Origin of the sequence: Campylobacter concisus (assembly GCF_002912425.1) — a bacterium.
In the GTDB taxonomy this organism is placed as follows: Bacteria; Campylobacterota; Campylobacteria; order Campylobacterales; family Campylobacteraceae; genus Campylobacter_A; species Campylobacter_A concisus_AH.
The window spans coordinates 1-43,281 of record NZ_POYR01000008.1 but is presented as its reverse complement, the minus strand read 5'-3'; the positions used below and the strand labels follow the sequence as shown (position 1 = coordinate 43,281).

Annotated in this window: 39 protein-coding genes and 2 pseudogenes; 37 read left to right on the top strand and 4 right to left on the bottom strand. The window is 40.6% G+C overall.

Translation table 11 applies throughout. The annotated features are described in order from the left end of the window. Positions 1-886 (top strand): annotated as a pseudogene (locus CYP84_RS00665) (hypothetical protein); the annotation flags it as partial. 58 nt (positions 887-944) lie between these two features. Here CYP84_RS00665 and CYP84_RS00660 read toward each other — a convergent pair. Further along, a complete protein-coding gene (locus tag CYP84_RS00660; protein WP_004317216.1) occupies positions 945-1,298 on the bottom strand; it encodes a histidine triad nucleotide-binding protein in 354 nt (117 codons plus the stop codon). A 118-nt stretch (positions 1,299-1,416) separates the two neighbouring features. Between CYP84_RS00660 and pheS the strand changes: the two genes are divergently transcribed. From pheS to CYP84_RS00615, 9 genes are all read left to right on the top strand, one after another. Continuing rightward, positions 1,417-2,412, top strand: a complete 996-nt coding sequence (gene pheS / locus CYP84_RS00655; protein WP_103636340.1) for a phenylalanine--tRNA ligase subunit alpha — start codon at positions 1,417-1,419, stop codon at positions 2,410-2,412. After that, on the top strand, positions 2,409-4,745 hold the full coding sequence (gene pheT / locus CYP84_RS00650; protein ID WP_103636339.1) for a phenylalanine--tRNA ligase subunit beta: 2,337 nt from the start codon (positions 2,409-2,411) through the stop codon (positions 4,743-4,745). The genes pheS and pheT overlap by 4 nt, the downstream gene beginning before the upstream one ends. Next, complete coding sequence (aroA, locus tag CYP84_RS00645) at positions 4,742-6,028, top strand: 3-phosphoshikimate 1-carboxyvinyltransferase (RefSeq protein WP_103636338.1); 1,287 nt, start codon at positions 4,742-4,744, stop codon at positions 6,026-6,028. The genes pheT and aroA overlap by 4 nt, the downstream gene beginning before the upstream one ends. After that, the gene (locus CYP84_RS00640) at positions 6,009-6,833 is read left to right on the top strand and encodes a 4-hydroxy-3-methylbut-2-enyl diphosphate reductase (protein WP_103616995.1); all 825 of its coding nucleotides are present in this window, start codon (positions 6,009-6,011) and stop codon (positions 6,831-6,833) included. Before aroA ends, CYP84_RS00640 begins: the two co-directional genes overlap by 20 nt. Before the next feature lie 80 nt (positions 6,834-6,913). Next, positions 6,914-8,590: a 30S ribosomal protein S1 gene (locus CYP84_RS00635; protein ID WP_103636337.1), complete on the top strand. Its 1,677-nt coding sequence runs from the start codon at positions 6,914-6,916 to the stop codon at positions 8,588-8,590. 5 nt (positions 8,591-8,595) lie between these two features. Then, positions 8,596-9,078 carry a hypothetical protein gene (locus CYP84_RS00630; RefSeq protein ID WP_103636336.1) on the top strand — a complete coding sequence of 161 codons (483 nt, stop codon included), beginning with the start codon at positions 8,596-8,598 and terminating at the stop codon, positions 9,076-9,078. Further along, on the top strand, positions 9,072-10,652 hold the full coding sequence (serA, locus tag CYP84_RS00625) for a phosphoglycerate dehydrogenase (protein ID WP_223228656.1): 1,581 nt from the start codon (positions 9,072-9,074) through the stop codon (positions 10,650-10,652). Before CYP84_RS00630 ends, serA begins: the two co-directional genes overlap by 7 nt. Positions 10,653-10,673: 21 nt before the next feature. After that, positions 10,674-11,240, top strand: a complete 567-nt coding sequence (efp, locus tag CYP84_RS00620; protein ID WP_004317246.1) for an elongation factor P — start codon at positions 10,674-10,676, stop codon at positions 11,238-11,240. 24 nt (positions 11,241-11,264) lie between these two features. Further along, a complete protein-coding gene (locus CYP84_RS00615) occupies positions 11,265-11,873 on the top strand; it encodes a DUF4304 domain-containing protein (RefSeq protein ID WP_103636334.1) in 609 nt (202 codons plus the stop codon). Positions 11,874-12,465: 592 nt separating this feature from the next. On the opposite strand, the gene CYP84_RS00610 is transcribed toward CYP84_RS00615, so the two are convergent. Beyond that, complete coding sequence (locus CYP84_RS00610) at positions 12,466-13,116, bottom strand: tRNA threonylcarbamoyladenosine dehydratase (protein WP_103636333.1); 651 nt, start codon at positions 13,114-13,116, stop codon at positions 12,466-12,468. After that, entirely contained in the window at positions 13,106-13,882 is a 777-nt protein-coding gene (surE, locus tag CYP84_RS00605; RefSeq protein ID WP_103636332.1) for a 5'/3'-nucleotidase SurE, read from the bottom strand. Before surE ends, CYP84_RS00610 begins: the two co-directional genes overlap by 11 nt. A 102-nt stretch (positions 13,883-13,984) precedes the next feature. Between surE and lpxB the strand changes: the two genes are divergently transcribed. The 25 genes from lpxB to CYP84_RS00480 all read left to right on the top strand — a co-directional run bounded on the left by lpxB (position 13,985) and on the right by CYP84_RS00480 (position 40,519). Next, the gene (gene lpxB, locus CYP84_RS00600) at positions 13,985-15,019 is read left to right on the top strand and encodes a lipid-A-disaccharide synthase (RefSeq protein WP_103636331.1); all 1,035 of its coding nucleotides are present in this window, start codon (positions 13,985-13,987) and stop codon (positions 15,017-15,019) included. Between the two features lie 3 nt (positions 15,020-15,022). Further along, positions 15,023-15,508, top strand: a complete 486-nt coding sequence (gene greA, locus CYP84_RS00595) for a transcription elongation factor GreA (RefSeq protein WP_012001423.1) — start codon at positions 15,023-15,025, stop codon at positions 15,506-15,508. 62 nt (positions 15,509-15,570) lie between these two features. Next, positions 15,571-16,362, top strand: a complete 792-nt coding sequence (locus CYP84_RS00590) for a UDP-2,3-diacylglucosamine diphosphatase (RefSeq protein ID WP_103636330.1) — start codon at positions 15,571-15,573, stop codon at positions 16,360-16,362. Then, on the top strand, positions 16,362-17,315 hold the full coding sequence (locus tag CYP84_RS00585; protein ID WP_103636329.1) for a chemotaxis protein: 954 nt from the start codon (positions 16,362-16,364) through the stop codon (positions 17,313-17,315). Before CYP84_RS00590 ends, CYP84_RS00585 begins: the two co-directional genes overlap by 1 nt. A gap of 8 nt (positions 17,316-17,323) precedes the next feature. Beyond that, positions 17,324-19,675, top strand: a complete 2,352-nt coding sequence (locus tag CYP84_RS00580; protein ID WP_103636328.1) for a hybrid sensor histidine kinase/response regulator — start codon at positions 17,324-17,326, stop codon at positions 19,673-19,675. Between the two features lie 10 nt (positions 19,676-19,685). Next, positions 19,686-20,183, top strand: coding sequence for a chemotaxis protein CheW (locus tag CYP84_RS00575; RefSeq protein ID WP_021087872.1), 498 nt, complete (start codon positions 19,686-19,688; stop codon positions 20,181-20,183). Between the two features lie 8 nt (positions 20,184-20,191). Further along, complete coding sequence (gene serB / locus CYP84_RS00570; RefSeq protein ID WP_103636327.1) at positions 20,192-20,818, top strand: phosphoserine phosphatase SerB; 627 nt, start codon at positions 20,192-20,194, stop codon at positions 20,816-20,818. Positions 20,819-20,822: 4 nt separating this feature from the next. Further along, on the top strand, positions 20,823-21,815 hold the full coding sequence (locus CYP84_RS00565) for a transaldolase (RefSeq protein WP_103636326.1): 993 nt from the start codon (positions 20,823-20,825) through the stop codon (positions 21,813-21,815). Further along, complete coding sequence (locus tag CYP84_RS00560) at positions 21,815-22,975, top strand: type IV pilus twitching motility protein PilT (RefSeq protein WP_103636325.1); 1,161 nt, start codon at positions 21,815-21,817, stop codon at positions 22,973-22,975. The genes CYP84_RS00565 and CYP84_RS00560 overlap by 1 nt, the downstream gene beginning before the upstream one ends. Before the next feature lie 67 nt (positions 22,976-23,042). Then, complete coding sequence (locus tag CYP84_RS00555) at positions 23,043-23,579, top strand: 50S ribosomal protein L25/general stress protein Ctc (protein WP_002939542.1); 537 nt, start codon at positions 23,043-23,045, stop codon at positions 23,577-23,579. A gap of 11 nt (positions 23,580-23,590) precedes the next feature. Next, positions 23,591-24,139 carry an aminoacyl-tRNA hydrolase gene (pth, locus tag CYP84_RS00550; protein ID WP_103578503.1) on the top strand — a complete coding sequence of 183 codons (549 nt, stop codon included), beginning with the start codon at positions 23,591-23,593 and terminating at the stop codon, positions 24,137-24,139. After that, the gene (locus CYP84_RS00545) at positions 24,136-25,200 is read left to right on the top strand and encodes an LptF/LptG family permease (RefSeq protein ID WP_103598338.1); all 1,065 of its coding nucleotides are present in this window, start codon (positions 24,136-24,138) and stop codon (positions 25,198-25,200) included. Before pth ends, CYP84_RS00545 begins: the two co-directional genes overlap by 4 nt. Positions 25,201-25,255: 55 nt before the next feature. Continuing rightward, entirely contained in the window at positions 25,256-26,479 is a 1,224-nt protein-coding gene (gene lysA, locus CYP84_RS00540; RefSeq protein ID WP_103636324.1) for a diaminopimelate decarboxylase, read from the top strand. Beyond that, positions 26,463-27,542 (top strand): prephenate dehydratase, encoded by a 1,080-nt coding sequence (pheA, locus tag CYP84_RS00535; RefSeq protein ID WP_103636323.1) that lies wholly within the window; start codon positions 26,463-26,465, stop codon positions 27,540-27,542. The genes lysA and pheA overlap by 17 nt, the downstream gene beginning before the upstream one ends. After that, positions 27,542-28,639 (top strand): histidinol-phosphate transaminase, encoded by a 1,098-nt coding sequence (gene hisC, locus CYP84_RS00530; RefSeq protein ID WP_103636322.1) that lies wholly within the window; start codon positions 27,542-27,544, stop codon positions 28,637-28,639. The genes pheA and hisC overlap by 1 nt, the downstream gene beginning before the upstream one ends. A 4-nt stretch (positions 28,640-28,643) precedes the next feature. Then, the gene (fliF, locus tag CYP84_RS00525; RefSeq protein ID WP_021089613.1) at positions 28,644-30,341 is read left to right on the top strand and encodes a flagellar basal-body MS-ring/collar protein FliF; all 1,698 of its coding nucleotides are present in this window, start codon (positions 28,644-28,646) and stop codon (positions 30,339-30,341) included. Further along, the gene (fliG, locus tag CYP84_RS00520) at positions 30,341-31,372 is read left to right on the top strand and encodes a flagellar motor switch protein FliG (RefSeq protein ID WP_012001435.1); all 1,032 of its coding nucleotides are present in this window, start codon (positions 30,341-30,343) and stop codon (positions 31,370-31,372) included. Before fliF ends, fliG begins: the two co-directional genes overlap by 1 nt. Continuing rightward, positions 31,369-32,235, top strand: a complete 867-nt coding sequence (gene fliH / locus CYP84_RS00515) for a flagellar assembly protein FliH (protein WP_103636321.1) — start codon at positions 31,369-31,371, stop codon at positions 32,233-32,235. Before fliG ends, fliH begins: the two co-directional genes overlap by 4 nt. Then, complete coding sequence (dxs, locus tag CYP84_RS00510) at positions 32,228-34,054, top strand: 1-deoxy-D-xylulose-5-phosphate synthase (protein WP_103636320.1); 1,827 nt, start codon at positions 32,228-32,230, stop codon at positions 34,052-34,054. Before fliH ends, dxs begins: the two co-directional genes overlap by 8 nt. Positions 34,055-34,125: 71 nt before the next feature. Further along, a complete protein-coding gene (locus CYP84_RS00505; protein WP_009294652.1) occupies positions 34,126-34,536 on the top strand; it encodes a Fur family transcriptional regulator in 411 nt (136 codons plus the stop codon). Positions 34,537-34,675: 139 nt separating this feature from the next. Beyond that, the gene (locus tag CYP84_RS00500) at positions 34,676-36,082 is read left to right on the top strand and encodes a CHAD domain-containing protein (RefSeq protein WP_258033861.1); all 1,407 of its coding nucleotides are present in this window, start codon (positions 34,676-34,678) and stop codon (positions 36,080-36,082) included. A 13-nt stretch (positions 36,083-36,095) separates the two neighbouring features. Further along, a complete protein-coding gene (gene ubiE, locus CYP84_RS00495; RefSeq protein ID WP_103636319.1) occupies positions 36,096-36,818 on the top strand; it encodes a bifunctional demethylmenaquinone methyltransferase/2-methoxy-6-polyprenyl-1,4-benzoquinol methylase UbiE in 723 nt (240 codons plus the stop codon). Continuing rightward, complete coding sequence (gene xseA / locus CYP84_RS00490) at positions 36,811-37,977, top strand: exodeoxyribonuclease VII large subunit (protein WP_103636318.1); 1,167 nt, start codon at positions 36,811-36,813, stop codon at positions 37,975-37,977. The genes ubiE and xseA overlap by 8 nt, the downstream gene beginning before the upstream one ends. Before the next feature lie 2 nt (positions 37,978-37,979). Next, positions 37,980-39,059 carry a phosphoserine transaminase gene (gene serC / locus CYP84_RS00485; protein ID WP_103636317.1) on the top strand — a complete coding sequence of 360 codons (1,080 nt, stop codon included), beginning with the start codon at positions 37,980-37,982 and terminating at the stop codon, positions 39,057-39,059. Continuing rightward, a complete protein-coding gene (locus CYP84_RS00480) occupies positions 39,059-40,519 on the top strand; it encodes a class I SAM-dependent methyltransferase (protein ID WP_103636316.1) in 1,461 nt (486 codons plus the stop codon). Before serC ends, CYP84_RS00480 begins: the two co-directional genes overlap by 1 nt. Before the next feature lie 28 nt (positions 40,520-40,547). On the opposite strand, the gene CYP84_RS00475 is transcribed toward CYP84_RS00480, so the two are convergent. Beyond that, complete coding sequence (locus CYP84_RS00475) at positions 40,548-41,288, bottom strand: sulfite exporter TauE/SafE family protein (protein ID WP_103636315.1); 741 nt, start codon at positions 41,286-41,288, stop codon at positions 40,548-40,550. Positions 41,289-41,432: 144 nt separating this feature from the next. Here CYP84_RS00475 and CYP84_RS00470 point away from each other — a divergent pair, with 144 nt between their 5' ends. Beyond that, the gene (locus CYP84_RS00470) at positions 41,433-42,704 is read left to right on the top strand and encodes an anthranilate synthase component I family protein (protein WP_103636314.1); all 1,272 of its coding nucleotides are present in this window, start codon (positions 41,433-41,435) and stop codon (positions 42,702-42,704) included. A gap of 246 nt (positions 42,705-42,950) precedes the next feature. Continuing rightward, a pseudogene (locus CYP84_RS00465) lies at positions 42,951-43,141 on the top strand (phosphatidylserine decarboxylase); the annotation flags it as partial. Between the last annotated feature and the right edge of the window lie 140 nt (positions 43,142-43,281).

Genomic DNA, 43,281 nt, shown 5'->3' with positions numbered 1-43,281 from the left:
AAAAGATCCACTCACTCCACTTAGCGTTGCGCGGCTTGTCTATATGGAGAAAAATAGGGGCGAGAGCTTGGCTGAAGAGAAGGTGCTCTTTTTGCTTTGCGATAAAAATCCGCTTAGCCTTGAGATGTTTTCACGTGCTTTTAGCTTCTTAGACTGCGAAGTCATAGGCGTTAGCAGCCACAAAGAGCTTAAACAAGCACTGCTTTTAAATAGATTTAACGCAGTCTTTATCGATGCTTCATTTTTTGAAAATGGTGTGGCAAATTTCGTAAAAGAGATAAGATCGCTTCAAGAAGAGAAGATAAATTTAGTCGCCGTGGTCTCAAATACCTCAAATATCCCTGAAAGAGAGCTGCTGCCGGCGTTTGATGAGAAGATCAGAAAGCCTTTTAGCAAAGATGAGCTAAATCAAATTTTGCCTAAATTTATAAAAAACTATAAGCCAAGTAAAGAAAATAGATACTTTAGTAAAAATGAAAATATAGTGATTTATAAGAGCACAAAGCTTGAAAATAAGATATTTGCTGGCGCTCTTGGTGAGTTTCAAAACACGCTTGAGGTGGCAAATAGCTTTAGCGAACTTTTGATAAAGATAAAGACAAAACCTTGCTCTCTAGCGCTTGTGGATGAAGCAGCGGAGGGCTTTGATATAAAAGAGCTTTTAGCTACGATATCTGAGCTTAGAGCTGGGCTAAAGCTAGATGCTAGAGTGCTACTTTTTAGCAACAACTTGGAGCTTAAAAATCAAAAAGAGTATATAAAAATCCTATCTCCAAGTGTGAGCAAGATAGAGCTTACAAACTTCGTAAAATCAGAGCTTGGCGAGATAAATTCGACCCAAAATGAACTAAAGAACAACTTTAAGTTTATAAAATTTAAGAGTTGAGTTTTGAAGTAAAAATTTGAAGTGAAATTTAGACTCAAAAAGAGTCTAAATTTTGTTTTTAAAATGTGCTTTGTGGATCAGCTACGCCTTCGCTCCAGCCAAGCTTTGCACCAGCAAGTAGGTGAAAGTGTAGGTGCATGACCTCTTGACCGCCGTTTTCACCGCAGTTTGTTATGAGACGGTATCCGCTCTTATCAACGCCCATTAAGCTCGCCACTTCTTGGATAAATTTAGTCATCTCACCCATCAAAACTGGGTCCATCTCTTGGAAATTTTTGTAGTGTTTTTTAGGGATGATGAGGATGTGGATCGGCGCTTTTGGATTGATGTCGTTAAAAGCTAGAAATTTCTCGCTCTCAAGCACTTTGTTACAAGGAATTTCACCAGCAACGATCTTTTCAAATATGGTCATTTTAGCTCCTTTGAAAGTTTGAGAAATTATATCAAAGTGTGCTTAAATTTCGCGCTTTTTATCTTGATTTTAACTCTTTTTCTATAAAATCGATGCAAAAATTCATAAAGGTAAAAAATTGCAAGATTTCATTAATAAAATCAAAAATGAAATTTCAACTCTTGATGATCTGGAGAAGGTCAGGGTAGAAATTTTTGGCAAAAAGGGCATCTTGGCGCAAGGTTTTGCAAAGCTAAAAGAGCTTGGCGAGGATGAAAAAAAGGAATTTGCAGCAAATTTAAACAAGCAAAGAGATGAGCTTAGCGTGCTTATAGAAGCTAAAAAAGCCGAGCTTAGCGAGCAAGAGATAGATAACAAGATGAAAAAAGAGGCCGCTGATATCACGCTCTTTAACGAGCCTGTTGCTAGTGGGGCGCTGCACCCTGTGATGGCTACGATGGATAAGATAATTGAATATTTTTTAGCTCTAAATTTCTCGCTCGAGACTGGGCCGCTTATAGAAGATGATTTTCATAACTTTGAGGCGCTAAATTTACCAAAATACCACCCAGCAAGGGATATGCAAGATACATTTTACCTAGATGATTTTAGACTTTTAAGGACGCATACGAGCCCAGTTCAGGTGCGAACTATGCTAAATCAAAAGCCACCTATCCGCATGATAGCGCCTGGCACTGTCTTTAGACGTGATATGGACTTAACGCATACACCGATGTTTCACCAGGTCGAGGGCCTTGTGGTTGAGGATGCAGACAAAGTTAGCTTTGCAAATTTAAAATCAATGCTAGAGGGCTTTTTAAAGTATATGTTTGGCGACGTTGAAGTGCGTTTTCGCCCTAGCTTCTTTCCATTTACGGAGCCTAGCGCTGAGGTTGATATTAGTTGTATATTCTGCCACGGCAAGGGCTGCAGGGTGTGCAAGCAGACTACTTGGCTTGAGGTGCTTGGATGCGGCGTCGTCGATCCAAATGTATTTAAGGCGGTTGGCTATAAAAATGTAAGCGGATATGCCTTTGGCCTTGGGGTTGAGAGATTTGCGATGTTGCTTCATAGAGTGCCTGATCTAAGGTCACTTTTTGAGGGAGATTTAAGATTGTTGGAGCAGTTTAAATGATAATTTCAAAGCATTGGTTAAACGAGTGGATCGACCTTAGCGAGGTTAGCGGCGAGACACTTTCAAAGACATTAAACTCTATCGGCTTAGAAGTTGATAGCTATAAAGAGATAAATTTACCAAAAAGCGTTGTGGTGGGCTATGTAAAAAGTAGAGAAAAACACCCAGATGCCGATAAACTAAGCGTTTGTCAAGTTGATGTTGGCAGCGAAACGCTTCAGATCGTATGCGGTGCAAAAAACGTCGAGGCTGGTCAGTTTGTGCCAGTTGCGCTCATTGGCACGACCATGCCAAATGGTCTTGAGATCAAAAAGGCAAAGCTAAGAGGCATCGAGTCATGCGGTATGATCTGCTCTTCAACTGAGCTAGGACTGCCTAAGACAAATGACGGTATCTTGCCACTTGATGAGAGTATCGGCAAGCTAAAACTTGGCACAAGTCTTGGTGAATTTGAAGCGTTTAAAGATGTGATCATCGAGGTCGATGTCACAGCAAACAGGGGTGACTGCCAAAATTTACACGGCATCGCAAGAGAAATTTGCACCGCACTTGATCTAAATATGAAAGATAGCCATGAAAATGAAGATAGCGAAAATTTACTAGGCATCGGCAGGATCGCGTCTGTGCGAACCGAAGATAAGGTAAATGGCTCATTTTTGTATAAAGCATTTGAGCTAAAAAATGCATTAAGTGAAAATTTATTAACTCGCTTGAGGCTAGCTCTAATTGAGTGCCAAAAGACAAATTTAGTAGAAAGACTGCTTGAATACGCGACATTTTGCACGGGTGTTTTATTTAGAGCTTATGATCACGCTAAGCTTGTGGGCGAGGGCGAAAAAGCTGTTTTTGACATCAAAAATGGCGAAAATGGCGAGTGCGTGGTTTTTTGTGAGGATAAAAATTTAGGCGTTGCTGGAATTTACCAAAGCGATGAGGCTAGGGTCGATGAGGGCTCAAAGGTGATCTTGGTAGAGGCTAGCTACGTAAAACCAGATGTTGTCTCAAAAGCCATTTTTGAAAATAAAAATTTACCAAAAGGCGATCAGGTTTATCGCTCAAGCCGTGGTAGCGAGCCAAATTTAGCTTACGGGGCGGACTATCTTTTTAAAAGGCTAGCTGGCTTTAAAGATAGCTTAAGTCTTTTTGCAGGCTCACAGCAATCACTTCTAAACACCGAGCCTATCACGCTTAGCATCTCACTTGGCGAGCTTAAAAATATGATCGGTCAAGAGGTTGCAAGAAACGATGTTGTTAAAATTTTAAAGAAACTTGGCTTTGAGATCAGCGTAAATGTTGAGCAAGAGAGCTTTAACGTAAAAGTGCCGTTATTTCGCCACGACATCGTAAATTCGCATGATATTTGTGAGGAGATCGTAAGGATAATAGGCATCGACAATATCGCCTCAACGCCGTTAAATTTTGCAGAGAAAAATAGGCTAAATAAGACATATTTTGACTATAAAAATGCTTTAAATTTAAGGCGCCGTGCAGCCGATAATGGCTTTTTTGAAAGCGTGCACTACGTATTTGACAGCCTTGATGAGCTAAGTGAGCTAAATTTCAAACCTTGCAAGATCAAGATATTAAATCCTATAAACAACGAGCTAAACACGCTTAGACCAGCACTTGTTAATCACCTTCTAAGCTCAAGCGAGAAAAACATCAAAAACTCAAAACGCTCAGTTAGACTTTTTGAGCTTGGCGAAGTCTTTGACGAAAATGCAAATCAAGGTTTAAATTTAGGCTTTGTCGTATCAGGGCTTTTAAAAGAGCCAACACTGATAAACGGCGCAAAGGGCGAGGAGGCAAATTTCTACGCATTTGCGGCGATGGTGCAAAATGTAATAGGCAAATTTGAGCTAAAACCTTGCCAAGAGATCTCATATCTTAGCCCATACGAACAAGCACACATCTATCAAAATGGCGAAAAGATCGGCTATATCGGCAGAGTTGATGCGAGGGTAGAGGCAAAAAGAGATCTACCTAAAACTTATGTTTGTGAGATTGATTTTGCAAAGCTTAAATTTGAACCGGTCTTAGCAGTGCCATACTCTAAATTTCAAAGCACGACAAGAGATCTTAGCCTCATCGTGCCTGAAAATTTCGAGGCTGGACGAATTTATGAGTGCATAAGAGGGCTAAATTTAAAAGAGCTAAAAGAGTTCTTGCCGGTTGATATCTATAAAGATGCGAAACTAAACGGTGCGATCAGCCTTAGCCTTAAATTTACATTCCAAGATATGGAAAAAACTCTCGAAGATGACGATATAAACGCACTTATGGATAAAATTTTAAGCGAGCTAAAAGAGAAACTAAATATCGGAATAAGATGAGAATTTATCCATTAGAAAAAAGTCTAAATTTAACCATCGATGACATCGCGGCTGATAAGTCTATCTCGCATAGATGTGCGATCTTTTCACTTTTAAGCGACAAACCATCTCGCGTTAGAAACTATCTAAGAGCAGGCGACACGCTAAATACCTTAAAGATCGTTCAGCTCTTAGGTGCAAATGTCGAAGATAACGGAGCTGAGATAATAATCACTTCACCACAAAAGATAAAAGAGCCAAATGAAATTTTAGAGTGTGGCAACTCTGGCACGGCGATGAGGCTTTTTATGGGGTTACTAGCCGCACAGAAGGGTTTTTTCGTGCTAAGTGGTGATAAATATTTAAATTCTCGCCCGATGGCAAGGATAGCAAAGCCTTTAAATGAGATGGGTGCAAAGATAGATGGCGCAAATGGCGCAAATAACGCTCCTCTTTGCATAAGAGGGACGAAATTTGAAAGATTTAGTTTTGAGAGCAAGATCGCCTCAGCTCAGGTAAAAAGTGCGCTTTTGCTAGCAGCTCTTTACTCAAATGGCTGTAAATTTAGCGAGCCAGAGCTAAGTAGGGATCACACCGAGCGCATGCTAGCTGGTATGGGAGCTGATATAAAGCGTGACGAGCTAGAGATCACACTAGAGCCTATGAAAGCCCCACTTGCGCCACTTGATATAGATGTTCCAAATGACCCAAGCTCGGCATTTTTCTTTGCAGTCGCAGCTCTAATCATCCCAAATTCGCATATCATTTTAAAAAATATCTTGCTAAATAAAACTCGCATCGAAGCTTACAGAGTTTTAGAAAAAATGGGTGCTGAGATAAAATTTCATAAAACTTCAATCAAATACGAAGATATCGGCGACATCGAGGTCAAGTACTCGCCAATTTTAAAAGGCGTAGAAGTTAGCGAAAATATCTCATGGCTCATCGACGAAGCCCCAGCTTTAGCCATCGCATTTACCTGCGCAAAGGGTCAAAGCAAGCTAACAAATGCAAAAGAGCTTCGCGTAAAAGAGAGCGACAGGATAGCTGTCACGATAAATGCGCTAAAGAAGTGCGGTGTCGATGCTAGCGAGCTTGAAGATGGCTTTATCATAAATGGCTCTGAGGCTAAATTTGCCACGATAGATAGCCACGGAGATCACAGGATCGCCATGAGCTTTGCCATACTTGGACTAAAATGTGGCATGCAGATAGAAAAGAGCGAATTTATCGCCACTTCGTTTCCAAATTTTGCTGAAATTTTAAAGAAAATGGGAGCTAAGGTTGAAGATCGAGCTTGCTAGTAGTTATGGCTTTTGCTTTGGCGTAAAAAGGGCGATAAAGATAGCTGAAAACGCCGGAGATGCGGCAACTATCGGCCCACTCATACATAATAACGAAGAGATAAACAGGCTTGAGAAAAATTACAATGTAAAGACGCTTGAGGGCATAAGCGAGTTAAAAGACGAGAAAAAGGCGATCATTCGCACTCATGGCATCACTAAAAACGACCTTGCAGAGCTAAAAAAAACCGATATAAAAGTGATCGATGCAACTTGTCCGTTTGTGACAAAGCCGCAACAAATTTGCGAAAAAATGAGCGAAGAGGGCTATGATGTGGTGATTTTTGGCGACATGCACCACCCAGAGGTAAAAGGGGTGAAGTCATATGCTAAGGGTAACGTCTATGTCGTGCTTGAAGAGAGCGAGCTAGAGGGCATTAAATTTAAGCAAAAGGTCGCGCTTGTTAGCCAAACTACTAGAAAAGTTGAGAAATTTATGCAGATCGCAAACTATCTCATGCTTCATGTAAAAGAGCTGCGCGTTTTTAACACGATCTGCAACGCGACATTTGAAAACCAAGAGGCCGCTAAAAATTTAGCAAAAAGAGCTGACGTGATGATAATAATCGGCGGAAAAAACAGCTCAAACACAAAACAACTCTACCTAATATCTAAAAATTTTTGCGAAGATAGCTACCTAATAGAAAGCGAAGAAGAGCTTGAGGGATCATGGTTTGATGGCAAAAATTTGTGTGGTATAAGTGCTGGTGCTAGCACGCCTGACTGGATCATACAAAAAGTCGTTGATAGAATCAAAAAAGTATAAAATTTATCCTAGCTAAAGCCACAATTAACTATAATAAGCCAATTTGCCTCTACTGGCATAATAAAATTTAAAGGATCAAGATGGCTGTGAACAAAAGTGTTCAATTAGGAAAAGCAAAAGACGAAGATATCGAAGATATCGATTTTGCTGCGATGTTAGAGGAGTCTTTTAAAAAGACTGAAGAAGATAGTGACGCAAAGATCGTCAGTATCAATGGCGATGAGGTTTTAATCGACGTTGGCAAGAAGTCAGAAGGCATTTTAAATGTTTCTGAGATCACTGACGCAAACGGCAACCTGACGCATAAAGTTGGCGATACGATCAAAGTTGTAATAACTGGATCAAGAAATGGAAGACCTATAGTGTCGCACAAAAAAGCACTTAGAAAAGAGAAAGTTAAAGCTTTCATCGAAGCTTACGATCCTGAAAATTCTGGCGAAATCGACGTAAAAGTAGTTGGAAAAAATAAAGGTGGTTTTATCACTCAAGACGCAAATGGCGTAGAATTTTTCTTACCAAGAACGCACAGCGGATTTAAAAACGCTGAGGGCGTAGTTGGAAAATCATACAAAGTAAGAGTTATAAAAGTCGATAAAGAAGAGAACAGCATAGTTGTCTCAAGAAAGAAAATTTTAGATGACGACCGCAAAAAACGCAAAGAAGCCCTATCAAGTATAGTAGAAAACGATAGCGTTATAGAGGGCACAGTTAAGAAAATCACAACTTATGGTATGTTTGTTGATGTTGGCGGTGTAGACGGACTTGTTCACTACAGCGAGATAAGCTACAAAGGCCCAGTAAATCCTAGCTCTTTATATAAAGAAGGCGATAAAGTTTTAGTTAAAGTTATCAGTTATGACAACGAAAAACGCCACCTATCTCTATCTATCAAGGCAGCTACTCCAGATCCTTGGGAAGAGATCATAAGCGACGGCCTAGAAGTTGGCGACACTATAAAAGTAACAGTTAGCAACATCGAGCCTTATGGCGCATTTGTCGATCTTGGAAATGATATTGAAGGATTTTTACATATATCTGAAATTTCATGGGACAAAAATATCAAAAATCCAAAAGATCACATCAGCGAAGGCCAAGAGATCGATGTTGAGGTTATCGAAATAGACGCAAAAGGACACCGCTTAAGAGTGAGCCTTAAAAATTTACTTCCAAAACCATTTGATGAATTTAAAGCTAAATTTAAAGAAGGCGACGTAGTAAAAGGCGTTGTGACAACTATCACAAATTTTGGTGCATTTGTTAGAATAGGCTGCGTTGAGGGCTTGCTACATAACGAAGATGCATCTTGGGATAGAAATGACAAGTGCAAAGATATGTTTAAGGCTGGCGACGAGCTTGAAGTAAAAATCATCAAAATCGACAGCGCTGAGCAAAAAATTTCTCTAAGCCTAAAAGATCTAAAACAAAGTCCAGTTCAGGCATTTGCTAATAAATTTAGTGTAGGCGACATCGTAAAAGGAACGATCCGTGACATTAAAGACTTCGGCGTATTTGTTGAGCTTGGCGATAATGTAGATGCATTAATCCGCAAAGAAGATCTAGGCAGCGTAGATGCTAGCACGTTAAAGATCGGCGATGAGATCGAAGCTGCTATCGCATTTATCGATGAGAAGAAAAATAGAATTCGCCTAAGCATACGCCGTTTAGCAAAACAAAAAGAGCGTGAAGTGTTAAATGAGATCAACGACAACGATGACAAAGTAACACTTGGCGACATCATAAAAGAACAATTACGCTAGTATAAATGGGCAGACGCACGCTTTTATCAGTAGTTGTTCTGCTCTTTGTGATGTTAGGTTTGGTTGGAATTTATCTTGTTAAATTTGCAAGTGTAAATTTCAGCCAAACTACTGAAAAAAATATTACAAGTGAGCAAAATATAACCAAAAACACAGCCGGCAGTGAAAACTGGATCAACGAGCTGGCAACTATTAAGAAAAAAGATTATGTATTGCCCGTAAATGAAATTTTTATAGAATACAACCGACCTAAGATAGAAAAGCCAAAGATCACAGCATACGAACTTTTGATAGATAAAAACGATATCTACTCTATGTTCTGCTTGATGCAGACTTTGCGAAATAGCGAGGTTGATTTTACTGTAGTAAGAGATGGCGCTAAGAGCCAGATCTTTTTAAATACCCAAGACTCAAGGCTTTTGCAAAATATCATTTTGCAGCTAAGAGTTTACGACATCCACTCAAGTGTGAGAGAGGTAAAATTATGAAAACTATCATTGTTTGCGATGCGATACACCCAGTAGGTTTTGAACTTTTAAAAAAAGAACAAGATATAAATGTAATAGACGCAGTTAATACCCCAAAAGACGAGCTTTTAAAAATTTTAGGCGAGGCTGATGTAGCGATCACTAGAAGCTCGACTGAGGTAAATGAGGCATTTTTAGAAGCTGGTAAGAAGCTAAAAGCTATCGTTAGAGCCGGTGTTGGCGTGGATAATGTTGATATAGATGGCTGTTCAAGAAGAGGCATCATCGCTATGAACGTCCCAACTGCAAATACTATCGCAGCAGTTGAGCTAACTATGGCGCACATGCTAGCAGCTGCAAGATCACTTGAATACGCTCACAACGATCTAAAGCTAGAAAGAATTTGGAAACGCGAGAAGTGGTATGGAGTTGAGCTTTTTAAGAAAAAGCTGGGCGTGATAGGTTTTGGTAATATCGGCTCAAGAGTAGCAGCTCGCGCAAAAGCTTTTGGCATGGATATCATCGCATACGATCCATACATCGATCCATCTAAGGTCATCGATATGGGCGGCACTTATACTAAAAATTTTGATGACATCTTGGCATGCGACTTCATCACGATCCACACTCCAAAGACCAAAGAGACAACCGATATGATCGGCGCTAAAGAGATAGCAAAGATGAAAGATGGCGTAAGGCTTATAAACTGCGCTAGAGGTGGTCTTTATAACGAAGAGGCACTTTATGAGGGGCTAAAAAGTGGCAAGATAGCATTTGCAGGTATTGACGTCTTTACAAAAGAGCCAGCGACAAGCCATCCGCTTCTTGATCTAAATAATGTAAGCGTCACACCGCATCTTGGGGCAAACACCCTTGAGTCGCAGCGCAACATCGCAGTAGAGGCAGTCGAGCAGGCTATCTTGGCAGCACGAGGTATAAGCTATCCAAACGCTTTAAATTTACCTATCAAAACAGAAGATCTACCGCCGTTTGTTGAGCCTTATATCGATCTTACAAGCAAGATGGCATTTCTTGCAGCTCAGATAAACAAAAGCGCTATCAAGGCTATCCGTATAGAGACTCACGGGCAGATTAGCGAATATGCAAATTCAATGCTAACTTTTGCGATCGTGGGCGCTTTAAAAGAGAGTCTTGGCGATGCGATAAACTACGTAAATGCTAAATTTTTATGCGACGAAAAAGGCATAACTACCGAAACTAGCACAGGTGGAGATAGCATCTTTAAAAACAAGATCACAGTTCGTCTTACGACTGAAAATGGCATCGTAAGCGTTGGTGGCACGGTCTTTGGTGAAAATCAACAACGCATAGTAACCGTCAATGGCTTTAAGACTGACTTCAAGCCAAAAGGCAAGATGATCATCTTTAAAAACCACGACGTACCAGGCGTTATCGCTCAGATCAGTAAAATTTTAGCTGATGAGAAGATAAACATCGCAGACTTCCGCCTTGGTAGAGATGAGCACGGCATGGCGCTTGCAGTCATCTTGGTTGATGAACATATAAAAACAGAAACGCTAGAGAGATTAAACGCACTTGAAGCTTGTGTTTGGGCTCAATACGCAGTTATATAACAAATTACGAAAGGATAAAAAATGGCTTCATATTCAATGGGCGATCTAAAAAAGGGACTAAAGATCGAGATCGACGGCGTTCCTTATAAAATCGTAGAATATCAACACGTTAAACCGGGCAAGGGTGCAGCTTTTGTTCGTGCAAAGATCAAATCTTTTGTCGATGGAAAGGTTCTTGAAAAGACTTTTCACGCAGGCGATAAGTGTGAGCAACCGCATCTTGAAGAAAAAGAGATGCAGTACCTCTATGATGATGGTGAGTTTTGCCAGTTTATGGACACGACTACTTACGAGCAAGTTGCGATCAGCGACGAGGATGTGGGCGATGTTAAAAAATGGATGATCGATGGCATGATGGTTGAAATTTTATTTCACAACGGCAACGCAATCGGCGTAGAAGTGCCACAAGTAGTCGAGCTCAAGATAGTTGAAACTCCACCAAATTTCAAGGGCGATACACAAGGTGGCAAAAAGCCAGCTACTCTTGAGAGTGGCGCGGTAGTTCAGATACCATTTCACGTACTAGAAGGCGAGGTCATCCGCGTTGATACCGTTCGTGGCGAGTACATCGAGCGCGCAAATAAATAACCATGCATCTGGCGCGTTAAATTTATGAAAGAGAAATTTGACGAGCTTATCGCTCTGCTAAAGCCGCTATTTAAGGATAATGGCTTTAGTAAGAGCGCTTTAAATTTCTACAAAAATACTCCAAATTTTATCTATGTTTTAAATTTTCAAAAAAGCAGTGGCAATAGCTCAGAGCGCACGAGATTTTATATAAATTGCGGCATTTATGCCCCTTTTATAGAGGCTACTCTTGGCAAAGAAGCGCTTAGCAAGCCAAAAGAGTATGAGTGTCATTTTAGAGCTAGAGCACATGAAATCACTCGCACAGCTGCTGCATACTACGAGCTAGAGCCAGATAGTGACGTGGCTAAAATTTATGAAAATGTGGCAAACGACCTTGGCTTTGTTTTTAATTTTTTTGAGCAAAATAGCTCTGAAGCAAATTTAATAGAGCTAATGCTCGAACAAAACGGCCTTGCAGCGATAAATCAGCTTTACGAATATCTTTTGATAAAAGATAAAAGTGAAATTTTGATCTTTCATGCCAAAAAGCTCTTCGCAAAGCATGGCAGTGAAGCAAGGTGGGGTAAATTTCAAAACCAAATAAACGAGCTACTTAGAAAATATAAAAAAGATGAGATAAAATTTAAATGATAAATCGCATTTGGTTGTAAAAAGCAGCAAATACGATCGGATAAATATGTAAACTTTAGGTCTATTGTTAAATTTTTGATTTATTTAAGCTATTTACTAAATTTTAGGACTTATGAATTTAAAGCTATATTTTAAAATAGTAGTTTGTTGTGGTTTGCGATGCACCAGCATTAAAGCATACATCTTGAACGTGCGAGGGGTTTTACTGGGGCTTCGTCTCATAACTGCAAGTAGACATGAGGTCTAAAGAGGGATAAAGGGACGGGGTTTCGTGTCTATCCTACAGTTGCGAGCCTGAGAAACAAAATTTAAGCCCCCTTGTCACCCTTTTTGATACAAAACTTTAAATTTATTAAAATCTACTTTTGCAAATTTTAAAATTCCATTCACTCACAAGGATTGACTACTAAAATTTGGCTGCGTTTACAGTTTAGCTCAAATTTTAGAGCCGAAATTACTTGTTCACAAATTTTTAAAATTTACTAGATGCTCATCTTGGATTGTTAAATTAGTCTCTTGTAGAGCTGGCTGTTCAATTTATCCAAAAATGTCAGCCCTAATTTGAAATTTTACTCGGAGTGTAAATTTGGGCTTACTGCCCAACTATCTTTTTAACAGCTAGTGAGGCTAAATTTAGCCCAAAGCAGGCAGTCACGCCCATGAAGCTTCCAAGTGGCTTGCAAAGTGGTTCTTCTGTTGAAAAGACTACGTCAAATTTACCGCTAAAGCCTGATTTTTTGAGCTCATATCTATATTTTCTAGCTAGCGGATCGACCGAGGTTTTCCAAACGCTAGCCACCTTTATTTTTGTAGGATCGACTCTTTTTGCACCACCCATCGAGGCTATAAATTTGCTAGGATCTACTGCGTTTGCAAGGGCGATCTTAGCAGCGATATCATCGATAGCATCAATCACCACGTCAAATTTACTAAAGTCAAAACTAGCGACAAACTCAGGCGTAATCAGCGTCTGCATAGGCGTGACGCAAGGATAAATTTTGGCAAACTCATCAACCTTTACGCCACCCACATTTTCGCTGTAAATTTGGCGGTTTTGATTTGTCACGTCAAAGATGTCTTTGTCGATTAGAGTGATGCTCCCGACCCCGCTTCTAGCGAGCGCATCCACGCACATCCCGCCAACGCCTCCAGCTCCGCAAACTAGCACTTTTGCGCTTTGAAGCTTGCTAAAACCATCCTCGCCAAAGAGCCATCTTATCCTTGTAAATCTATCATTTTGCATCAAATTTCCCTTTTAAGCTCTCCAAACTCTCGTATGAGGTCATATTTAGTTTTATGGGCGTTATCGTTGCAAAGCCCTCATTTACCTTGCTGATGTCGCTTGGCTCGCCTTTTTCGTATTCAAGTGCGGCGTTTCCAAGCCAGTAGTACTCGATGCCTCTTGGATTGCGATTAAGCGTGGCATGCGTGGCGTAGGTGCGTCTGCCAGCTGGCACGACGGCATAACCTTTGAAATTTTTGCTAGTTCTAGCTGGGATATTTACGTTTAGAAATTCCCTTGGATTTAGCGAAATTTCATCATTTAGCACCTTTGGAGTGATAAATTTCACCACCTCTTTTGCTAGCTCAAAGCCAAGTTCATTTAGTGAGTTGTTTTCATAAAACTGCGAAAAGGCGATGCTTCTAATGCCCTGTAAAACGCCCTCCATCGCCGCTCCACACGTGCCAGAGTAGGTGATGTCCTCGCCTAAATTTGCCCCGTGATTTATGCCACTTATCACTAGATCTGGCTTTTTATTATAAAGTGCGTGAAGTGCGAGATATACGCAGTCGCTGGGCGTTGCGTCATCAAGTTTAAAAAAGCCATCATCAAGTTTTATAAATCTAAGCGGCCTTGTGAGAGTTAGCGAGTGAGCGCAGGCTGATTTTTCAGAGCTTGGAGCTACGATCGTGACATTTACACCATCTAGCTCGCTCAAAGCTTCTTTTAAGGCAAGCAGGCCAGTCGCCTCAAATCCATCGTCATTTGTTATCAAAATTTCTTTCAAATTTTATCCTTTAAAGGGTTGGATTTTATCACAGCTTTCTTAAAATTTTAAAGAATTTTTGCGTATAATGCCCCCAAAAAAAGACCTAATGAAAGTGTGTAAATGAAAATTTTAGTCTCCGCTCTTGAGCCATCGGCAAATTTGCATTTAAAAGAAATTTTGAAAAATTTTGAGGGCGAATTTGAGCTAATGGGAATTTTTAGCGAAGAGCTTGGCACGCCATATATGAAAAGTAGCGAGTTTTCAGCGATGGGCTTTGTCGAGGTTTTGCCGCTCATTTTTAAGGCAAAAAAGGCGATGAAAGTGATGAGCCAGATGGCAAAAGAGGCTGATGCGGTGCTACTAATCGACAGCCCAGCCTTTAACCTGCCGCTTGCAAAGGCGATAAAAGCAGCTGGCGCAAAAGCAGCCGTGACATACTACATCTTGCCTCAAGTTTGGGCGTGGAAGCCAAAAAGAGTGAGCGTAGTGGAGAGGTATTGTGACAACCTTGCTTCGATCCTGCCATTTGATGCGAAATTTTATAGCCGATCAACCTACGTGGGTCATCCTTTGATGGATGAGATAAAGCTTAAAAAAACGAGCCTTAGTAGCAGCGGCAAAGTTGCTTTTCTGCCAGGATCAAGAAGGTCAGAAATTTCAAGGCTGATGCCAGTTTATAGAGAGCTTGCTAAAAAGATAGAAGCCAAGAGGTTGCTTGTCGTGCCACCATTTTTGCTTGATAAAGTGGGCGAAATTTATGGCGATGTGAGCGATTTTGAGGTCGTCTCAAACACGCCTGAAGCCTTGTATGAGAGCGACTTTGCATTTGTTTGCTCTGGCACGGCTACGCTTGAAGCAGCGCTCATTGGCACGCCATTTGTGCTAGCATACAAGGCAAAAGCGATAGATGTTTTCATCGCTAGAAAATTTGTAAAGATCAAGCACGCGGGACTTGCAAATATAATGTTTGACTTCATGGGCAAAGAGCCGCTTCATGAGGAATTTATCCAAGAGTTTGCAACGGCTGAAAATTTGCTAAAAGCTTATGAGAGCTGTGATAGGCAAAAATTCTTAAAAGGCTGCGATGAGCTAAGGGCTTATTTAGGGCATGGCAGCAGTAAAAATGTAGTAAAAATTTTAAAAAATATGGAGTAAAAAATGAGTGAACCAATGACAATGCACGGATATGAGAAGATAGAAGCTGAGCTAAAGGATCTAAGGCTGGTGCAGCGCCCTCAAATCGTAACAGAGATCGACATCGCAAGAAGCCACGGCGATCTTAAAGAAAATGCTGAGTATCACGCAGCAAAAGAAAAACAAGCCTTTATAGACGCTAGGATCGCTGAGCTTAGCGCGCTTTTGGCAAACGCAGAAGTGATCGATCCAAGTAGCTACGAGCATGATAGGGTGAGGTTTGGTTCAAGTGTGACGATAATGGACGAAGAGACTGAGGTTGAGCATACTTACACGATAGTTGGTGTGAGCGAAAGTGACCTAGATAAGGGCTATATCTCGATAAACTCACCTCTTGCAAAGCAGCTTTTAGGCAAGGCTGAGGGCGATGAGGTAGCGCTAAATTTACCAAAAGGCAGAAGCGACGTTGAGATCGTTAAGATCTGCTATAAACCTATAAAATTTGACTAAAAAGATGAGGCGAAGAGCTAAAAACTGCTTTTGGCTCTGCTAATTTTTAATTAAGGCAAAATTTGAGCGAATACCTATATGCCCCCGTTATAAAAGAAGGCGCGATCTTTTTAGCTGATGCGCATGAAAATGTAAATAGAGATGGCTTTTTGAAATTCTTACGCGGCGTTGATAGCGGAGAGATTAAGGAGCCACCGCAGATTTTCTTGCTTGGCGATATATTTGATTTTTTAACGGGCGAGGGCGAATATACAAGAGAATTTTACGCTGAGCACTTAAGTCTTATAAATAAAATTTCACAAAAGGTGGAAATTTTTTACTTCGAGGGCAACCACGATTTTAGACTTTCAAATTTATTTGATAAAACTAGAGATTTTTGGGACAAAGGAGAGAAGCTAAGCTTTGAGGGGGTAAAGGTCTATGACATTTGCGCTCAGCCAGTGAAATTTAGAACTATAGGCGGTGAGCACGTCCAGATCGCGCACGGAGATATATTTTTACCTTTTATAGATAAGTACGCACTTAGGTTTTTAAGGCTTAGATGGTTTTTGAAATTTATGAACGCGCTTGATAAAATTTTGGATTTTAAAATTTCAAAAGCGATACTAGCCAAACTTACTAAGAAAAATCTGCACTATAAAATTTCAAACTTCAAGGAGCTAATGAGCAAGCATTTGCAGGGCTTTGACGCAAGTATAGTGATAGAGGGACACTATCATCAAGGTGAGCTATTTGATATTTACGATAGATTTTATATAAATTTACCTTGTTTTGCATGCGAGCAAAGTTATTTTGTTGTAGAATACGCCCAGCAAAAGTTTAATTTGCTCAAAATGAGTTTGAAAGGACATTGATGTTTGGAGACAACGTACTAAAAACGGGCTCAAACGAGATGGAACTTGTTGATTTTCGTATCTTTAAAAAGGCCGAAAACAAAGTATATGAAGGAATATACGGAGTCAATGTCGCAAAGGTGCGGGAGATCATTAAGATGCCAAATCTTACCGAGCTTCCTGGTGTTCCTGAGTATATAGAGGGAATTTTTGATTTAAGAGGTGTGGTTATCCCCGTTATAAATTTGGCAAGATGGATGAATATCATCGAGCCAACTGAGGGTGTAGTCATAAAGCCACGTGTTATTATTGCTGAATTTAGCGGTATATTAATCGGTTTTATCGTCCATGAGGCCAAGAGGATCAGACGTATAAACTGGAAAGACATAGAGCCTGCAAATTTTGCTGCTGGAGCTGGTACTCTGGACAAAGGCAAGATCACAGGCGTAACAAGAATAGAAAACGACGAAGTACTTTTAATTCTTGATCTTGAAAGCATCGTTGAAGAGCTAGGAATTTACTCACCAAAGATCGAATTTGACGTAACAGACGATCAAAGGATCAAAGGCGCTGCTTTAGTTCTAGATGATAGCTCAACTGCTAGAAAGCTAGTAAAAGACGCACTTGAGAAGATGGGTCTTAGCGTAGTTGAAGCTAAAAACGGCGTTGAGGGATTAGAGAGGATGGAAGAGCTTTATCAAAGATATGGAGATAACTTGACAAAAGAGCTTAGAGTTATCTTAAGTGATATCGAAATGCCACAAATGGATGGATACCGCTTTGCTTCAACTATTAAAAATGATGATAGATTTAAAGATGTTCCGATTGTGTTTAACTCTTCATTAAGCAACGAATTTAGTGAGGTTAAGAGTAAAGAAGCCGGTGGTGCTGCGTATCTTACAAAATTTGATGCTGGTGTATTTTATCAAGAGGTGCTAAAAGTGATTGAAGCACATTCTAAATCTGCGAAGTGAGGTGAAGTATGGATGATATGAAAGAAATAATGGAAGACTTTTTAATAGAGGCTTTCGAACTTATTGAGCAGATAGACCATGACCTTGTTGAACTAGAGGCAAACCCTGAAGACTTGGAGCTTTTAAATAGAATTTTCCGTGTTGCTCACACAGTAAAAGGCAGCTCAAGCTTTTTAAATTTTGACGTTCTAACAGAGCTTACTCACCACATGGAGGATGTTTTAAACAAAGCTAGAAAAGGCGAGCTAAAGATCACTCCGGACATCATGGACGTTGTTCTTGAGTCAGTTGATATGATGAAGGGACTACTTGAGAGCATTAGAGATAACGGTAGTGACGCAGCTGCTGGCATTGATATCAAAAATATTTGTGTAAGACTTACTCAAATTTCTGAAGGTGAAGCACCAAGCGCAGCCGCAGAAGCTCCAGCCGCACCAGCACCTGAGCCAGTAAAAGAGCCAGAACCTGTCGCACCAGCTGAAGAAGCAGCTCCTGAAGTAAGTGATGCTGAGCTTTCAAAGCTAAGTGACTCTGAGGTTGAGGCTGAGATAGAGAGACTTTTAAAAGTTAGAAAAGCAGAAGATCAAGCAAGACGTGCTTCAAAAGGCATAGCTCCAAAATCTCCTGAAGAGATAGCTCCAGCCACAAGCGCTGCGCCAGCACCTGCACCTAAGCCAGCTCCTAGTAGAGAAAGGGATGCTGATAAAAAAGTGCCAGCAGCTAGTAGTAACAGTGCGGTAGCACAAGAGCAAACGATACGTGTTGAAGTAAAAAGACTTGATCACTTGATGAATTTAATCGGTGAGCTTGTTCTTGGTAAAAACCGCTTGTTAAAAATTTATGATGACGTAGAAGAGAGATATGAGGGCGAGAAATTCCTCGAAGAGCTAAATCAAGTAGTCTCAAGTCTAAGTCTAGTTACGACTGATATCCAGCTAGCTGTTATGAAGACAAGGATGCTTCCAATAGCAAAAGTCTTTAATAAATTCCCACGTATGATACGTGATCTTAGCCGCGACCTTGGTAAGCAGATCGACCTTGAAATTTCAGGTGAAGAGACTGAGCTTGATAAATCAATCGTTGAAGAGATCGGCGATCCGCTAGTTCATATCATCAGAAACTCATGCGATCATGGCATCGAAGATCCTGAGACAAGAAAGGCAATGGGCAAACCTGAAAAAGGCCTTGTTCAGCTAAAAGCTTACAATGAGGGCAACCATATCGTTGTTGAGATAGTTGATGATGGTAAGGGCTTGGATGCTGATATGCTTAAAGCTAAGTCGATAGAAAAAGGCATCATCACTGAGCGTGAAGCTGATGCGATGAGCGAGAAAGAGGCTTTTGGTCTTATATTTAAGCCAGGATTTTCAACTGCAGCCAAGGTTACAAACGTATCTGGTCGTGGCGTTGGTATGGACGTTGTTAAGACAAATATCGAAAAGCTAAATGGTATCATTGATATCGAGAGTGAAGTTGGAAAAGGCACAGTTATGAAGCTTAAAATTCCACTTACACTTGCGATCATTCAATCACTTCTTGTCGGAACACAAGAGGAATTTTATGCGATACCACTTGCGAGCGTTCTTGAAACTGTTCGCGTACCTATCGATGATATCTATACGATCGATGGCAAAAACGTTCTAAGACTAAGAGATGAGGTCTTATCTCTTGTTAGACTTTCAGATGTCTTTGGTGTCAATAAAGTCTTTGACGGCGGAGATCAAACTTATGTCGTTATCATCGGCGTTGCCGAGGCAAAACTGGGCATCATCGTAGATACATTAGTCGGTCAAGAAGAGATCGTTATTAAGTCAATGGGTGATTATTTGCAAAATATCCCAGGCATCGCTGGAGCTACTATAAGAGGCGATGGCCGCGTAACTCTTATCATAGACGTTGGTGCTATGATGGAGATGGCAAAGGATATTAAGGTAAATATTAGAGCCGAGATGGAAGATAGTGCTAAAGCAAAAGAGAAACCAAGCGATTACAAGGTTCTAATCGTTGATGACTCTAAGATGGATAGAACCATTATGCAAAAATCGCTCGAGCCAATCGGCGTCACAATAATAGAAGCAACTAACGGAGTAGAAGCACTCAATATAATTAAATCAGGTGAGCATGCATTTGATGCGGTGCTCATTGATATTGAGATGCCAAGGATGGACGGATATACTCTAGCTGGTGAAATTCGCAAATACTCTAAGTATCGCACTTTACCGCTAATAGCAGTAACATCAAGAACGTCTAAAACTGATAGATTGCGCGGAGTAGAGGTTGGTATGACAGAATATATCACAAAACCATATTCGTCAGAATACCTTGAAAACGTTGTTAGAAAAAATATTAAATTAGGTTAGGGGTTAGGCGATGAATGATAAACTAAACCAAGTTTTAAGCAAACAAAAACAACAAATTGACGAGCCTGAGATAAAAAACAACGAAGATATAGTCCAACTTGTAGGCTTCGTTGTTGGCGAAGAAGAGTATGCGATACCTATTTTAAATATCCAAGAGATAATCAAACCTATCGAATACACCCGTGTTCCTAGCGTGCCCGACTATGTTCTTGGTGTCTTTAACCTACGTGGAAACGTTATCCCTCTTATTGATTTGCGAAAACGTTTTTCACTAAATGTTACAAAACAAAGCTCAAATACAAGATATATCGTCATGAAAGATGAGGATAATATCGCAGGCTTCGTGATAGACCGCTTGACGGAGGCTATCAGAATAGACCGCAACAGGATCGATCCGCCGCCAGAGACTTTGGTAAAAGACAAAGGCATGATCTATGGTATCGGCAAACGCGATCAAAACATCCTTACGATTTTAAAGGTTGAGAGCCTTTTAAAGCGTGATTTTTAGGGCATAGCTTGATAAAACTTTGTGCTTTTGACTTTGACTCTACGATAATGGACGGCGAGACGATTGATATCCTCGCCGCCGCTAATAACGCCAGTGATGAGGTGGCTAGCATAACTAAGCGTTCGATGAACGGCGAACTTGATTTTTTTGAAAGTCTTACAGCAAGAGTAAAATTTTTAAAAGGAATGCCACTCTCAAAGGCAGATGAAATTTGTAAAAATTTACCTATCATGCCAGGAGCTAGCGAGCTTATAGACGCTCTAAAGCAAAAAGGTATAAAAGTCGTGGTTTTTAGTGGTGGTTTTCACATCGCAACTGATAAGATGCAAGAAAAGCTTAAATTTGACGCAAATTTTGCAAATATTTTGCACCATAAAGATGGAATTTTAACAGGTGAAGTTGGCGGAGAGATGATGTTTGGTAGCTCAAAAGGTGAGATGATAGATCGCTTAAAAGGGCTATTAAATTTAGATAAAAGTGAGATCATGTGCGTTGGCGATGGCGCTAATGACGTATCTATGTTTAGAAAATGTGATCTAAAAATTGCCTTTTGTGCGAAAGAAATTTTAAAAAAAGAAGCGACGCATTGCGTGGATGTCAAGGATCTGCGTGAAATTTTAAATTTTATAAGGTGAAAAAATGTATGACAATGAAGCTAAATTTTCTCTTTGGTGTGACTTTATAGAGAGAGATTTTTTACAAAACGAATTCAACTCTTTATTAGAAAAAGGCGTTATAAACGGATCTACAAGCAACCCAGCTATCTTTAAAACAGCTTTTGCATCACCTGCTTACAAACAGATCATACAAAACAGCAACAAGCGTCACCCAAAAGATCTTTATGAAATTTTAGCGACCCAAGATATCAAGATCGCCGCATGTAAAATGCTAAAAAACTACGCAAATGGCGACGATGGCTTTGTTAGTATCGAGGTTGATCCAAATTTAAGTGGCGAAACAGCTGCGACGATAGAAGAGGGCATCAGGCTTCACAACCTTATCTCAATGCCAAATGTCATGATAAAAATTCCAGCTACAAAAGAGGGTTATGAAGCGATGAGTGCGCTTATGGCAAGAGGCATCAGCGTAAATGCGACGCTCATTTTTTCGCCAGATCAGGCTAAAAACTGCCTAGAGGCCTTTAAAGAGGGTAGCAAAGCTTATGCAAGCCGCTTTGTGGATACGACGATGCCAAAAGGTGTGATCAGCGTTTTTGTTAGTAGATTTGATAGAAAGCTTGATGAGACGATGGCTGCAAAGAGCTTGCCAACTGGGCAGATCGGCATAATGAACGCTGCAAATATCTATCATATCATTGAGGACTTTGGCTTAGAAAACGTAAGGACACTTTTTGCAAGCACTGGCGTAAAAGGCGGTGGCTTAAGAAGGGATTATTACGTTAGGGAGCTAATGTATAAAAACTCTATAAACACAGCTCCGATAGATACGATAAAAGAATTTATAAAAGAAAAAGCTGAGGCAAAAAATGCCCCTAGCAAAGAGAATATCTCAAGCTTTTTTCACATCATAAAAAATAATGAGATCGATATAAATGCTACTTATAAAGAGCTTTTAAATGATGGCTTAAAGCAGTTTGTTACAGCATTTGACGACATTATGAAATCACTTTAATGACCAAACAAGACCTAGACTCATATCTGTGCTCTTTAGTGGATAAAGGCGGCAGCGACCTTCATCTAAAGTCTGCAAGCCTTGTTTATGGTAGATTTAATGGTGAGATCATGCCACTTAGCGAAGAAAATTTAGACCCAAGTGACGCAGTAGCTATCGCAAATGAACTTTTGGGGGCTAAATTTGATGAGTTTATGGATAAAAAAGATATAGATTTTTCGTATAAACTAAATGATGAGTACTGCTTTCGTGTAAATATGTTTTTGCAGATAAATGGAATTTCTGCTGTCTTTCGTGTCACTCCAACGAAAATTCCAACCATAAAAGAGCTAAATTTACCAAGCGTGATAGAAAAAATTTGCACAGAGACCACTCGTGGCATCATCCTAGTGACTGGCCCAACCGGAAGCGGCAAGACGACAACGCTTGCAAGCATGATAAATTTCATAAACCAGACAAAAAGATCACACATCGTGACTATCGAAGATCCGATCGAATACGTATTTAACGACGATAAAAGCATAATCAATCAGCGCTCTATCGGGGCAGATGCGCTAAATTTCTCAGATGCGTTAAGGGCTTCGCTTAGAGAAGATCCTGACATCATTTTGGTTGGTGAGATGAGAGATCTTGAGACTATTGAGACTGCTATTAGAGCTGCTGAGACTGGCCACTTGGTGCTTTCGACACTTCACACGCTTGATGCAAAAGAGAGCGTAAATAGAATAGTAAATAGCTTCCCGCAAGGCGAGCGAGATAAGGTCAGCCTTATGTTCTCTTCAGTGCTTGCTTGCGTCATCTCACAAAGGCTGGTTAAGACGCTTTTTGGCACTAGACGCCCAGCAGTCGAGATCATGAGAAAAAACACCCGCATAAAAGAGCTCATATCTGAAGAGAAATTTGACGAGATCGATCTTGCCATAGCTGAGTCAAAAAATACTTACGGCATGCAAACTTTTGATCAGCACCTGTTTGAGCTTTATGAAAATAAGATAATTAGTGCCGAAGTGGCGCTTGACAATGCTAGCAACAGGGGCGATTTGCAGCTTAAGATAAAAAGCTCAAATGTGGCAGGTTTTAGCTTTGAAAATGGTGTAAATTTTGGCAAACCTCAAAGCAAACAAGATCAACCTGAAGTGATCGCACTTAAAGAAATTTAATAAGCTTTATGTGAAATTTATAAAGCATTAGATAAAATCAGCACCTATTTTTTATGAAAGGAAAACGATGTTAGAAGGAATCGTTAGAGAGAGTATCGGTAAGAAGTCTGCGAAGGCTTTGAGAAGAGATGGTTATCTAATCGCCAACATTTATGGCAAGGGATTAGAGAATGTTGCAGCTGCTTTTAAAGTAAATGACTTTATAAAAGAGGCGCGCAAAAAAGAGAGCCTTGCTTTTGATGTAAAAGTAGGCGGAAAAGTTTATAATGTCGTTATTGTTGATTACCAAAGAGATGTTGTTACAAGCGATCTTAAACACGTAGATCTAAAAGTAGCACTTCCAGGCGTTTTATCAAAATATATGATCCCAGTTAAGCCAGTTGGAACACCTATTGGTCTTAAAAATAAGGGTGTTTTGATCCAGTCAAAAAGACGTCTTTGCGTAAAATGCACGGCTGAAAATTTACCAAATTCATTTGACGTTGATGTAAGCAAACTTGACATTGATGATACGATTTTGGTTCGTGATATCACAGCTCCTAAAGGCGTTACTATCATTGACGCTGACCGTGTTGCGGTACTTGGAGTTATTAAAGCTAAATAAAAAGGGCTTTTGTGACACTAATAGCGGGGCTGGGAAATCCTGGCCCCAAATACGAAAACACTAGACACAACATAGGCTTTATGCTTATAGACCTCCTAAAAGACTCAAATTTCAAAGATGTTAGCTCAGCCAAATTTCAAGGCGAAGTTTTTAAATTTAACGACATTATCTTGCTAAAACCAACGACCTTTATGAACCTCTCAGGTCAAAGCGTAAAAGCGGTAAAAGACTTTTATAAACCAGATAGGATAATCGTCATCCACGACGATCTTGATCTTAGTTTTGGCGCGGTTAAATTTAAAAAAGGCGGCAGTAGCGGCGGACATAACGGCATAAAATCGATCGACGGACTAATCGGCAACGACTACGAAAGGGTGCGTGTTGGTATCGGACATGAGGGCGATGCTAAAAATTTTGTCCTTGGCGAGTTTAGCAACGAGGAGAAAAAGGCTTTAGATGAAATTTTAGCCTATACAAAAAATGCAGTTTGCGAGCTACTAAAGAGTGATATCAATGAAATTTCACAAAAATTTACGGTAAAAAAAGGTCTTATCAAATGAAACTATACGCCAGATACGTTGGCTGGGTCTATATAAAATCTTTTCTTATCGTATTTTTAGCGCTTGAGCTATTTTATGTTGGCATTGATCTGCTTACAAATTTAAAAGATCTACCGCCATCTGCGAATCTTCAGTTGCTCTACGTTGGCCTTACTGCGCTAAGTGCCATTAGCTACGTTTTGCCACTTTCGCTCATTTTTGCGCTAATAATTTTGCATGTAAATATGGTTCGTTCAAACGAGCTAATCAGCTTTTATGCTCTTGGTATCAGCAAAAACAAGCTCATTTTGCCGCCATTTCTCATCGCATTTTTTGTGACGATTTTTTACGTCGGGCTAAATTTTACGCCGTTTGCTTATGCGCATGATTATCAAAAAAGTATCGCAAAAAACACTGCTTTTTCAAAAAGCACAAACGACTCATTTTTGAAATTTGAAGGCAAATTTATCTACATAAAAGAGCTAAACTCAGCCAAACAAAGGGCAAATGACGTGAGAATTTTTGACATTAATGGCACTGACTTGCTCTCAACAACCTTTGCCGATCACGCTAAATTTAAAGACAATGAGTGGGTTTTAGAGGATGTAAATCAGACCTTTTTGCCTCAAAGCTTAGAGCTTGGCGAAAATGGCTTTAATAAGGTAAAAAGCGAAAATTTAGATGCATTAAGAGGCTTTAAGCCAAAGAGCATCGAGAGTGCTGCAAGCGTTGAAAACTCGAAGTTTAACATACCTGATGCGATAAATTTTATAAAGACATTTAAAAACGAAGGCATAGGGCTAGACAGCGCAAGAACGGCATTTTACAATCTTGCTATCACACCATTTTTTGCGCCATTTTTATTGCTTATTTTTTACTATCATTTGCCAGTAACTGGTAGGTTTTTTAACCTAGCACTCTCAACATTTATCTTTGTTGTGATAACTCTCGTAGTTTGGGGACTTCTCTTTATCTTAACCAAATTTGCTCAAACCTCAGTCATCTTGCCAGAGATCGGCATGGTGCTCCCTGTTATTTTGCTTTTTGCATACGCCATTTATCTCATAAAATCGCATCGTTAAGCCAAATTTTGGCAACTTTTTTGTAAAATCAAGCCATTTTAAAAAAGGCTATTTTATGGATTTTAAAGAGCTTGCAAGCAAATACAAAACCCCACTTTACGTTTATGATTTTAACTACATTAAAGAGCGCTATGAAGCGCTAAAAAACGCATTTTACGCTAGAAAATCTCTGGTTTGCTACGCTGTAAAGGCAAACTCAAATTTAAGCGTTTTAAAATTTCTGGCTGATCTTGGAGCAGGATTTGACTGCGTGAGCATCGGCGAGGTCAAAAGAGCGCTGTTAGCAGGAGCTAAGAGATATCAGATCATCTTTAGTGGCGTTGGCAAGAGCGACGAAGAGCTAAAAGAGGCTTTAGAAAATGAAATTTTGCTTATAAATGTTGAGAGTTTTGCCGAGCTTTTAAGGCTTGAAAACATCGCAAAAGAGCTAAATTTAAAGGCTAGGATCAGCATCAGGGTAAATCCTGGCGTTGATGCAAAAACGCACCCATATATCTCGACAGGACTAAATGAAAACAAATTTGGCGTTGATGCAGAGACAGCTAAAAAGATGTATATCCATGCTAAAAATTCAGAGTTTCTTGAGCCAACTGGCATACACTTTCACATCGGCTCGCAGCTAACTTCACTAAGCCCGATAATAGACGCTGCAAAGATCGTTAGCGAGCTTTTAAGAGAGCTAAAAGCGCTTGAGATCGACATCAAATTCTTTGACGTTGGCGGCGGACTTGGCATCATCTATAACGACGAAAAAGAGATAAATTTATATGACTACGCACAAGGAATTTTAGGTGCACTAAAGGGTCAAGACGTGACTATCGTTTGTGAGCCAGGACGCTTCATCGTGGGTAATGCTGGCTACTTTGTCGCAAGCGTTTTATATGAGAAATTTAACGGCAAAAAGAGATTTATCATCACTGATGGCGCGATGAATGATCTTATAAGACCAAGTCTCTATGGCGCGCATCACAAAATTTTTGCTTACGGCAAGGATGAAAATTTAGGCACTTGCGACGTGGTTGGTCCAGTCTGCGAAAGTGGCGACTTTTTAGCAAAAGATATAGAGCTGCCAGAGTGTAAGAGTGGCGATATCATCGTGGTTAAAGGAGCTGGGGCTTATGGTTTTAGCATGAGTTCAAACTACAACACAAGAAACAGAGCCGCTGAAGTTTGCGTGCTTGATGGCAAAGATAGGCTGATAAGAAGACGCGAGTGCTTTGAGGACGTCGTGGCACCTGAGATTGAGTTTTTGGAGAGCGCTGATGCAAGAGCTAAATGAGCTTAGAAAAGAGATCGATAGTATCGATGATCTCATTTTAAATAAACTAAACGAGAGGATGAAGCTTGTTGAGCAGATCGGCAAGCTAAAGCAAACGAGTGGGACGCCTATATATCGCCCTGAGCGTGAGCGAGCTATCATAAACCGCCTAACAAGCCTTAGCAAAGAAAAAGCCTTAAATAAGGCTGCGATCGAGGCTATTTATCTTGAAATTTTTGCTGTTAGTAGAAATTTAGAGATGCCTCAAAAGATCGTCTATCTAGGACCTGAGGGCACTTATACACATCAAGCGGCGCAGAGTAGATTTGGCGCGATGAGTGCCTATCTGCCACTTGCTACGATCGAGGCAGTTTTTACAAAGCTAGCTCAAAAAGAGGCAAAATATGGCGTTGTGCCTATCGAAAACAACACTGAAGGCGCTGTTGGAGCTACGCTTGATTGTTTGAGTAAATTTGATGATATAAAGATAGTAGCAGAGCTCTACGTAGATATCCACCACAGCTTTGTTAGCATAAATGAAAATTTAAAAGAGATAAAGCGAATTTACTCGCATCCGCAAGGCTACAACCAGTGCCGTAAATTTTTAGAAGATCACCTGCTAAATGAGGTCGAATTTATCCCAGCCAAATCAACCGCCGCAGCCGCATATATGGCATCTATGGATATAGAATCAGCCGCTATTTGCTCAAAAATCGCAGCTAAAATTTACAACGTGCCGATCGTTTATGAAACGATCGAAGATAATATGGCAAATAGAACGAGATTTCTCATTCTTAGCGATTTTAAAAACGCCAAGGTTGAAAACTCAAAAACTTCGGTACTAGCAAAGACCGATCACCGCCCAGGACGCCTTGCTGATCTGCTTTCTATCTTTAAAAATGAAAATATCAATATCACAAAACTTGAGTCACGTCCTATAAAGCAGCGCGAATTTAAGTCAATTTTCTACCTTGACTTTGAGGGGCATATCGACGATGAGAAGGTGCAAAACGCCTTTGAACTCGCAAAAGAGAGCGGCGCTGAGATAACGTGGCTTGGAAGCTATTTAAACGGAGATGAGTGATGAAATTTAATGACTTTTTAGATGATCTAGTAAATTACGAGGCTGGAAAGCCAATCGAGCTTGTAGTTAGGGAGTTTGGCATCGAGGCAAAAGATGTGATAAAGCTAGCGAGCAATGAAAACCCTTTTGGCACTAGCAAACGCGTAGAAGAGGCGCTAAAAGAGGTCGCTAAAAACGCACATCTCTATCCAGACGATAGCTACTTTGAGCTAAAAGAGGGGCTGGCTAAGAAATTTGGCATAACTAGCAAAAATTTAATCATCGGCTCTGGAAGTGACCAGATCATAGAGTTTGCACTTCACGCAAAGGCAAACAAGCAAAGTGGTGTTTTGATGGCTGGCGTGACATTTGCGATGTATGAAATTTATGCAAAACAAACTGGGGCTAAAATTTACCGCACAAAGAGCGTGGAGCATAATTTGAGCGAGTTTTTAGAAATTTATAATGCGCACAAAGATGAAATTTCTGTCATATTTCTTTGCCTGCCAAACAATCCTTTGGGCGAGTGCATCGATGCCGATGAGGTCTATAAATTTATAAAAAACATTGATGAAAACACGCTTGTGGTGCTTGACTGCGCTTACAACGAATTTGCTAAATTTAAAGATGGCAAAAAAGAGATAAAGCCAAGCGAGGTGGTGAAATTTAAAAACGCCATCTATCTTGGCACTTTCTCAAAAGCCTACGCACTTGGCGGCATGCGCGTGGGATACGGCGTGGCAAATGAAGAGATCATAGGCGCTCTTTCAAAACTAAGAGCTCCGTTTAACATCACAACTCCAAGCCTAAGAGCAGCGATAGTAGCGCTTGGAGATGATGAATTTGTGCAAAAAACTATGCAAAACAACTTCGAGCAGATGAAGAGATATGAGGAGTTTGCAAAGCAAAATGGCATCGAGTTTATCCCAAGCTACACAAATTTCATCACATTTAAATTTAACGAGCCAAAATCAAGCCAGATATGCGAAAAGATGCTAAAAAAAGGTATAATTTTACGAGATTTAAAAAGCTATGCCTTAAATGCGGTGAGAATCACCATCGGTCAGGCATGGCAAAACGATAGAGTTTTTGAAGAGTTAGAGCAAATTTTAAAGTAGGGATATGGATTTTAAGGCATTACTTCATCAAATAAGTCAAATTTATCAAAAGCTTTCACTAAAACAAAAGATCGTAGCAGGTAGCTCGATCGTTTTAGTTGTGGCTTTTTTGGTATTTTTAACGCTTTATAAAAGCAAAAGTGATAGCTTTGCAGGATATAGCGTCCTTTTTGAAAACATCAGCCCAAGCGACTCAGCCTTAATAGTCGATCAGCTAAACAAAGATGGCATCAAGTATAAACTAGCAAATGAAGGCACCATTCTTGTGCCAACGAGTGATGTATATAAAGAGCGTATCGCTGTTGCGACGCTTGGCATACCAAAAGAGAGCAAGATCGGTTTTGAAATTTTTGACAAGCAAGAATTTGGAGCTACTGATGCTGAGCAGAGAGTTAAATTTCAAAGAGCGCTTGAGGGCGAGCTAGCTAGAACGATCGAGAGTCTCTCATCTATTCAAAAAGCAACCGTAAGAATAGCCATACCAAAAGAGAGCGTCTTTACTGAAAGACAAGCACTTCCGACTGCTTCTATCGTCGTTGAGCTAAAGCCAGGAGTTAGTCTAAATGCGAAGCAAATTTTTGGCATTAAAAACCTAGTCGCTGCCTCTGTTACAAATTTAAGCACAGAAAATGTCAAGATCGTCAATCAAGACGGCGTCGCACTTGGCGATGAAGACGGTGAGTTTGATAGTGATGCCATAGCTCAGCAGATCCGTTATAAGCGCGAGTTTGAAAATAATTATGAGCAAAAGATCGTAAATGTCCTAGCTCCTATCGTAGGCGGTGCGGATAAGGTCGTAGCAAAGGTAAATATCGACTTTGACTTTGACAAAAAAGATACAAAAAGCGAGGTTTATGACCCAAATAACGTCGTAAGAAGCGAGAGCAACATCGAAGAAAAGCGTCAAGGCTCAGCTCCAAATGAAGTGGGCGGCGTCCCAGGTGCGGTTAGTAACATAGGTCCTGTTCAAGGACTAGATGATAGCACTTTAAAAGAGCAGTACAATAAAAGCTCACAGCAGACAAACTACGAAATTTCAAAGAAAGTGACAAATGTCAAAGGGCAGTTTGCTAGCATAAACAGAGTAAGCGCAGCTGTCGTTATAGACGGACTTTATCAAAGCAAAAAGGATAAAGACGGCAAACCAACTGGTGAGCTTGAATTTGCCCCGCTTACTAAAGAGCAAAGAGAATCAATCACAAATTTAATCAAGCAATCAATCGGCTACAACCAAAATAGAGGCGACGAGGTAAGCTTGGATAACTTCGAGTTTAAAACTGGTAAAGATGTCAGTACTGGCGAGAAGATGGACGGCTTTATGAACAACTACGTGATGCCTTTCTTGCCGCTACTTAAATACATTTTTGCAGCACTGCTACTTTATATCTTCTACAAAAAAGTTATCGTGCCATTTATGCAAAAGATGCTTGAAGAGACTAAAGAAGAAGAGGAGCAAGCCCAGGACGATCTTGAAGAGATCGAGATGGATGCAGAAGATACGCTCGAGAAATTTAAAGCCGCTCGCAAGAAGGTCGAGGAGCAGCTTGGTCTTAGTGGTGAATTTAACGAAGACGAGCTAAAATACGATGTCCTTCTTGAAAAGATGAAGATAGTAGTCACCGAGCGAAGTGAGGAAATTTCAAATTTACTCCAAGATATGGTTAAAAATGATAGTGACTTTAACATGCGTAAGGAAATTTGATGTCTATAAAACTAACCGATAAGCAAAAGATGATATATGACGATCTTTCAATGCCTGAAAAGATCGCTATCTTACTAATACAGCTTGGTGAAGAGGCGACAGCTCTTATATTTTCGCACATGGATGTTGACGTCATCACCGAAATTTCAGGCTACATAGCAACTGCGAAAAATATAGACAAACAAGTCGCAGGCGCTATTTTAGAAGAATTTTACGCTCTAATGCAGTCAAACCAATATATGAGAAGTGGCGGCTTAGAGTATGCAAAAGAAATTTTATACCGCACATTTGGTCCAGAAGCTGCTCAGAAAATTTTAGACAAGCTTGCTAAAAGCATGGAAAACTCAAAGAGCTTTGGCTATCTTGATAAGATAAAGCCACAGCAACTCGCAGACTTCATCGTCAAAGAGCACCCTCAAACTATCGCGCTAATTCTTGCCCACATGGACTCAACAAGTGCCGCCGAGACGCTAAGCTTTTTCTCAGATGAGCTAAGAAGCGAGGTCGTGATCAGGATGGCAAACCTTGGCGAGATCAGTCCATCAGTGATCAAGCGTGTCTCAACCGTGCTTGAGGGCAAACTTGAAAGCCTCACATCTTACAAGGTCGAGGTTGGTGGTCCAAGAGCTGTGGCAGAAGTGCTTAACAGACTTGGCCAAAAAGCTAGCAAAAGCACGATCGAGCGCATCGAGCAAAGCGACGATAAGCTTGCTACAACGATCAAAGAGCTTATGTTTACATTTGAAGATATTATCAACCTTAACGCAACTGCGATTAGAGAAATTCTCAAAAATGTCGATAAAAAAGACCTTATGGTTGCATTTAAGGGTTCAAGCGATGGCATTAAAGATAAATTTTTATCAAATATGTCTCAGCGTGCAGCCGAAGCCTTCAAGGAGGAGATGCAATACCTTGGCGCTGTTCGTGTAAAAGATGTTGAAGAGGCGCAAAGACGCATCGTTGAGGTCGTCCAAGGTCTAGCTGATCAAGGTGTCTTCCAAGTTGGCGAAGCAGATGAGATGATAGAATGAAAAGTAGCGTAATAACAAGTGAGACCTCGCCGGCTCACTTTATAGAAAATTATAGATTTAAGGTGCTTGGGAGCAATGAAAGAGCCCAAGATAGCGCACCTGTTTTGATAGAAGAGAACAACCTTAGTGAAGAGCTAAATGAGCAAAATTTAGAGCAAGGTGGTGAAAATTTCGCACCTCAGATGTCACACCCAGTGCAACCAAATATGCAAAATCACTTTGCGCCTCAGCCTCAAAATAGCCAAGCGCACCAGCCTGGATTTGACTCGAGTTTTGTCGAGGAGCTACTTAAAAAGACAGATGAGCTAAGCAGTAACATCATCAAACTTCAAATGCAAATAGAAAATCAAGAGAGCGAATTTGCAAAGCGACTTGAAGCTGAGATCGCCCGCGCAAAAGAGGATGGCAAAAACGAAGGCATCGCTCAAACAAACGCTGCAAACGAGGCAAAGATAAAAGAGCTTGAGGCTAAATTTAGCGCTTCAGCTGCAAAGCTAGATGAGCAGTACGTTAAATTTGATGAGTTTTTGAAAAAGAGCGAGGAAGAGCTTGGGCAAACTGCGATAAAGATCGCCAAAGAGGTGATAGAAAAAGAGGTTTCAAGCGCATCTAGCCAGATCGCTCATCACCTAGCAAATTCGCTTATAAAAGAGCTAAGCGACGTAAAAAACATAGAAATTCGCGTAAATCCAGAAGATAGTGACTATCTAAAAGAGCAATTTAGTAAAAACGAACGCGTAAAAGTAAGTGCTGATGATGCCATAAGCAAGGGCGGCGTGGTGATAATAAGCGAGGGCGGAAACATCGATGCGACGATGCAAACAAGGCTTGAGAAGCTAAAAATGCTGGTAAATAATGAATAAAGACGTTAAAAGCCTAAATGTCGATGAGCTAAACGCACTTTGCCACGACATCAGAGATAAAATTTTATCCACCGTTAGTAAAAATGGCGGCCATCTTAGCTCAAACATCGGTGCAGTCGAGATCATCGTTGTGATGCATAAAATTTTTGACGTTACAAAAGATCCATTTATCTTTGATGTGAGCCACCAAAGCTACGCGCATAAGCTGCTAACTGGGCGCTGGGAGAGCTTTGATACGCTTAGGAAATTTAACGGTATCAGCGGCTACACAAAGCCAAGCGAGAGTAAATTTGACTACTTTGTGGCAGGCCATAGCTCAACGTCCATTTCACTAGCAGTTGGCGCTGCAAAGGCGATCAAACTAAAAAATGAAGAGCGCTTGCCAGTAGCTGTCATAGGCGACGGCTCGCTAAGTGGCGGCATGGCGTACGAGGCACTAAATGAGCTGGGGGACAGAAAATATCCTTGCGTCATCATCCTAAATGACAACGAAATGAGCATAAGCAAGCCAATAGGCGCGCTTAGCAAGTATCTAAGCCAGATGATGGCAGGGCAGTTTTATCAAAAATTTAAAGGCAGGGTTGAGCGCTTTTTAAGCTATATGCCAGACTCTGCAGCCTACATGGCTAGACGCATGGAGGAGGGCATCAGGCTTATCACTCCTGGCATGTTTTTTGAAGAACTTGGACTTGAGTACATAGGCCCAGTCGATGGACACGACCTTTCAGCGCTTCTTAGCACATTTGAAACCGCTAAAAATATGAAAAAACCAGTCATCGTGCACGTGCAGACGCTAAAGGGCAAAGGGTATGAATTTGCCGAGGGTTACTATGAAAATTGGCACGGAGTTGGGCCGTTTGATCTAAAAAGTGGCGAATTTATCAAAAGGCAGTCAAACAAGTCAGCCACGGCGATCTTTAGCGAGCAGCTTTTAAAGATGGCAAGAGAGCACAGCGACATCGTTGGCGTAACGGCTGCGATGCCAACAGGCACTGGCATGGACGCGCTCATACATGAGTTTCCAGACCGCTTTTGGGACGTGGCGATAGCCGAGCAGCACGCAGTTACCTCGATGTCAGCCATGGCAAAAGAGGGCTTTAAGCCATTTGTCGCGATATACTCGACCTTTATGCAAAGAGCCTATGATCAGGTCATTCACGACGCTTCTATCTTAAATTTAAACATCACATTTGCGATGGATAGGGCGGGCATCGTGGGCGAGGACGGCGAAACGCATCAGGGCGCTTTTGATATCAGCTTTTTAAACGCTGTGCCAAACATGGTTCTTTTTGCTCCAAGGTGCGAAGAGAGCATGAAAAATGTTATGGAATTTGCCTACTCTTACAAGGGTGTTAGCGCGTTTAGATATCCGCGTGGGGCATTTATCTTAAGGGACGAGTTTAAGGCTAAACCGTTAGAGTTTGGCAAGGGTGAAATTTTAGCCGATGCAAAGAGCGAGACCGCATTTTTAGGCTATGGCAACGGCGTTGGTAGGGCAAATTTGGTTAGAAATTTACTAGCTGGCAAGCTTGAAGCGATCTTAGTCGATCTAGTCTTTGTAAAGCCGCTTGATAGAGAGCTTTTATATGAGCTGGCAAAACGCACTAAAAAGTGGTATATCTTTAGTGATAGCGCTAAAAAAGGCGGTGTTGGCGAGATCGTAAGTGCCTTTTTACAAGAAAATGGCATATCAAATGTAAGCGTTGTTAGTTTTGAGTATGATGATAAATTTATCCAGCATGGCTCGACAGCTGAGGTCGAAAAGAGCCTTGGCATAAGCGCTGAGCAAATTACCCAAAAATTACTAGAGAATAATTAATATCATTTAATAAAGAAACGTTTAATATTACTTTTGCTAGCATAAAGCAAAAATTTGTATAGGGGAAAATTATGCAATATGTATCGTTGCTAAAACAGTCTGGGCTTAAAGTAACGCCGCAGCGTCTTAGCGTTTTGAGAATTCTTGATCGTCACACACATCCAACGATCGATGAGCTTTATGATGAAATTTTGAAAGAAAATCCATCAGTTTCGCTAGCAACTGTTTATAAAAACCTAAACACTCTAAAAGACGAGGGTCTAGTGGTTGAAGTAAATATCGTCAATCAAAAGGCGAGATACGACATTTACGAGCATCCGCACATCCACGTGGTTTGCGAAAACTGCGGTAGCGTCGAGGATATGAGTTATGATGACTCAGAGCTTGGTAAATACCAAGAAGCGCTTGAAAAAAAGATCGGTAACATCATCGAGCGCCTAAATATCGTTGCTAGCGTAAAAAGCTGTAAACACTGCCGATAAGGCAAAATTTATGTTGCATTATGCAACATAAATTTTTATTTTTCTTCATAAAATACTTCAAACAAGCCTAAAATTAGCATTTTTCTCATTATTTTAAGCACTAACTTGCTAAAATAAACAAAAAATTTCGGAGAAAAATGTGGGTTTGGAGATAGAGCGTAAATTTTTACTCAAAAATTCTCAAATTCTAGATTTTTTAAAAGATGCTGGAGTAGTTTTTAAGCACCTTGAAATTTCTCAGTTTTATACCAAGATCACGCAAAATGAAGAGATCCGCTTCAGAAGTGAAGATGGTAAATTTATAAAAACGATCAAGATCGGCAAAGATCTTATAAGAGAGGAAAACGAGGAATTTTGCGAAAAGGCGGAGTTTAAAAAGGCTCTAAAAAACCGCATCGGCCACGTCATCACAAAAGATAGATATATCTTTAGGCTAAACAACAACCCCTGCAACATCGATGTTTTTAAAGACGGCTTAAACGGCCTTTGCACGTTTGAGATAGAATTTAGTGATGAAAATGAGGCTGTTTATTTTAAGTTGCCACCATTTTTGGAGCAGTTTTGCCAAGCTGATGTCACCTGTGATAAAAGATATAAAAACAAATTTCTAGCCATCCACGCAAACGAAAATGAACAAATCGACTACAAAAGAGCCTACTTAGTCTTTAAAAACAAAGAAATTTCGCCAAATTTTACTGCGAATTTAAAAAGTGGCGAGGCACTTAGGGCTTTATTTTTAAGCATATATAAAGAGATAAAGAGGCTAAAGAGCGAATATCTGCAAGATCACGACGAGGAAATTTTACACAACTTGCGAGTAAATTTAAGAAAAGTTAGGTCGCTACTTAAAATTTTTAACGGCGTTTTTGATGAGAAAGTGACGCTCTTTTTTGGAGAGAATTTTAAAATTTTGGCAAATTCAACCAACAAAAAGCGAGACCTTGACATTTTTCTAGGCTTTTTAAGCGAGCAAAAGCACGCAAATGAGCTAATTTACTTTGTGCAAAAGGCTCTAAATTTAGAGTATGAAAACGTTAAAAGCTATCTAAGTGACGAGGAAAACTACTCATTTTTAAAAGAGTGGGAGATATTTTTAAACGAGGGCGAGTTTTACAGGTCAAAGCTCTTTGACGTGAGCCTTTCGCGCCTTGGCTCGTTTAAGCTAAGAACGCTTATGGTATTAGCTCAAAAAAGGCTAAAAAGCCTAGATCAAGACTGCCCAAATGATAGCTTTCATAAGATCAGGATCGAGCTTAAAAAGGTGAGATATGCTTACGAGTTTTTGAGTGAGATATTTTATTTTGACGGGCTTAAAAAGTATGAAGAGCGCACAAAAGATATGCAAGAGATCTTTGGCGCACTTCAAGACTATGACGTTTGGCTTGGCATCTTAGAGCGCTTGCCAGAGGTTGCCGGCAAAGAAAAACTTGAGAGTAAAATCTACAAACAAATTTACAAAACTAGAGAAGAGATACTAAAAAAACGGCTTAAATTTATAAAAGCAACTCGCAAAATCTCGCGAAATTTAAAAATTTACTACATATAAAGGTCTAAAATTTATGCAAAAACAAGAAAAAATAGTTGATATGTTTAACCAGATCGCTCCGACTTACGACGTCGCAAACAGGGTGCTAAGTCTTGGCGTGGATGTGAGCTGGAGAAAATTTGCCTGCAGGTATATGCTAGAAATTTTTAAAAATAAAAGCATAAATATCGTGGATGTGGCTTGCGGCACTGGCGATATGATGGGGCTTTGGAGTGAAATTTCAAAAGAATTTGGTGTAGAGATGAAAAGCCTAACTGGCATCGATCCATCAAGTGGCATGCTAAAAGAGGCGAGAGCGAAATTTCCAAATTTTAAATTTATAGAGGCCTACGCTGATAATACAACGCTTGCAAGCGGTGAGGCTCAAATTTTAAGCATAAGCTACGGCATAAGAAACGTGGTCGAGCGAAAGGCTGCGCTTAGGGAGTTTAACAGGGTCTTGGCTGATGGCGGATACGTCGTCGTGCTCGAATTTACCAAACGCCAGAAAAAGGGCTTTATAACTGCGCTAAGAGATTTTTATCTAAGTAAAATTTTGCCAAGTATCGGCGGCTTTATCTCAAAAAACAAAGAGGCATACGAGTATCTGCCAAGCTCGATCGAAAATTTCTTAGACGCAAAGAGCTTTTGCGACGAGCTAGTTGAAGCTGGCTTTGAGATAGAGCTTTGTAAGGGCTTTAGCATGGACATCTCGACGCTATTTATCGCTAAAAAGGTCAAAGAGATCAATGCTTAGCGTATCTGAGCTAAACGAAAAAGCAAAGGCGCTGCTTGAAGCGACACTTGACTACGTCGAGGTAAGTGGTGAAATTTCACGCTTTACAAAGCATGCTTCTGGGCACTGGTACTTCACGCTAAAGGACGAAAAGTCAAGCATCTCAGCTGTGATGTACCGCATGAATAACCAAAAGGTAAAATTCTTGCCAAAAGAGGGCTTGAAGGTCAAAATTTATGGCAAAGTGACCATTTATTCGCCAAGTGGGTCGTATCAGCTGGTGGCTAGTGCTATGCTGCCTGATGGCGAGGGCGAGCTTGAGCTTGCGTTTAGACAGCTTAAAGAAAAGCTCGAAAACGAGGGACTTTTTGACATCGGCGCAAAAAAAGAGATACCAAATTTACCTAAAAAAATAGCCCTTGTCACAAGCGCCACTTCAGCCGCACTTCAGGATATGCTAAAAGTAGTCACAAGCCGCTGGAGGCTAAGTGAAATTTATATATTTGACGCACTAACTCAGGGCGAAAGTGCCCCAAGCTCACTTATAAAAGCCTTGCGAAGGGCCGATAAATACGGCGTTGATGTGATCGTTTTGGCTCGCGGAGGCGGCAGCAAAGAAGACCTTTGGTGCTTTAACGACGAGGGTTTGGCACGTGAAATTTACGCTACAAAAACGCCAGTCATAAGCGCTATCGGACATGAGATAGACTATGTCATAAGCGACTTTGTAGCAGACCGCAGGTCGCTTACGCCAAGTGCAGCCATGCTTGATCTTTTGCCTGATGAAGAGGCGTTTTTCCAGTATCTTGACAGGCTTAGCGACGATCTTGATAGCGCTTTAAATTTAAAGATCACAAAGAAGCAAAATTTATTAAATTTACTACTTTCTAAATTTTCATCAAATGCTCTAAAAGCTAGGATCGAGCTAAAATTTAGTGAGGTGGCAAACAAGCAAAATGCCCTAACAAACGCCGTGCAAAGAAAGATCTTGCTTCTTGGCTCAGCCCTTGGCTCTTTGGAGAAAGCCTATGAGATGAGGGAGCTCTTTTTTGAGAGCACAAAGGGGCTTATCGAGGTTAGAAAAGATGGCAAGAGAGCTGATCTTAGGGATTTAAATTTGAATGATGAGATCGAGCTTATCTCGCAAAACACACATAAAAAAGCAATTATCAAGGAGTAAAAATGAGTAGAAAAATCAACTTTAGCGCGGGCCCAAGCGCGATATCATTAGATGTTTTAGAGCACGCAAAGGCTGAATTTACCGACTACAGAGGCGAGGGCTACTCGATCATGGAGATCAGCCACAGAAGCAAGACCTTCGAGGAGATCCACTTTGGCGCGATGGAGAAGATAAGAAAGCTTTACGGCATCGGCGATGAGTATGAAATTTTATTTTTGCAAGGCGGCGCACACTTGCAATTTAGCATGATACCGATGAATTTATATCAAGGTGGCAGGGCTGAATATGCAAACACTGGCGTTTGGACAAACAAAGCCATCAAAGAGGCAAAAGTGCTTGGCGTAAATGTAGATGTCGTCGCAAGCAGCGAGGATGAAAATTTCTCTTATATACCTGAGTTTAAATTTAGCGATGACGCCGACTATGCCTACATTTGCTCAAACAACACGATTTACGGCACGCAGTATAAGGCTATGCCAAAGACCAAATCGCCCCTTGTTGTCGATGCTTCGAGTGATTTTTTCGCTAGACCGCTTGATTTTAGCAGTATCGGCTTGCTTTACGGCGGCGCTCAGAAAAATGCAGGCCCAAGCGGCGTGACTATCGTTATTTTAAGAAAAGACCTAGTTGATCGCGTGAGTAGCCAAAACGTCCCTATGTTTTTGCGCTACAAAACGCACGTAGAGGCAAACTCGCTCTATAACACACCGCCAACTTTTGGAATTTATCTTTTAAATTTAACCATGCAGCACCTGCTAGACCTTGGCGGACTTGCCGAGGTTGAGAAGATAAATGCCAAAAAAGCAAGCACGCTTTATAGCATCATAGATAGCTCAAATGGCTTTTACGTGGGACATGCCAAAAAATCAAGCAGGTCAGATATGAACGTGAGCTTTACGATTCCAAAAGATCATGCGCTTGAGCCAGTTTTTGTCGAAGAAGCGCTAAAAGAGGGCATGCTAGGGCTAAAAGGTCACAGACATCTTGGCGGCATAAGAGCCTCTATCTACAACGCCGTTAGCCAAAGCGACGTTGATAAACTTGGTGAGTTCATGAGAGAATTTGCCAGAAAGCACGGCTGATGAACAAGGCAAAAAAAGCTTACGACGAAATTCCTTATTTCTCAGCTGCATTTAGCGACTGCTCGCCCGTTAGGATAGAGGCGGTGGCTAAATTTCTAGGGCTAAAGGCGGCAAATTTAAAAGATGCCAGAGTGCTTGAGCTTGGCTCATCGTATGGTGGCAATATCTTGCCATTTGCAGCTTCTCACAAAGAGGCAAAGGTCGTTGGCATCGACATCTCAAGCCACCAAGTAGAAGAGGGTAACAAGATCGCAAAGAAGATGGGTTTAAAAAATTTCACCCTTCTTGAGCGTGACTTTTTACACATGAATGAGCACGACATCAAGGAGCTTGGCGAGTTTGACTACATCATTGCTCACGGCGTTTATAGCTGGGTGAGCCCAAACGTAAGAGACGCGCTACTTGCAACGATAAAGGCACTACTTAGCAAAGACGGCATCGCCTACGTCTCTTATAACACCTACCCAGGCTGGAAGAGCCTTGATATCTTAAGAGACTTCATGCTCTTTGCGAGCGCTGGCAAGGAGAGCAAAGAGGCGCTTTCTCACATAAAAGATGAGTTAAATTTCTTGCAGGATTACTTGAAATTTAGCCTGCAAAGCCAAAGCGACGTCGTCTATAAAGATAGTATGAAGCTACTTTTGACGCAGCTAAATTTCTTGCAAGGCATCATCGCAAAGGGGAGTGATTATTACATTTTGCATGACTTTTTGGAGGCTAGTAACGAGCCAACTTATTTTCATAAATTTGCCAAACACATCGACAAACACGGACTTTGCTACGTCATAGATGCCTCGCTAAATGATATCTTTGCAAGCTCAACTGGGATATACCGCTTTGACGCGCACATCGAGCAAAGCTACAACACTCGCATCAAAAAAGAACAGTTAAACGACTTTTTGTTTAATAGATCCTTTAGAAAGAGCCTCATCGCGCACAAAGAAAGGCTTGGTGGCGCTGATGACTTTGACGCGGTGCTTGGAGAGAGCGAGCTAAATAGCCTAAATTTTGCCTACTTTAGCGAACAGCCAAGGACAAAAACGCAAGAAATTTTAAGCAAGGCCTACCCGCAAAGCTTAAATTTAAACGAGGTAAAAGCCGCTCTTGGCGAAAACGAGAGCGAGGGCTTTATGGGGCTACTTGAAATTTTAAATGATCAAAACACTAAAATTTCATCATCAAAACTTATTGCGCTTGATTATGAGCCTAAAAAAACTAGGCTAAAGCCTAGAGCTGCGGCGTATCTGGGCTATTTTCTAAATACCAGCTCGCCAGTTATTTCTTTGGCAAACGAGCTAAATGGCAAGCTTAGTTTAAGCGTTGAAGAGATCAAGGCTGCATTGAAATTTGACGGCAAGGCTAGTCTTAAAGAGATCGCAAAGAGCGTAAATTTAAGCGAAGATGAGCTAAAAGAGCTTGCTTTTAAACTAAGCGAAGCCTACTTTTTTGAAGAAATTTAAAAAGAGCGTGGCAAATTTAGCCATGCTCTTACTCAAAAAACATATCTTTTAATATCAAACATATCATCGCTATGTAAAAGACCAAAAACCATTTTTTAAGTGTTTTTTTGTCGGTATGTTGCGTCTTTTTGGTGCCAAAGTATGCGCCTATTAGCGAGCCAAGACCTAAAAATGTGCCCTCAGCGTATGAGATGTGACCATTTAGTGAGAGTGAGGTGAAGCCAGCGATGGCTGCAAACATAACGAAAAACACACCCATAGAAACGGCTTTTTTCAGCTCATAACGCAAAAAGCCAACCAAGATAGGAGCGATAAAGACGCCTCCGCCGATGCCGATACTAATGGCAAAAACGCCAACAAAAACGCCAACTAAAAATAGCAAAAAAAGCGAATTATTCGCATTTGAGCCGTCGCTATTTGGTGAAAAGTATAGCTTTATAAGCGAGAAGACAAATGTCGCAAGTAGCATAGACTCAAGTAAGAGTGCAGGCGCGTGCGATACGATGATACCGCTAAAGCTGGCTCCAACCAAGCCTCCAAGCCCCAAAACCACACCACGATCTAGCTTTAAAAGGCCGGCTTTGTAGTTTAGATACGAGCCAAACGTCGCGCTAAAGATCATCTGCATGACGCTTATGCCAATGGCATCTTTGATGCCGTATCCAAAGGCGACCATTATAGGAACGACGACCGTGCCGCCACCGATGCCAAAAAACCCAGCGATGTAACCAACGCCGATACCGATTATAAATAGTTCTACAAAAAGCATTTTTTCTCCCTCGACTGGTGCAAATTTTAGCCAAGGGGCTCTTAAAAAAATAGTAAAAAAGGCGTAAATTTAAAAATTTAGCCAAAATTCTAAAAAGTAAAAGCGAAAATTTTTTATAATCAATAAAAATTTAAAAGGAAAAATATGCTCTTAGAACAACCACTTTTTTATTATGAAGCGATCAGAGAGAAATTTAAAAATAGCTACCTTGCTGAAGACAAGACGCAAACGATAATCGGCATTGATTGCGAATATATCGATGAAAAGGATATGGACTTTTACGGACTTAGAAGTTACTTTGATACTAATCGTAACAGATCGCTCGCACCTTTTGCTGGACTTTTTGGCGTTTTTGCATATGATGGCGTGAGATATTTTGAATATATCGGTGAGGAGAAGGCTAAAAAGTATGAATTTCCAAAATTTATCTATGCCGATGCTAAAGCATATCTGCACTTTGATAAGATGAGTAAAATTTACACTTTTTATGGAGATAAAGAGAGGTATTACGACTTTTTGCTAAATTTAAAGTCAGAGCATAAGGGCGAAAAAGAGTGCGAATTTAGCATAAAAACTGATCTTAGTAACGAAAAGAAACACTTTGAAGATATGGTTGAAGTGGCAAAAGAATACATAAGAAGCGGCGACGTCTTTCAGGTGGTGCTTGGGGAGCTACTTGAAATTTCAACGAATATGGGCAGCCTAGACTTTTACAAAAAGCTTGCCATAGCAAATCCTAGCCCATATATGTTTCATTTTCCTACGCCTTATGGCGATGTGGTTGGCTCGTCGCCTGAGCTTGTTTTTGAGATGAAAAGTGAGCAAATTTTTGTTGCACCAATTGCAGGCACAAGACCAAGGGGTGGTGACGCAAACGCTGATGTGGCACTTGAAAATGAACTGCTAAGTGATGAAAAGGAGCTGGCTGAGCACAAGATGCTAATCGACCTTGCCAGAAACGACATCGGCAGGGTCTCAGAGTCAAAGAGCGTGGTCGTGAAAAATGCGATGCATATCCAGAAATTTGAAAAAGTGATGCACATCGTTAGCGACGTCTATGGCAAGTGCGCTAGGGAGCTTAATCTTTTTGACGTGTTAGCTAGCATCTTCCCAGCTGGCACGCTAAGCGGTGCGCCAAAGATCAGAGCGATGCAGATAATCAATGAGCTTGAAATTTTTGAGCGAAATATCTATGGCGGGGGCATTGGATTTTTGCATTTTAATGGCGACGCTCAGGTTGCGATCCTCATCCGCTCAGCCATCTTTGTGCCAGCCAAAAACGGCTTTAGCGACGTCTTTGTCGGAGCTGGAGCTGGCATAGTCTATGACTCAAAGAGTGAAAAAGAGTATGCTGAAATTTGCCACAAACGAGCCAGCGTGGTAAATGTCTTTAAAAACAGCGCAAAAGAGGTTTAAATTTACAAATTAGGAGCTTTCATGCCAGGACAAAATTTAATCCTAGTCATAACGATTTTTGTTTTTATATGTGCATGCTTTATGGCGCATAGGGATAATAAAAAGAATTTGCAAAAGAAAGAGAGATAAATTTATTAAATTTGCAAGGCGGCAAATTAACCTGCAATGGTAATTTTTCGTAGTTTGGCTCTATTTTTAAAAAAGAGTAACTAATGCTAGAGCAAATTTAATCCTAGCTGTAACGACTTATTTTTCGTGGGTGCGCTAAATGTGGGTAAGATGAAATTTTGCTTTGATGGTCGCATCCAAACAAATGTGGTGGCAAATTTTACGCAAATTTATGAGTATGAAATTTACACATCAAAAAGGGCGATCGCCTTGGAAATTTCGAGCTTGGCTCAACTATCGTCATACTTAGCGAAAAAGATGCGACCTGATACAATCTTTTTAAAAACAAAGAGCTTAAATTTTCTGAAGCGATCAGACTTATAAAATAAATACGCTAAGCATATAAGTAAATTTTTATATATTCATTACAATACGAGTTATAGTTTTCAAAATATTATAGGTATGAAGG

Bases quoted from the DNA above. Each gene is read 5' to 3' on its own strand.
- CYP84_RS00660 (WP_004317216.1), bottom strand. From the start codon at position 1,298: ATGACCATATTTGAAAAGATCGTTGCTGGTGAAATTCCTTGTAACAAA.
- pheT (WP_103636339.1), top strand. From the start codon at position 2,409: ATGATAATTTCAAAGCATTGGTTAAACGAGTGGATCGACCTTAGCGAG.
- aroA (WP_103636338.1), top strand. From the start codon at position 4,742: ATGAGAATTTATCCATTAGAAAAAAGTCTAAATTTAACCATCGATGAC.
- CYP84_RS00635 (WP_103636337.1), top strand. From the start codon at position 6,914: ATGGCTGTGAACAAAAGTGTTCAATTAGGAAAAGCAAAAGACGAAGAT.
- CYP84_RS00630 (WP_103636336.1), top strand. From the start codon at position 8,596: ATGGGCAGACGCACGCTTTTATCAGTAGTTGTTCTGCTCTTTGTGATG.
- efp (WP_004317246.1), top strand. From the start codon at position 10,674: ATGGCTTCATATTCAATGGGCGATCTAAAAAAGGGACTAAAGATCGAG.
- CYP84_RS00615 (WP_103636334.1), top strand. From the start codon at position 11,265: ATGAAAGAGAAATTTGACGAGCTTATCGCTCTGCTAAAGCCGCTATTT.
- CYP84_RS00610 (WP_103636333.1), bottom strand. From the start codon at position 13,116: ATGCAAAATGATAGATTTACAAGGATAAGATGGCTCTTTGGCGAGGAT.
- lpxB (WP_103636331.1), top strand. From the start codon at position 13,985: ATGAAAATTTTAGTCTCCGCTCTTGAGCCATCGGCAAATTTGCATTTA.
- greA (WP_012001423.1), top strand. From the start codon at position 15,023: ATGAGTGAACCAATGACAATGCACGGATATGAGAAGATAGAAGCTGAG.
- CYP84_RS00585 (WP_103636329.1), top strand. From the start codon at position 16,362: ATGTTTGGAGACAACGTACTAAAAACGGGCTCAAACGAGATGGAACTT.
- CYP84_RS00580 (WP_103636328.1), top strand. From the start codon at position 17,324: ATGGATGATATGAAAGAAATAATGGAAGACTTTTTAATAGAGGCTTTC.
- CYP84_RS00575 (WP_021087872.1), top strand. From the start codon at position 19,686: ATGAATGATAAACTAAACCAAGTTTTAAGCAAACAAAAACAACAAATT.
- CYP84_RS00565 (WP_103636326.1), top strand. From the start codon at position 20,823: ATGTATGACAATGAAGCTAAATTTTCTCTTTGGTGTGACTTTATAGAG.
- CYP84_RS00560 (WP_103636325.1), top strand. From the start codon at position 21,815: ATGACCAAACAAGACCTAGACTCATATCTGTGCTCTTTAGTGGATAAA.
- CYP84_RS00555 (WP_002939542.1), top strand. From the start codon at position 23,043: ATGTTAGAAGGAATCGTTAGAGAGAGTATCGGTAAGAAGTCTGCGAAG.
- CYP84_RS00545 (WP_103598338.1), top strand. From the start codon at position 24,136: ATGAAACTATACGCCAGATACGTTGGCTGGGTCTATATAAAATCTTTT.
- lysA (WP_103636324.1), top strand. From the start codon at position 25,256: ATGGATTTTAAAGAGCTTGCAAGCAAATACAAAACCCCACTTTACGTT.
- pheA (WP_103636323.1), top strand. From the start codon at position 26,463: ATGCAAGAGCTAAATGAGCTTAGAAAAGAGATCGATAGTATCGATGAT.
- hisC (WP_103636322.1), top strand. From the start codon at position 27,542: ATGAAATTTAATGACTTTTTAGATGATCTAGTAAATTACGAGGCTGGA.
- fliF (WP_021089613.1), top strand. From the start codon at position 28,644: ATGGATTTTAAGGCATTACTTCATCAAATAAGTCAAATTTATCAAAAG.
- fliG (WP_012001435.1), top strand. From the start codon at position 30,341: ATGTCTATAAAACTAACCGATAAGCAAAAGATGATATATGACGATCTT.
- fliH (WP_103636321.1), top strand. From the start codon at position 31,369: ATGAAAAGTAGCGTAATAACAAGTGAGACCTCGCCGGCTCACTTTATA.
- dxs (WP_103636320.1), top strand. From the start codon at position 32,228: ATGAATAAAGACGTTAAAAGCCTAAATGTCGATGAGCTAAACGCACTT.
- CYP84_RS00505 (WP_009294652.1), top strand. From the start codon at position 34,126: ATGCAATATGTATCGTTGCTAAAACAGTCTGGGCTTAAAGTAACGCCG.
- ubiE (WP_103636319.1), top strand. From the start codon at position 36,096: ATGCAAAAACAAGAAAAAATAGTTGATATGTTTAACCAGATCGCTCCG.
- xseA (WP_103636318.1), top strand. From the start codon at position 36,811: ATGCTTAGCGTATCTGAGCTAAACGAAAAAGCAAAGGCGCTGCTTGAA.
- serC (WP_103636317.1), top strand. From the start codon at position 37,980: ATGAGTAGAAAAATCAACTTTAGCGCGGGCCCAAGCGCGATATCATTA.
- CYP84_RS00480 (WP_103636316.1), top strand. From the start codon at position 39,059: ATGAACAAGGCAAAAAAAGCTTACGACGAAATTCCTTATTTCTCAGCT.
- CYP84_RS00475 (WP_103636315.1), bottom strand. From the start codon at position 41,288: ATGCTTTTTGTAGAACTATTTATAATCGGTATCGGCGTTGGTTACATC.
- CYP84_RS00470 (WP_103636314.1), top strand. From the start codon at position 41,433: ATGCTCTTAGAACAACCACTTTTTTATTATGAAGCGATCAGAGAGAAA.